40 protein-coding genes and 2 pseudogenes (1 of these 42 running past the window's edge) are annotated in these 57,671 nt (G+C 42.7%); 22 read left to right on the forward strand and 20 right to left on the reverse strand.

Going from position 1 to position 57,671, the window contains the following annotated elements:
• Nucleotides 1–208: 208 nt before the first annotated feature.
• Nucleotides 209–2,812, forward strand: coding sequence for a beta-mannosidase (locus NSB03_RS08625; protein ID WP_306816289.1), 2,604 nt, complete (start codon nt 209–211; stop codon nt 2,810–2,812).
• A gap of 10 nt (nt 2,813–2,822) precedes the next feature.
• On the opposite strand, the gene NSB03_RS08630 is transcribed toward NSB03_RS08625, so the two are convergent.
• Nucleotides 2,823–3,689 carry an AraC family transcriptional regulator gene (locus NSB03_RS08630; protein ID WP_004317421.1) on the reverse strand — a complete coding sequence of 289 codons (867 nt, stop codon included), beginning with the start codon at nt 3,687–3,689 and terminating at the stop codon, nt 2,823–2,825.
• 158 nt (nt 3,690–3,847) lie between these two features.
• Between NSB03_RS08630 and NSB03_RS08635 the strand changes: the two genes are divergently transcribed.
• From NSB03_RS08635 to cysK, 11 genes are all read left to right on the forward strand, one after another.
• On the forward strand, nt 3,848–5,425 hold the full coding sequence (locus NSB03_RS08635; protein WP_022199450.1) for a sodium:solute symporter: 1,578 nt from the start codon (nt 3,848–3,850) through the stop codon (nt 5,423–5,425).
• 14 nt (nt 5,426–5,439) lie between these two features.
• Nucleotides 5,440–6,465: a glycoside hydrolase family 130 protein gene (locus NSB03_RS08640; RefSeq protein ID WP_008018960.1), complete on the forward strand. Its 1,026-nt coding sequence runs from the start codon at nt 5,440–5,442 to the stop codon at nt 6,463–6,465.
• 224 nt (nt 6,466–6,689) lie between these two features.
• Nucleotides 6,690–9,818 carry a SusC/RagA family TonB-linked outer membrane protein gene (locus tag NSB03_RS08645; RefSeq protein WP_024986746.1) on the forward strand — a complete coding sequence of 1,043 codons (3,129 nt, stop codon included), beginning with the start codon at nt 6,690–6,692 and terminating at the stop codon, nt 9,816–9,818.
• A 10-nt stretch (nt 9,819–9,828) separates the two neighbouring features.
• Nucleotides 9,829–11,367, forward strand: a complete 1,539-nt coding sequence (locus tag NSB03_RS08650; protein ID WP_024986747.1) for a RagB/SusD family nutrient uptake outer membrane protein — start codon at nt 9,829–9,831, stop codon at nt 11,365–11,367.
• Nucleotides 11,368–11,383: 16 nt separating this feature from the next.
• The gene (locus NSB03_RS08655; protein ID WP_024986748.1) at nt 11,384–12,361 is read left to right on the forward strand and encodes a hypothetical protein; all 978 of its coding nucleotides are present in this window, start codon (nt 11,384–11,386) and stop codon (nt 12,359–12,361) included.
• A 17-nt stretch (nt 12,362–12,378) separates the two neighbouring features.
• On the forward strand, nt 12,379–13,842 hold the full coding sequence (locus NSB03_RS08660) for a hypothetical protein (protein ID WP_024986749.1): 1,464 nt from the start codon (nt 12,379–12,381) through the stop codon (nt 13,840–13,842).
• A gap of 10 nt (nt 13,843–13,852) precedes the next feature.
• Nucleotides 13,853–15,337 (forward strand): hypothetical protein, encoded by a 1,485-nt coding sequence (locus NSB03_RS08665; protein ID WP_024986750.1) that lies wholly within the window; start codon nt 13,853–13,855, stop codon nt 15,335–15,337.
• A gap of 13 nt (nt 15,338–15,350) precedes the next feature.
• Nucleotides 15,351–16,535 (forward strand): glycoside hydrolase family 26 protein, encoded by a 1,185-nt coding sequence (locus NSB03_RS08670; protein ID WP_024986751.1) that lies wholly within the window; start codon nt 15,351–15,353, stop codon nt 16,533–16,535.
• A 301-nt stretch (nt 16,536–16,836) separates the two neighbouring features.
• The gene (locus NSB03_RS08675; RefSeq protein WP_024986752.1) at nt 16,837–17,637 is read left to right on the forward strand and encodes an alpha/beta hydrolase; all 801 of its coding nucleotides are present in this window, start codon (nt 16,837–16,839) and stop codon (nt 17,635–17,637) included.
• A gap of 29 nt (nt 17,638–17,666) precedes the next feature.
• Nucleotides 17,667–18,008 carry a cupin domain-containing protein gene (locus tag NSB03_RS08680; protein WP_024986753.1) on the forward strand — a complete coding sequence of 114 codons (342 nt, stop codon included), beginning with the start codon at nt 17,667–17,669 and terminating at the stop codon, nt 18,006–18,008.
• Between the two features lie 121 nt (nt 18,009–18,129).
• Nucleotides 18,130–19,077, forward strand: coding sequence for a cysteine synthase A (gene cysK, locus NSB03_RS08685; protein ID WP_024986754.1), 948 nt, complete (start codon nt 18,130–18,132; stop codon nt 19,075–19,077).
• Nucleotides 19,078–19,360: 283 nt separating this feature from the next.
• Here cysK and NSB03_RS08690 read toward each other — a convergent pair whose 3' ends face one another.
• From NSB03_RS08690 to rnr, 8 genes are all read right to left on the reverse strand, one after another.
• A complete protein-coding gene (locus NSB03_RS08690) occupies nt 19,361–21,655 on the reverse strand; it encodes a glycoside hydrolase family 3 N-terminal domain-containing protein (protein WP_024986755.1) in 2,295 nt (764 codons plus the stop codon).
• A gap of 46 nt (nt 21,656–21,701) precedes the next feature.
• Nucleotides 21,702–22,964 carry a hypothetical protein gene (locus NSB03_RS08695; protein WP_257466333.1) on the reverse strand — a complete coding sequence of 421 codons (1,263 nt, stop codon included), beginning with the start codon at nt 22,962–22,964 and terminating at the stop codon, nt 21,702–21,704.
• Nucleotides 22,965–22,984: 20 nt separating this feature from the next.
• Complete coding sequence (locus NSB03_RS08700; protein WP_024986756.1) at nt 22,985–24,661, reverse strand: SusD/RagB family nutrient-binding outer membrane lipoprotein; 1,677 nt, start codon at nt 24,659–24,661, stop codon at nt 22,985–22,987.
• Nucleotides 24,662–24,672: 11 nt separating this feature from the next.
• Nucleotides 24,673–27,861, reverse strand: coding sequence for a SusC/RagA family TonB-linked outer membrane protein (locus NSB03_RS08705; protein ID WP_135036690.1), 3,189 nt, complete (start codon nt 27,859–27,861; stop codon nt 24,673–24,675).
• Between the two features lie 20 nt (nt 27,862–27,881).
• A complete protein-coding gene (locus NSB03_RS08710) occupies nt 27,882–28,700 on the reverse strand; it encodes a glycoside hydrolase family 16 protein (protein ID WP_024986757.1) in 819 nt (272 codons plus the stop codon).
• Nucleotides 28,701–29,223: 523 nt separating this feature from the next.
• On the reverse strand, nt 29,224–33,186 hold the full coding sequence (locus tag NSB03_RS08715; RefSeq protein WP_257466334.1) for a hybrid sensor histidine kinase/response regulator transcription factor: 3,963 nt from the start codon (nt 33,184–33,186) through the stop codon (nt 29,224–29,226).
• Between the two features lie 133 nt (nt 33,187–33,319).
• On the reverse strand, nt 33,320–33,799 hold the full coding sequence (locus NSB03_RS08720; protein ID WP_024986758.1) for a pyridoxamine 5'-phosphate oxidase family protein: 480 nt from the start codon (nt 33,797–33,799) through the stop codon (nt 33,320–33,322).
• Nucleotides 33,800–33,817: 18 nt separating this feature from the next.
• A complete protein-coding gene (gene rnr, locus NSB03_RS08725; RefSeq protein WP_024986759.1) occupies nt 33,818–35,974 on the reverse strand; it encodes a ribonuclease R in 2,157 nt (718 codons plus the stop codon).
• 244 nt (nt 35,975–36,218) lie between these two features.
• Between rnr and NSB03_RS08730 the strand changes: the two genes are divergently transcribed.
• Together NSB03_RS08730 and NSB03_RS08735 are read left to right on the forward strand one after the other, a co-directional pair.
• On the forward strand, nt 36,219–37,226 hold the full coding sequence (locus NSB03_RS08730) for an NAD-dependent epimerase/dehydratase family protein (RefSeq protein WP_024986760.1): 1,008 nt from the start codon (nt 36,219–36,221) through the stop codon (nt 37,224–37,226).
• Nucleotides 37,217–38,182: a phosphatase PAP2 family protein gene (locus NSB03_RS08735; protein ID WP_065539847.1), complete on the forward strand. Its 966-nt coding sequence runs from the start codon at nt 37,217–37,219 to the stop codon at nt 38,180–38,182. The genes NSB03_RS08730 and NSB03_RS08735 overlap by 10 nt, the downstream gene beginning before the upstream one ends.
• Nucleotides 38,183–38,288: 106 nt before the next feature.
• Here the strand turns inward: NSB03_RS08735 and dusB are convergent, their stop codons facing one another.
• Nucleotides 38,289–39,284: a tRNA dihydrouridine synthase DusB gene (gene dusB / locus NSB03_RS08740; RefSeq protein ID WP_024986761.1), complete on the reverse strand. Its 996-nt coding sequence runs from the start codon at nt 39,282–39,284 to the stop codon at nt 38,289–38,291.
• 124 nt (nt 39,285–39,408) lie between these two features.
• Here dusB and NSB03_RS08745 point away from each other — a divergent pair, with 124 nt between their 5' ends.
• From NSB03_RS08745 to dprA, 3 genes are read left to right on the forward strand one after another with little or no spacing between them, the layout of a single operon-like run.
• Nucleotides 39,409–40,698, forward strand: a complete 1,290-nt coding sequence (locus tag NSB03_RS08745; protein ID WP_065539845.1) for a peptidase U32 family protein — start codon at nt 39,409–39,411, stop codon at nt 40,696–40,698.
• A gap of 47 nt (nt 40,699–40,745) precedes the next feature.
• Entirely contained in the window at nt 40,746–41,147 is a 402-nt protein-coding gene (locus tag NSB03_RS08750) for an acyl-CoA thioesterase (protein ID WP_007757582.1), read from the forward strand.
• A complete protein-coding gene (dprA, locus tag NSB03_RS08755) occupies nt 41,144–42,268 on the forward strand; it encodes a DNA-processing protein DprA (protein WP_024986765.1) in 1,125 nt (374 codons plus the stop codon). The genes NSB03_RS08750 and dprA overlap by 4 nt, the downstream gene beginning before the upstream one ends.
• 255 nt (nt 42,269–42,523) lie before the next feature.
• On the opposite strand, the gene NSB03_RS08760 is transcribed toward dprA, so the two are convergent.
• Nucleotides 42,524–44,275 (reverse strand): AAA family ATPase, encoded by a 1,752-nt coding sequence (locus NSB03_RS08760; protein WP_121765872.1) that lies wholly within the window; start codon nt 44,273–44,275, stop codon nt 42,524–42,526.
• Between the two features lie 347 nt (nt 44,276–44,622).
• Between NSB03_RS08760 and NSB03_RS08765 the strand changes: the two are divergent.
• Nucleotides 44,623–44,811: pseudogene (locus NSB03_RS08765) on the forward strand (oxaloacetate decarboxylase); the annotation flags it as partial.
• Between the two features lie 355 nt (nt 44,812–45,166).
• On the opposite strand, the gene NSB03_RS08770 reads toward NSB03_RS08765, so the two are convergent.
• Entirely contained in the window at nt 45,167–45,667 is a 501-nt protein-coding gene (locus NSB03_RS08770; protein ID WP_024986766.1) for a hypothetical protein, read from the reverse strand.
• 290 nt (nt 45,668–45,957) lie between these two features.
• Here NSB03_RS08770 and NSB03_RS08775 point away from each other — a divergent pair, with 290 nt between their 5' ends.
• The 4 genes from NSB03_RS08775 to NSB03_RS08790 are packed head-to-tail and all read left to right on the forward strand — an operon-like array spanning nt 45,958 to nt 49,764.
• Nucleotides 45,958–46,857, forward strand: coding sequence for a helix-turn-helix transcriptional regulator (locus NSB03_RS08775; protein ID WP_024986767.1), 900 nt, complete (start codon nt 45,958–45,960; stop codon nt 46,855–46,857).
• 59 nt (nt 46,858–46,916) lie between these two features.
• Nucleotides 46,917–47,930: a hypothetical protein gene (locus NSB03_RS08780; RefSeq protein WP_128824275.1), complete on the forward strand. Its 1,014-nt coding sequence runs from the start codon at nt 46,917–46,919 to the stop codon at nt 47,928–47,930.
• A 5-nt stretch (nt 47,931–47,935) separates the two neighbouring features.
• Nucleotides 47,936–49,198 (forward strand): MBL fold metallo-hydrolase, encoded by a 1,263-nt coding sequence (locus NSB03_RS08785; protein ID WP_024986768.1) that lies wholly within the window; start codon nt 47,936–47,938, stop codon nt 49,196–49,198.
• Nucleotides 49,195–49,764 (forward strand): metallophosphatase domain-containing protein, encoded by a 570-nt coding sequence (locus NSB03_RS08790; protein ID WP_024986769.1) that lies wholly within the window; start codon nt 49,195–49,197, stop codon nt 49,762–49,764. Before NSB03_RS08785 ends, NSB03_RS08790 begins: the two co-directional genes overlap by 4 nt.
• 265 nt (nt 49,765–50,029) lie before the next feature.
• Here NSB03_RS08790 and NSB03_RS08795 read toward each other — a convergent pair whose 3' ends face one another.
• The 8 genes and pseudogenes from NSB03_RS08795 to NSB03_RS08830 form a co-directional block, all read right to left on the reverse strand.
• Nucleotides 50,030–50,785, reverse strand: a complete 756-nt coding sequence (locus tag NSB03_RS08795) for a succinate dehydrogenase/fumarate reductase iron-sulfur subunit (protein WP_004298485.1) — start codon at nt 50,783–50,785, stop codon at nt 50,030–50,032.
• A gap of 36 nt (nt 50,786–50,821) precedes the next feature.
• Nucleotides 50,822–52,801: a fumarate reductase/succinate dehydrogenase flavoprotein subunit gene (locus NSB03_RS08800; protein ID WP_024986770.1), complete on the reverse strand. Its 1,980-nt coding sequence runs from the start codon at nt 52,799–52,801 to the stop codon at nt 50,822–50,824.
• Nucleotides 52,802–52,838: 37 nt separating this feature from the next.
• Nucleotides 52,839–53,543, reverse strand: a complete 705-nt coding sequence (locus tag NSB03_RS08805; protein WP_024986771.1) for a fumarate reductase — start codon at nt 53,541–53,543, stop codon at nt 52,839–52,841.
• A gap of 120 nt (nt 53,544–53,663) precedes the next feature.
• Nucleotides 53,664–53,747 (reverse strand): annotated as a pseudogene (locus tag NSB03_RS08810) (AraC family transcriptional regulator); the annotation flags it as partial.
• 299 nt (nt 53,748–54,046) lie between these two features.
• Nucleotides 54,047–54,700: an HU family DNA-binding protein gene (locus tag NSB03_RS08815; RefSeq protein ID WP_024986773.1), complete on the reverse strand. Its 654-nt coding sequence runs from the start codon at nt 54,698–54,700 to the stop codon at nt 54,047–54,049.
• Between the two features lie 556 nt (nt 54,701–55,256).
• The gene (locus tag NSB03_RS08820; protein ID WP_257466337.1) at nt 55,257–56,852 is read right to left on the reverse strand and encodes a S41 family peptidase; all 1,596 of its coding nucleotides are present in this window, start codon (nt 56,850–56,852) and stop codon (nt 55,257–55,259) included.
• A gap of 20 nt (nt 56,853–56,872) precedes the next feature.
• Entirely contained in the window at nt 56,873–57,328 is a 456-nt protein-coding gene (gene coaD, locus NSB03_RS08825) for a pantetheine-phosphate adenylyltransferase (protein ID WP_024986775.1), read from the reverse strand.
• Nucleotides 57,325–57,671: the 3' portion of a DNA topoisomerase IV subunit B gene (locus NSB03_RS08830; RefSeq protein WP_024986776.1), read on the reverse strand. It continues 1,531 nt past the right edge of the window; only the last 347 of its 1,878 coding nucleotides appear in the window; the start codon falls outside the window, past its right edge; it ends in the stop codon at nt 57,325–57,327. The genes coaD and NSB03_RS08830 overlap by 4 nt, the downstream gene beginning before the upstream one ends.

Raw genomic sequence — 57,671 nt, forward strand, 5'->3', positions numbered from 1 at the left:
AATTTCAGGGACTTTCGCAAATTTAATCACTTAAAAATTAGATGTTTAACAGCATAAATTTAAATTTTGTCATCTACTAAAATAATTTTCTATTACTCTTTTCAAGAAAGTATAATGATTAAGTAATATAGTATTAAAATATTGATTGACAATTGCCTATGTTTGCAACGTTATTTTAAATGGAAATCTAATACACAATAAAGTTGTTATGAGAAAATCAACAGGGATAATTTATTTAAAGATGGTTGCACTAGCTATGGTCACTACATTTTCCATTCTGAATGGTAACATATCTGCCAATACACTTCAGAAAGAACTCCATTTGGGATGGAGGTTTAAACAAGCTCGTCTTTCTAACTGGTATCCTGCTACAGTCCCGGGAGTAGTACACACTGACTTGATTGATAATAAAATCATTGAAGATCCTTTTTATCGCTTAAATGAAAGAGGTGTACAGTGGGTTGATAAGGAAGACTGGATTTATGAAACAACCTTCGATGTAGCACCCGAATTGATGGATAAAAACAATATACGGCTTTATTTTAAAGGGCTTGATACTTATGCAGATGTCTATTTGAATGGAGAAAAGATATTGGAGGCAGACAATATGTTTCGTGAATGGAAACTTCCCGTAAAAGATAAACTGAAAGCAAAGGATAATAAATTAAGGATATATTTCCATTCTCCTATTAAACGGGATATGCCTAAATGGGATGCGCTGCCTTTTCACTATGAGGCAATCAACGACCAGTCGGAGAATGGAGGAGTATTCAATAGAAAAGTTAGTGTTTTTGCCCGTAAGGCAGGCTATCATTATGGTTGGGACTGGGGACCTCGCCTGGTAACTTCTGGTATCTGGAGACCTGTTTTATTAGAAGCATGGGATGGTTTGCGGATAGAAAATGTGTTTATCCGGCAAAAAGAGGTTTCTTATAAACAAGCCGACATTAGTAATATTGTAGAAATACTAGCCGATAAAGATATTGAGAAGGCTGAAGTTACGGTCAGAGACAATAAGACTGGAAAGATTTATGGTGCTACTGCTACCTGCCTGACAAAAGGATTGAATAAGATTGCTGTAAACTTCTTTATAAAGAATCCTAATTTGTGGTGGAGCAATGGACTCGGAAAAGCCAATCTGTATGAATTCCGGACCGAAGTAAAAACAAACGAGCAAAATAAGGACTGTCTTATAACTTCTACAGGAATACGTTCATTAAAAGTTATACGTAAGGAGGATAAAGAGGGAAGATCATTTTATTTTCAACTTAATGGAATACCTGTATTTTCCAAAGGGGCTAATTATATCCCTTGTGATAATTTTCTGCCTCGTGTGACGAAGGAACTGTATGAGAAAACGATCCTGGATGCTGTCAATGCTAATATGAATACTTTGCGTGTGTGGGGTGGAGGGACTTATGAAGATGATTATTTCTACGAATTATGCGATAAATATGGTATTCTTGTGTGGCAGGATTTTATGTTTGCCTGCAGCGTATATCCCTCCGAAGGTGAATTGCTGGAAAATATTCGTCAGGAAGCGATTGATAATGTTCGCCGTTTGCGTAATCACCCTTCTCTTGCTTTATGGTGTGGTAATAATGAATGCCTGGAAGCTTGGTTTGGTTGGAATTGGAAAGAAAACTATGCGAAGCAGAATCCGGAGTATGCCCGGATTATCTGGCAGCAGTATGAAGATCTGTTTCATAAAATGCTACCGGAAGTGGTGATAGAAAATAGCCCTGAAACATTTTATTGGCCTTCATCGCCCTTCAGTCGTTATGACGGAGTTTCCGAGAATAATAAAGGGGATACGCATTATTGGGCTGTATGGCATGCAAAAAAGCCGATCTCCGAATATAATAAGGTGCGTAGTCGTTTCTTTAGTGAATATGGTTTTCAATCTTTTCCCGAATTTGAGTCGGTCAAAATGTATGCTCCGTACCCTGAAGACTGGGAAATAACTTCCGAGGTAATGATGTCTCATCAACGGGGAGGTGAGTTCGCGAACAAACTGATTGAAGACTATTTGCTGAACGAATATCGCAAACCTAAAGACTTCGAATCATTTCTGTATATGAACCTTGTACTGCAAGGGGATGCTATTAAGACGGCTATTGAAGCACATCGCAGGGATATGCCTTACTGTATGGGGACATTATTTTGGCAACATAATGATTGCTGGCCGGTTGCTTCGTGGTCGAGCCGTGATTACTACGGACGTTGGAAAGCGCAACATTATTTTGCCAAGGCAGCTTTTCGGGACGTGCTTGTATCTCCCATAGTTAATAATGACAGGCTTGATGTATATATTGTATCTGATAGATTAAGGAAAACGAGCGCTATACTGGAACTGGAAGTCTGTGACATGGAAGGAAAGCTTGTTAATTCAATCAGAAGATCGGTAACTATTCCTGCTAATGAAAGTAAAGTCGTTATGTCCCACAAATTGAATTCATTTATAAAATCACAACCGGAAAATCAGCTTGTTATCTCCGCAACCCTTACCGATCAACAAGGAACGATTTACACAAATAATTATTTCTTGACGAAGCAAAAGGAGATGTTATATCCGCAAGTGAATATATCATATCAATTAAAGTCACTGCCTGACGGATATGAATTGACTTTAAAAGCAGACCGTTTTGCAAGAGCTGTATACTTGTCTCTTGATGGAATTGATAATTTCTTTGAAGATAATTATTTCGATTTGATGCCGGGAAAAGATAAGATAGTGAAAGTTCGTACCGATATTTCATATACGGACTTTTCCCGACAGCTAAAAATCAAATCGTTGGTCGATGGATATTAAATAAATGCACTTAATATTTAATCAACATCTGTTGCAGGATTGTACGGTATTCGCTAGGTGTGTTTCCTTTCTTCTTTTTGAATATCCGAATAAAGTTCGATAGATTATTAAATCCGCACGAGTAGCAGATTTCTGCTACCGTGTGTGATGTTTCAGTCAGCATCTGGCAAGCACGGGCCACACGGAGGTTGTTGATATAGTCAATAAAGGTGCAATTTGTTTTCTTTCTGAAGAAATGGCTGAAAGCGGATTCCGACATATTTACCAGAGCTGCTACATCTCCCAGTTTGATAGGTTCTTCAAAATTCTTCTCTATATAGTCGCAGACTTTTGCAATGCGTCTACTTTTTGAGGTACGTATCGTGTCTTTGGTGTCATAGAGATTACTGACTAAAATATGTCTGTCGGCAGTGGAGAGATCATACAAGATAGAGAGAAACTCTAAAACGGTGTGGAAGCCTTGCATCCGGGTAAGCTGGAGAATTTTCTCTTTCATTGCCAGCATGGTGTTTTCAGAAAAGCTAATTCCTTTCTGTGAGTCGAGTAACAGTTGTTTAATCGGGCTGAATAGTCGTTTCTCCAATATTGGAAAATTGAGCAGTTTGTCCGAGAACTGAATTGTCACCACATGATTGCCTTCTACAATCTCCCCTTTCCAGGCATGCGGAAGATTGGGACCAGTCATTACCAAATCCAGATTGTCAAACTTTTCGACTGAATCGCCTACAATTCTTTCTCCATACGTATTCATCACAAGATTAATTTCATAGTCGGAGTGATAATGTACCGGATAATCAAATTTTGCATTGGGATGATTTAAAACGATGAATAAATCATCAGAAGAAATGGGAGTAATTTCCTTTTGAATGTCTTTCATAAGAACTGTATTTAACTTGATACAAATGTACGAATAATAATAATACAAAAACAGGCTATTCAAAAAAGTATAATTATTAAGCAATATAATATCAAAAAACTATCATTATATGCCTTACATTTGCAAAGTGAATCATACTTAATAACTAATTGAATGCTATGGAATCATTTTCTATCGGAACTATTGATATTGTAATCGTAGTCGTATATTTGCTATTTATTATATGGTGGGGTGTAAAGAACGGAAAGAGTTCGGATGCCCAATCGTATTTTCTTGCCGGACGTTCCATGCCCTGGTGGGTTGTAGGGTTGTCTCTGTTTGCCGCCAGTATATCCAGTACTACGCTTATCGGGCAATCGGGTGATGCTTATGATACGGGGCTTGCCGTTTTCAATTATAACCTGACCGGTATTGTAGTTATGGTGTTTTTTGCTGTTTTCCTTCTACCTTTATATATAAGGTCGAAGGTTTTTACGATTCCGGAGTTTCTGGAGAAGAGATTTGATAAACGTTCCCGTTACTACTTTTCCGCTATTTGTATTATCGGAAATATTTTTCTGGATGCTGCCGGTGCGCTTTATGCAGCCGCATTAATTATCAAACTGGTATTACCTGAAGCTGATCTTCAGATGATTATTATAGTCTTTGCTATTATTGCAGCTTCATATACAATTCCGGGAGGACTTTCTTCTGCCATTAACGCGGAACTGATACAGGCGGTAGTTTTGATTTTGGGTTCGGTTTTGCTTACCTATTTCTGTTTTCAACAGGGAGGAAGTTATTTCTATCATTTGTTTGAAAACGATGATATATTGGTGAAGCTGATTCGCCCGTTGTCCGATAATGCCACTCCTTGGTTGGGGCTGATCGTGGGGATGCCCATATTGGGTATTTACTTCTGGGCTAATAATCAGACTTTAGTACAACGTGTTTTGAGTGCCAGAACTATTGATGAAGGTCGGAGAGGTGTTATATTCACCGGTTTTCTCACGATGAGCACATTGTTCATTATTGCTATTCCCGGATTGATTGCCCGTGATTTATTTCCAGGTTTGGATAAACCCGATATGGTATATCCTAATATGGTGATGCAATTAATGCCTGTGGGTTTGCTGGGTATTATGCTGGCTGCTCTGTTGTCTGCATTGACTTCTACGATTAGTGCTATCTTGAATTCTACTTCTACTTTGTTTACGATGGACTTTTATGCGAAGTTTAATAAACATGCTGATACAAAAAAGCTGGTACTGGTTGGTAAAATCGCTTCTTGTGTGATTATTCTGTTAGCTGCATTATGGGCACCTCAAATTGGTAAATTCGGATCTCTTCTAAAATATTATCAGGAAATGCTTTCTTATATTTCTCCTCCTATCGTAGCGGCTTTCCTTCTTGGAATTTTTAATAAGAGAGTGAATGGTGACGGAGCTTTTATGGGATTGATTCTCGGTCTGGTAGTAGCGGTTCTTTTACTTTTCTTTAAAAATACGGTTTTTGGTGATTTGCACTTTTTGTTGATGGTTCCTTTCTTGTTGATATTCAGTATAATGGTGATTTATGTAAGCAGTTTCTTTTATGCGGCTCCGGGTAAAGATAAGCTTACTGACACCACCTTTTCTTTTAGCGATCTGAAAGAAGAATATGTAACCTTGAAAACAGTAGTCTGGTATAAGAACTATCAGGTATGGGCAGGGGTGTTACTTGTGTTAAGCGCATTGATTTGGATTATTTTTCAATAAAATAAATAGAATATATGAAATTAAAGAAATTTGAAGGAAACCCGATTCTTTCTCCGTCGGAAAAGAATGATTGGGAATCTTTGGTGACTTGTAATCCTGGCGTGTTCTATGATAACGGCATGTTTTATATGTTATATCGTGCTGCAGGTAATGATAGAGAACATGTTATCCGCTTGGGATTGGCTACGAGCAGGGATGGGTTTTATTTTGAAAGGCACTCGGATCGGCCGGCTTTTTCTCCGAGTGTCGATGGGCCTGATTCCGGATGTGTGGAAGATCCTCGTATTGTGAAGTTTGATGGTGAGTATTATATTACTTATGCCTATCGGCCGGTACCACCCGGGCAGTATTGGAAGTTTGGGCATGATGAAGTTTTACTTCCTGAATGTGGTAAGTATGCTCCTGCAGCTATTGCTAAGAATTTAGGTAATACTGGGCTGGCTGTTACTACAGATTTTTGCCATTTTCGCCGTTTGGGACGTCTGACTTCGCCGGTGCTTGATGATCGCGATGTGATTCTTTTTCCCGAGAAGGTAAACGGACAATTTGTTATGTTACATCGCCCCAAGCAGTATATTGGCGAAAAATTTGGTGTAGAATACCCTTCTATCTGGATAAAGTTTTCGGATGATTTATTAGATTGGGAGGGTAAGGAAAGCCATCTTCTTCTGACAGGACGTGAAAATACTTGGGAGGAAAAGATTGGTGGAAGTACTCCTCCCCTGAAAACGGATAAGGGTTGGTTGATGCTCTATCATGGTGTGGAGCATGGCGGAAAAGGGTATTATAGGGTGGGGGCTTTATTGCTCGACTTGGATAACCCTCTGAAAATACTAGCCAAAACGCATGAATCAATTCTCGAACCGGAAGAGGACTTCGAGATAAACGGGTATTATAACGGTTGTGTATTCCCTACGGGAAATGTGATTGTGGATGATACGCTCTTTGTGTATTATGGTAGTGCGGATAAGTATGTCTGCGTGGCTACCTGCTCTGTAAATGAACTGCTCTCTTACTTGTTGACCGACTGCAAGGTGTAATTAACTGAATCTCCTTTATCTTTTAGTCTTTTAATGTGATGTGTATACACTGTTTATGTGTACATTGGGGAGGTTGCTATGCGAAAAATAGATAATCATAGATTAAATCGTTCAAAAAAGTATAATAATAGAGTAAATAGTGCGAATGAAAATGAAAGGTTATAGTCTATATTTGTATTATCAAATTATCAGTAAAGAATTCAACGCTTAAATTTTATATTATGATGAATAAACAGAAAAAACGGCTTGGTAGCATGTCACTCTGCAAAGTTGTGTTGATATGCCTTTTTTTGTCCGTATTTTCTACCGCATGGGCTGCGGTAGAGCAAACATCTTCCAAGATTACTGTGACTGGAGTGGTTAAAGATGTACAAGGTGAGCCTCTGATAGGAGCTACTATTAAAATTAAAGGTTCGGCTGTAGGAACAGTCAGTGATTTTGATGGGAATTACTCTCTGGCCAATGTGCCGGTGAATGGGGTTTTAGAGTTTTCTTATGTAGGTATGAATAGTATAGAAATATCGGTTTCCGGAAAAAAGGTGGTAAATGCGGTACTTAGTGATGCTACTCAATTACTTGATCAGGTGGTGGTCATTGGGTACGGGTCGGTGAAAAAGAGTGATTTGACGGGATCGGTTGCGACGGTAAAGCCGGAGGCATTAAGTGATATACCGGCTAATTCTGTTGAAGGATTGTTGCAGGGGCGTGCGGCTGGTGTACAAGTAATCAATTCGTCACAGGATCCGGGAGCCGGATCAACGGTTCGTATTCGTGGTAATAGTTCGCTGCGCGGATCCAATTCACCTTTGATTGTGGTAGATGGTTTTCCATTGGGAGATGCCGGTGATTTGAAACAGATTAATACCGATGATATTGTTTCAATGGAAGTATTAAAAGATGCTTCTGCTTCTGCAATTTATGGTTCCAGAGGTGCTAATGGAGTTATAATTGTAACCACTCGAAGGGCGAAAGAAGGAACTACGACGGTATCTGTCAAACAGCAGCTCACTTTCTCCGAATTTTCTTCCAAACTGGATTTGTGGAGAGACCCGGTGATGATGGCAATGTTGAACAATGAGGGACGTGTGAATGGTGGATTACAGCCGCTCTATATCGGTGCAAATAATTCTGCCGGTGTTTATTACCCGTCTATTGAGGAGCTTCAGACTACTTGGACAACCAATACCCGTTGGGATGAATTAGTGTTTAGAGATGCGCCTGTGTCTAATAATACAACAGTTTCTGTCTCCAGTGCTAACGAGAAGACGAGTTTTAACCTGAGTGCTAATTATTATACGGACCAGGGAATGTATATTGATGATGATTATAGTAAAGGGGGGTATAATCTGAATGTCAGTCATAAGATATATAAGAACTTTACGATTCGTGCATCCAATATTCTATATCTTGGCAACCGTAATAACAATGGCGGAATGGCTTATTGGAGAAATCCGATTTATCCTGTGTATAATGAAGACGGAACTTATTATCAGACTACTGCTCAAGATTATAGTCATCCTATCGCTATTCGCGAGCATAAAAAGGATAAGACCAAAATGCTGGATGTTATCTCATCCGGGGCTTTTGAATGGCAAGTGATACCGCAACTTCGTCTCACAAGCCAGTTGAATTATAAATATGGAAAATCTACCAACGACCAGTATCTGCCACAGAAATACACCCAAGTCGGTACGGAGAATCGTGGTAGGGGAGTCATTGGTAACACAGAGAATCAAAATTTTGTTTCCGAAACATTTGCCAATTACTCTCAAATGTTCGGCAAACATGAAGTGGGCGTCATGGTAGGTCATTCTTACGAGTGGTATCAATATCGTGATTCGTATCTGACTGCTAATGGTTTTGTGAATGAAGCATTGGGAAATGAGAATATGGGAGCCGGAGAGAAAGCGAACAATATTATTTCCAACGGGTTCTCGAAAAGTAAACTGGTTTCCGGAATGGCCCGTCTGAATTACACTTATGATAATAAGTATTTGCTTACTGCCACTTTTCGTGCCGACGGTTCTTCTAAATTCGGTAAGAATAACAAGTGGGGGTATTTCCCTTCCGGAGCTATCAGCTGGAAAGTTCACGAAGAGAAATTTATAAAGAAACTAAATACATTTGATGAATTGAAGTTTCGTTTAAGTTACGGTATTTCGGGAAATCAGGGAATCAGTCCTTATCAGACTCTTAGCCGTTATGGAACGACTAAATATTACCATCAGGGACAATGGCTGACTGCTATCGGTCCCGGGTATGAGTCAGGGCAGTCCGGGCAAGACGGAATATGGAAAATTTGGAGTGGAATTCCTAATCCGGATCTGAAATGGGAGACAACTGCGCAATGGGACTTTGGTATTGATATGGCTTTCTTTAACAGAAGACTTCGCGTCACTTTGGATATTTACAATAAAGAGACGTCTGACCTGTTGAGAGAAAGAAACCTGACCCTTTCTTCCGGTTATGACCGCATGTGGGTGAATGATGGTAAGATTCGCAACCGGGGATTTGAAGTAACGATTGACGGAGTAATGGTAGATAAAAAAGATTGGAGCTTGAATGGAACTTTTATATTCTCTATGAACCGTAACAAGGTGCTTGATTTGGGAAGTAGTGTCGAATCGGGTTTATTGAAAGATGCCCGTACGGGAATGGAATATGAAGTTGTCGGTAACTTGAGTGAACAGTATCGCTCTTATACTAATATACTTGCTATTGGCCAACCGATCAATGTCTTTTATGGATATAAATGTGATGGAATTATTCAGACTTTGCCGGAAGGACTTAACGCAGGCTTGTCGGGAGAAGATGCTATGCCGGGAGAATTCAAATATGTCAATACGTATGATGGGGACGGAACACAAGGTGTTGTGAATGAAAATGATAAATGTATTATCGGTGATCCTAATCCTGATTTTACGGCAAGTCTGAATCTTTCTTTCCGTTGGAAGAAACTGGATGCGAGTATTTTCCTGAATGGTGTGTTTGGAAATGATGTGTTGAACACCAAGACTTTTGGTGATCCGCATAATGCCGCACTCCGTTGGACACCTGACAACCCGACTAACAAATATCCCAGTCTGCGTGACGGACGTCAGACTCGCTTTTCTGACTATTGGATAGAAGACGGCTCTTTTGTGAGAATCCAGAATCTGACAGTAGGGTATACCTTTGATTTGCCTAAACAGAAAGTGTTTGCCTCGAAAATACGGCTATATATGAATGCTTCCAATTTATATACATTTACCAAGTTCGACGGGTATGATCCGGAAGTCGGGCAAAACGGGATTTATTCCGGTGGGTATCCTCGCTTGAGGAAGTGGACAGTAGGTCTTGATATAACATTCTAAATTAAATGATATGAAAAAGAATATATACACTTTCATTTTAATAAGCTGTATCCTGGGCTTTTCCGGTTGCAGTCTTGATGAAGAGCCTTACGGATTCTATTCCGAAGATAACTTCTATAAAACAGAGGGGGATGCAATGGCAGCTATTCATTACGCTTATGCTACTCTTACCTATATCGAGTATTCACGTGCTCTTTATTTCATCGGTGATATGCCTACTGAAATTATGACTACTAAAGGAGATGCCTCCGTTGATAATCGTGCCTTGAATCTGTGGAGAATTGATAACTTTGATACCAATGCTACTTTGGTCAATTTCTTTAAATACTCATTCATTGCTATTAATCGGGCGAATGCTGTCATTAAGAAGATGCCGGGTACGGATATTGATTCCAAGCTAAAGGATCAGTATTTGGGTGAAGCTTATTTTTTACGTGCATACAATTACTTCTGTCTTTCACGTAACTTCGGTTTGGTACCGATGCATTATGGAGTAGTGGAGACACTGTCGCAAACGGGTACTCCTTTGGCAAATAATATGGATGAGATTTATGATTTAATGATTGACGATTGTAAAAAAGCGGAAGAATTGTTGCCTGTATACGCTGCCCCCATAATGGGACGTATCGATAGAGTCGGTGCACAGGCTTTGTTAGCTAAAATCTATTTATATGCAGCTTCTGCCAAAGCAAATAATGTGCCTTTATACAAGGAAATGGCGAAAGATGTCAATTCTCTCTATCAGGATGCTATGACTTATGCCGGAAGAGCATTAGGATTGGATCCGGATTATCCGCAGAATACGTATGGTTTTGAAAGTGATTTGCTCAAGATTTATGATGTAGAGAACTTTGCCGGTAAAGAAAATATTTTCTTGATGTCTATGGATAGAACGGGAGAGGCAGAAGGACAATATTCTAAGATATCCAAAATGTTCCTTCCTTATATTGAGGGTGCTACTATCTGGATCAAGCAAGGAGACAAAGATGAATATATAAAATCTCATGACGGTTGGGGAGAATATCGTACGGAAATAAATTTCTATAATGAGTTTGATGGAAACGATTTGCGTAAGAAAGATCTCATTGTGGACAAGGTGTATAATGAAGATGGAACGGTAAAAGCGGAATGGAAACTGGATGGCGGTGATTTTGAGTACCCCTTCTGCCGAAAATACATCGATCCCAAATTTGATGGGGATAAGACTAGTACACGCCCCTTTCTCATTCGTTTTACTGACATTGCTATGGTGTATGCCGAAGCTGCCGGCCCGACTACCAAAGCTTATGAACTGATAAACTTTATCAGACATAGGGCAGGATTGGGGGATTTGACTCCAGGATTGCCGATAGATGAATTCCGGGAGAAAGTATATGAAGAACGTAAGTTTGAAATGGCTTTTGAAGGAGATCGTATGTACGATATTCGTCGTTGGGGCAGGATTGGAGAAATCAAAGAAGTGAAGGATGCCGGACTAAATGAAAGTCAATATTCTTTCTATCCGTTGCCGCAAACCGAGATTAATCTTAATCCAAGTTTAAGAGAATAATAAAAAATCGTGAGCTATGAATAAACTACTAAAATACACACTGTTTATCCTTTGTATGGGGGTAATGCAATCTTGTGTGAAAGACATGCAGGATGATTTGAATGATGGGGGATGGAATAACGAGAGGTCTGTAACGAGTCTTAAATTCAAAAACCAGGTGGGACAGGCTGAAATTGAACGCATTGATGATACAACTGGGGAAGTTACCGTAACCCTTAATGTGGGAGCTATTCCTGATTTGTCGAAAGTTGAAATAGAATCTATCGAATTGTCGTATCAAGCTACAGCTTCTGCAGGTAAAGGCAGTACATTGGATTTTAGTAATCCGGAGCGAAAATCGGTTCTTACTGTAACTTCCGCAACTGGAAAAACACGTGAATATATGATCTATGTGAATGAATTCCGTGAAAGTCTGGAAGGTACATGGTCGATTAATAATTTGATTATTTATGGTGGTACAGGTCCGGAATGGGGTGGCGGAAGAGTTTATCCGTTTATGGACAAATTATGGTGCTGGTATGATGAATATTCCCCGGAAAAAGAGTATGACAATACACTGACCTTTATTATGGAGAATATCACAGATGATGGAAACACATCCGGGAAATGTATAAATGCTGCCGGGCCTGATGGGAAATATGCAGATTTTATATTTAAAGGTTCTTCTAATCCGGCAGATAAGACGGATATTGATCTGAAGAAGTATTATCGGAAAATCCCAGTAGGAGAGAGCCGTTGGATTCGTAATTACAGTTTAGGTACCATTACTTTTATTGATTCGGACGGAAATGAATCGACTGCCGTACTCGAAAATCCGGGAACTTATACATTATTCCAGGGGGGAGGTTATACCAATACGGTAACTTTGCCGAATAATGCTTTCTCTTTCCAAATCAATGGTGTGGATGAGTGGACCTATATTTATACTGATTATGATGTGTTTGCTAAACAGGCACGTAAGTTCTTTGTACTCGTGACAAAAAATGAGGATTAACTAATGGATGATAAAATATGAAGAAATACTTCTTTATTTTTATAGTTGCCTTTTTTGCATCCTGTTCTCCGGTAGAACAGGATGTAATAATCACCATAGATACGGAAACGGTGCTAAATGATTGCTATATAGGTAATGGGGCGCAGTGGGATCCTTATCAACTGGATTATGGCAAAGGTAAACTAACTATTTCGGAAGCCGATTGGGAGAAACTGTATGACAGACTTGATTTTATGTGTCCGCAGTTTATTCGTATCATGATTAATACTTCTTCGTTTGTTGACCAGGGGAGATTGGTGCCGGAACGGGGGATGGAAGTATTATCCAAAATGTTAGACTACTGCCAGAGTCGTAATGTGACTGTCATGTTCGGAGATTGGGGATGGAGTGTCATTCGTGCCCGCGAAGCAGAGATTGACAGTCAAAGTCTTCGTCACGCAGCTGCCTTGGTTGATTATCTGGTTCATAATAAAGGATATTCTTGTATCCGCTATTACAATCTGGTGAATGAGCCGAATGGTTATTGGGCTGCCACTAATAAGAGTTTTCCTCTTTGGGCATCATCTGTCTGGCAGTTTTATCAATATATGAAAGAATTTGACCTGATCGGAGAAGTTGGTATCGTCGGTCCGGATATTGCCATCTGGGATAAAGCGGAGACAGGATGGATAGATAGCTGTGCAGTGCAGTTGAACGAACAAATAGAACTTTACGATATCCATACTTATCCGTCTAAAGTCACCGTTAATTCTGGAGAATATGCAGATATTATTGCTGCCTATAAAGGGAAGATTCCTGAAGGAAAGAAAATCGTGATGGGAGAAATTGGTTTTAAATTTGTGGAAAAGGCTGATTCTTTGTATCAGAAGGAGAATATTCGTAGAGCCGGGAGTAAAGTTAACGCCTCGTTGGAAGATTCGCAGATGTTTGTTTATGATTATATGTATGGAACAGATATGGCAGATGCTCTTATTCAAACTGTCAATACTGGTTTTTCAGGTTCCATTGCCTGGATGCTGGATGATGCCATGCACTCTAATGAAGCACCTGACAAACTGAAGATTTGGGGATTCTGGAATATATTCGGTGAAGAATGTTTCGGAGCAGAAGAGGAAAACGTCCGTCCGTGGTATTATGCCTGGTCGTTACTGACCAGGTATATGCCTACCGGAACTGCGGTTTATAGAACAGACACCACCGGAGAGCCTTTCGTAAAGGCTGCCGTATCAGGAAAAGATGGGAAATATATGATTGCTTTGGTGAATGTTTCTGATAGTCCGAAAACGGTAAAACTAAAAAGTAATGTTCTTTCTTCTCTATCAGGTTGTAAAAAGTTCATCTATTCGGACGGTACGTTGAAACAGAAAGGAGATTGTCTCCTTTTGCCGAATGATGAGAACTTGATTCTTCACCTTGAGAAAGGAGAAACAGTGACTATGCCGGCAGAATCACTGATAGTGTATACTAATTACGATTATTAAAAACAGAATGATGAATTTAAAAACAATAATAGGAACTTTTGTGGTGGGGATGTTGCTTGTTTCATGTACGCACTCTGACAACCGGCTGACAGTGAATGTATCTCAAGAGGTTGTTACTTCCGGTTACATAGGAAATGGTGTGGAGTGGGACCCTTACGATGAAGCCGAGTCATGGGGAGCCTCCGTTTCTGACGAAGACTGGCAGAAACTGTTTAAACGCCTTGACTTTATGCGTATGGGGTATGTGCGTTGTATGATTAACAGTCCTTTTCGTTATTATGATCCGCAGACGGGAAAGTATGATAAAACACGTAATATAGCGTCACTTTCCCGCTTGTTGCAGTATTGTACGGATCATAATATTGTGGTGATGTATGGTGAATATAATCCCCCTACTTGGGCTATGAAGGATGAACAATGTTGGGTGGATATGTCTGTCGATTACCTGAATTATCTGGTCAATGATCTTGGCTTTTCCTGTATCAAATATTTTGTGATCTTTAATGAACCTGATGGGAATTGGGCTTCAACTGACGGTGACTACGACCTGTGGAAATCCATGTTACTCCGTTTTGCAGATAAGATGAAAGAATATCCCGGACTAGACGGCAAAGTGAAGTTTGCCGGCCCTGATGCAGTCGTTGATTACAAGAATCCGTCTTCTCCATTTGACGCGGCAGGATGGGTGAAACAGGCGGCCACCGACTTGGATTCGCACATCGGTATTTACGATATTCATGCCTATCCCGGACAACATGAAGTACGTTCTGGGCAATATGCGGAGATTCTGGCTCGCCATAAGGAATTTATTCCTGCTGGTAAAAAGATTGTGTTGGGAGAGGCCGGTTACAAATATTGGCGTGAAGCAGATTCGTTGTTAATGAAAGAGTATAACCGGCGTGTCGAAGGTCATCCGTTTACTAAAGGTACAGATTCTAATATGTTGGTATACGACTATTTTTATGGTCTTGATATGCCATTGCTCTGTATGGAGGTAATGAATGGAGGATATTCGGGAATAGCTGCCTGGATGTTGGATGACGCAATGCACAGTAGCGGTGATTCTGGTAAGACGGAAGATATTAAGTTGTGGGGAATGTGGAATATCTTAGGAGAAGAAGTCTTCGATGACCCTTCGCAGGAAGAAATCCGTCCGTGGTATTACACTTGGTCATTGATGTGCCGTTATTTTCCGACTGGTTCTAATATCCTTAAAACAACGCTTGATCGCACGAAAGGTGTTTATGCGGCTGCTGGAGAATATCAAGGAAAATATGTTTTTGCTGCCGTTAATATAGGAGACGAGGATCGATCTTTGGATATTTCTTTGCCTGCTGCTCTCGAGAATGTTTCTTTATATGTATATGAAGAAGGGAATAGGCAAACTAACAATGAAGGACACCCCGTTCCTGTCCAGACAGGATTAACTGTTGATGGAACTTATCAGACTATCCTCAAGGCTCAAAGTTTTATTTTATTAACGAATATAGATTAAAAGACAGATAATTATGAAAAAGCAAATCAATATACTTTTGGTCGGATTAGCATCCGTCTTTATGAGTTGTAGCGATGTGGAAGAGGTATCGGCGCTTTATCCGGAATATGAAGAAGTGAAAGAACTCTCCATTGTAGATAAAAATGCGACTTCCGAGACTAAAGCCTTGTATTCGAATCTTTGGGCTATTCAGTCAAAAGGTTTCATGTTCGGACATCATGATGATCTTTGGTATGGTCGTAAATGGTATAATGAGGAAGGACGCTCCGACACTCATGATGTTTGTGGTGACTATCCGGCGGTTTTCAGTTTTGATGTTGCTGAAATAATGGATGATCGTTATCAGAACCCGGAAAATGAAATCCGTAAAAGAGTCGCTTTAGAGGCTTATGAGCGTGGCGAGGTACTTATTGCATGTGCACATCTGAATAATCCGTTGACCGGAGGTGATTCATGGGATAATTCCAGTAATGAGGTTGTGAAGGAGATTCTTAAAGAGGGAAGTCCTACACATCTTAAATTTAAAACTTGGCTGGATCGTTTGGCGAATTTTGCACTGAATTTGAAAGGTAAGAATGGTGAATTGGTTCCGGTCATTTTCCGCCCTTATCATGAGCATACCCAAACATGGTCGTGGTGGGGGAGTTCATGTACGACTAGTGATGAATTTACTTCCTTTTGGAAATTTACAGTCAATTATTTGCGGGACACAAGAAATGTGCATAACCTTATTTATGCGATTTCCCCGCAAATAGATTCTGTGCAGGGACGTGAGAACTTTCTATTTAGATGGCCCGGCAATGACTATGTAGATTTTTTAGGAATGGATTCTTATCATGGTTTGAGTCCGGTTGTGCTGACTACCAATATGAATACCTTGTCTCGTCTGTCAAAAGAACTGAAAAAACCGTGTGGGGTTACAGAAACCGGAGTAGAGGGTATTCAACGTGATGGTGTTCCGGAGAAAAACTATTGGACACAGCAAATCCTTACCCCTGTTACAGGACAGTTTGTCAGCATGATTGTGATGTGGAGAAACAAATATGATCCTAGTGAAAGTGAGTCGCATTTCTACTCTGTTTTTAAAGGGCATGCCTCTGAAAAGAGTTTTATAAAGATGTATGAAAGTCCGGTTTCGCTTTTCTCTGCCGATTTGCCGGATATGTATACAATGGCTGAAGGAATGAATGTGAAATGATAAACGCGGGTGTTATCGCTTTTTATATAAGAATTAGTCTTATGTATACAGAAGACTAGTTTTCTAGCTGAATAACTTTATTCGTCTGATAACTGTATACTTTTTGTCTGACAGTTGTTAGACGAAAGTTCAACAGTCGTCAGACGAATAATTTTTTGCATGAACAGAATTAGCTGTATGTAGAAGGACTATTTCTTATTAGAATTTCGTAATATTGCATTTTATAAGAAACGTGGATGCCATTTGGTTGTATGCTGCTTATTGGGAAAGAATACTAAAAAATACTGAAATAAATAAGATCATGAAAAAGATTTGCCTTCTTCTCTTTTTGCTTTGTGCTTGCATTGCTCAAGCACAAAATGCTTATCGCACAGACAAAGATATATCTTATGTCTCTGGCTCCGAAACGGACACCTATCGTCTGGAACGTTGTAAACTGGATATTTATTATCCTGAAAACAAGAAGGACTTCTCAACTATCGTTTGGTTTCACGGTGGTGGTATGGAAGGTGGAAATAAATTTGTCCCCAAAGAATTGAGAGAACAAGGGTTTGCAGTAGTGGCGGTGAATTACCGTTTGAGTCCGAAAGCAAAGAATCCGGCTTACATCGAAGATGCGGCTGAAGCTGTGGCATGGGTTTTCAAGAATATTGAAAAGTATGGTGGTCGTAAGGATCATATTTTTGTTTCCGGTCATTCTGCGGGAGGTTATCTTTCGTTGATTCTGGCAATGGATAAAAAGTATATGGCAGCATACGGGGCAGATGCCGATAGTGTGGCTGCTTATCTTCCGGTTAGTGGCCAGACGGTGACACATTTCACTATTCGTAAGGAACGTGGTTTGCCTGACGGCATTCCGGTGGTTGACGAGTATGCTCCGGTAAATAAGGCTCGCAAGGAAACGGCTCCTATCGTGTTGATTACGGGGGACAAGCATCTGGAAATGGCGGCAAGGTATGAAGAAAATGCGCTGCTGGAAGCTGTCTTGAAAAGTATAGGTAACAAGAAAGTGACTTTGTATGAAATGCAAGGATTCGATCATGGTCAAGTACTCGGCCCGGCATGTTATCTGATTGCAGATTATGTGAAGAGATTCAAATAATATAGTTATAAATAAGAATAGATTGGAAGATGAAAACACGCAGTGATGCTTTTCTGTTTGAAAAAGAATTGGATTGGGAGAAACCGGCTCCGGGAATCCGCCGCCAGATAATGGGATACGACGGACAGTTGATGATGGTGAAAGTGGAATTTGAGAAAGGCGCCGTCGGTTCTATGCATCAACATTATCATAGCCAAGCTACTTATGTTGCAAGCGGTAAGTTTGAATTGACCATTGGAGATCGGAAAGAAATTCTTTCTACAGGTGATGGTTATTATGTGGAACCTGACCAGTCTCATGGATGTGTTTGCCTGGAAGCAGGTGTATTAATTGATACATTCAGCCCTGTGAGAGCTGATTTCTTAATATAATATCTGGCAGGAAGTCAGACAGATATGGTATGAAATTACCACATCTGTGGTATTTTCCCTGAACAGAATCCGCACTATCTTTGTCATATATTGAAACAAGAGAAATTTAAAACAGATATATATGGAAAAGATAGCAAGAAAATTGACGGATTTGGTAGGTAACACTCCGTTATTGGAACTTAGTAACTATAATACAAGTAACGACCTGAAAGCTCGTCTGATTGTAAAGATTGAATCTTTCAATCCGGCAGGAAGCGTGAAGGACCGCATAGCATTGGCTATGATTGAGGATGCAGAAACGAAAGGAATTTTGCATCCCGGAGCAACTATCATTGAACCGACCAGTGGGAATACCGGTGTAGGACTGGCTTTCGTAGCTGCTGTCAAGGGATATAAGTTAATATTGACGATGCCCGATACGATGAGCATCGAACGGCGTAATCTTCTGAAAGCTTTAGGGGCGGAATTAGTATTGACTCCCGGTGCCGATGGCATGAAAGGGGCCATTGCCAGAGCTGAAGAATTGAAGGCTGTCACTCCGGGAGCTGTCATCTTGCAACAATTCGAGAATCCTGCTAACCCCGCCATGCATTTACGGACTACCGGTCTGGAAATATGGAGAGATACCGAGGGGAAAGTTGATATCTTTGTGGCGGGAGTAGGTACTGGCGGGACAGTTAGCGGTGTAGGTGAAGCGCTGAAGATGCGTGATCCGAGTATAAAGATCGTGGCAGTAGAACCCTCTGATTCTCCGGTACTTTCGGGAGGAAAACCAGGTCCGCATAAGATTCAGGGAATCGGTGCAGGATTTGTTCCTAAAACGTACAAGGCTTCTGTCGTAGATGAGATTATTCAGGTGCAGAATGACGATGCCATTCGTACGAGTCGTGAATTGGCCAAACAGGAAGGTTTGTTGGTAGGCATATCTTCAGGAGCAGCCGTATATGCTGCTACGGAACTGGCGAAGCGACCGGAAAATGCCGGGAAAATGATTGTTGCATTATTACCTGATACAGGCGAACGTTATTTATCTACCATTTTGTATGCTTTTGAGGAATATCCTTTGTAATAATACCTTTTTCCTTCAGATAAAAACAACCGCCCCTTTGGACTCAAACGATTGTCTTTTTATTGTAGACATACGCTCGTTTGGATCAAGAGGAGCGGTTGTTTAAATTTGGTTGAACAGCCGTTTGAGGCTGTTCAGCCGGATAGATGATAATTTGAGTTCACCACCGAAATAACGCAGTGTCTCATGGAGTTATTGTCGGGAGTGTATACATTAACAATGTACATTTACTTATAAACACCTGCTTATAAATATTTACCTATAAATATCTACTTATAAATGCCTATTTGTAAGTAATAGTCACTACTTGATTTCCGCATTGCATACGGAAATCCCCTTGTTCCAGTACCCATTGCCCGTCGGAATTGACAAAAGCCAAGTCGCTGCCTTTGATGGATAGAGTGACAGTTTGGGTTTCGCCCGGTTGCAGTTCCACCTTTTTGAAGGCTCGTAACCGGCGGTTTTCGGGAGTAAGCGAGGCCACAAGATCACTGCTGAATAGCATGACAACTTCTTTTCCGGCATATTTACCGGTATTGGTTACGTCTATGGAAAAGTGCAAATCATCTCCTGCGGTAAACGAAGATTTGTCCGTTTGGAAGTTGCTGTATTCGAAAGTGGTGTAGCTCAATCCGTATCCGAAAGGCCATTGAACGGAGACTACCGCATTGTAGTCGTAAGCTCCTTCCATCTTGTCCATTTCTTCGCTCACCCGATAATCGTAGGTAGTCAGTGCTGCTTCGTGTCGAGGATATGTGTAAGGCATCTTGGCACTGGGGTTCACGTCTCCTGCCAGAATGTTCGCTAATGCATCGCCACCATAGTTTCCGGGTAATAGAATGTCAATAACAGCATCAGCCAATGGCTCCAACTCGTTGATAATGCGGGGACGACCCTCATTGAGTATCAGGATGATCGGTTTTCCCGTAGCGGCAAGTGCCTTTACCAGTTTGCTTTGGTTGGCAGAGATGGCAAGTTCGGAAAGATTGCCGGGTGTTTCGCAATACGAATTTTCACCGATGCAGGCGATAATAATATCCACGTTGCGGGCAGCGGCCACAGCTTTCTCAATTTCCGGTTCATTTTCTTCCATGTAAGCACCTTCGGGTTTGTAGGTTACGCCTTGTTCCAGACGGACATTACCGACTCCGAATTTGTTGCAGATTGCTTCGTAAATGGTGTTATATTTGTCAGCAAATCTGTCGGTCAGATGTCCTTGCCACGAATAGCTCCAACCGCCGTTCAAGCAACGCATAGAGTTGGCGTTCGGACCGGTTACCAGTAGCTTTTTCCCTTGAGGAAGCGGAAGAATATGATCTTTATTTTTTAGCAATACTTCCGATTCTTCAGCTGCATGAAGTGCGATAAGCGCATGCTCCTTGCTGCCGAAGAGAGGATAATCTTTCAATAAAGTGTTCGGATGATCGAACAGCCCCAGACGGAATTTAAGTCTAAGCACCCGGCGGACGGCATCGTCAATACGGCTCATGGGTATTTTCTTCTCTTGCACTAACTCTTTTAGCAGTGTACAATAATTGAGATCATACGGTTCCATAGCCATGTCTATACCTGCATTGATTGCCATTTCGATGGCTTCTTTCTTGTTTGCCGCCACATGTTCGCGGGTATAAAGATTGTTGATGTCCGCCCAGTCGGTGATTAACATTCCGTCCCATCCCAAGTCTTCTTTCAGCCATTGTGTAAGGAGTTCGCGGTCGGCGTGCACAGGCTTTCCGTTGATGGAACCACTGTTGACCATTATAGTCAGCGCACCTGCTTCCACACAAGCCTTGAACGGTGCAAAGTGTTTCTCACGCAGTTCGGAAACCGATATATAAGCCGGTGTACGGTCTTTGCCGGTGCGTGGCATGCAGTATCCCATGTAATGTTTCACGGAGGTGGCGATTCGGTCGGCGGGAATATGGTTTGGATCATCTCCTTGGAAGCCTCGGACAGCAGTGCTGCCCATAATGGCATTGACTAAACAGTCTTCTCCATAATTTTCCCATACACGCGGCCAACGGGGATCACGTGCCATATCGACAGTGGGGGAGTATGTCCAGGGACAATTGCTAGCCCTTGTTTCATAAGCCGTTACACGTGCCGCTTCGTAGGTCAAATCCGGATTGAAGGCAGCACCCATATTGATATTTTGAGGAAAGAGCGTGCCGCCCAATGTATAGGTAGTACCATGATTCTGATCCAGACCGTAGATACATGGAATACCAATCTCCGCCATCGACAGTTCTTGTATTCGACCGATAATCTCGTTCCACTTTTCAGGGCTTTGTGCTACCGGGCCGGGAGCATTGAGAAACGAACCTACCTTGTATTCAGCAATCGCTTTGTGGAGTTTTGCCTCGTCCAATTGGAATTCTCCATTTATCGTCTCTCCTAATACATCAATAGCAAGCTCGGTCATCTGCCCAATCTTGGCATCGAGGTCCATCTCTGATAGAAGCTTTTCCACTTGTTGTTCTATTTTAGCGTCTTCAGGAATGGCAGTGGGAACTGCCTGTTTGGAACAGGCAGTCATTGCGACAGATGCGGTCATTAATATAATATTTCTGAGTTTCATTATGATTTGTTTTTTAAGTAGTATTATTTATTCAATCTGGTATTCATTACTTTATGGTTACCAGGTCTACATAATAGCCATGTCCTACACATAAGAATCCGGCTTCAGCTTGAATCTTATTCAACATGTCTTGTGTCAGTATCAGTGTATATTCACCGTTTTCCGTAAATTCCATCTCACCTGCCAAGCCTGTCCAATAGCCTGTGGCAAGCTGCATCTTATGATATTCGGCAGTAGGTTCTATGGAGTAGACTACTTTCAATATCGACCCGGCTGTGATATCGGCAAACATATCCATTGGAATCAAACCAAAAGTTTTGTTGGGATCACCGTCCGGCTTATCCCACGAAACGTAATGGTGTCCTGACCAAAGCGTTATTTCGGTAGATACGGTCACAGTCTGTTCGGTAGTTGTAATATTATCGTTCAAGAACTGCACAGCCTCTCCGCTACGGGTTTTGCCTGTCAGCGTATAGCTTCCATCAGACAAAACCGGACAAGTCAGCGTAATCTCTGTAGAAGATTGGTTGCTGAATTGAGATACCGTCTGCCCGCCGATGGTTAGAGAAGCGATATTTTCGAGATTGATGCCGGAAATGGTCCAATCCACGTTGGCAGTAGCCCGGTTAGCTCCCGCAATGACAAGGGAAGCATTGGTCACTTTCACCATGTCGGCTCCATATTCATTGCCGTCAGCATCTTGCAAAACGATGCGGTAATTGCCTTCGTTTACGCCTGTCGGGACGGTGTATTCCAGATAGTCCCCGTCTGCCGATTCAACATAAGTGGGAGCGGTAATCGTGCTTCCTCCCAAGAGGATGGCCGTTACCTTCTGTAGATTACTGCCATATAAACGGGCAGTCTTGCCGGGAGATACCATTCTCTCAAAGGCTACTTCCTTAGATTGAGGGTCATCAGCCAATGGGTTGACCACCACCAATCCTTCACGGGAAGTCTTCTTCCCTTTCACAGTTTCCACTTCTATTTTCAAATTATACGTACCGGCTTTCAGACTACGGTTGATTGCCTTGTCGGAGTCGGTACCCGATTCTACTTCCTGCCCATCAATGAACCAGGTTACTGTGGTGTAATCTTTTGGAGTCACGGTCAGCGCGATGGATAAGTTCGCATCCCGGCTGATGTTGGCGAATGTAGCCAATTGGCCGTTCGTCCTGTCGGGGAACACTGGGGCAAGGATATGCGGATCATCATTTTCTGTCACCGTAGCGAACGGTTCTTCCTCGGTGCATGCAGTAAATGTGGAGCCTACAGCGAGTAGGGCAAATAGTGCAATATATATCTTTTTCATAATGGATGATTGTTTAATAGTTAGTTTTCAGTATCCCACCACAGAAGGCAGTGCCAATTATCTGTTCCTCCCATGCGCTCGATGGCTTCGTTGTAGCTCTTTTTATTATAGGAAGATTCCAATACAGGGTAGCAGAGACGTACCGGAATTTCCGTTCCACCGGTGAGGTATTGTCCGAACCCATATTCTGCCGGTGATTTCAACTTCGGATAACCGGAACGACGCACGTTTGCCCAACATTCGGCAGGATTGGTAAAGTGAAGAATCCAGGCCTGTGTATTGATGGCTTCGAGTTTCTGATTGTCCGTATGTCCGAATGCCCCTTTATCTTGAATGAATGCATCGAACTCTGCATCAGTAGTAGCCGTGCAACCGTAGTTGTCTGTCAGGAAATCCATAGCCGCACGCACTCCTTGCTTGTAAAGATCTTCTGCCGACACACTGCCGACATTCCATTTTTTCACGGTAGCTTCTGCCATCAGGAACTTCACTTCTGCAGAGGTCATCACTACGCCCGGATTGTCGCTTTTTAGGAAATTATTGGCAAGTTTGGGTTCCACTTCACGAGCCATAGTGACCGTAACGGAAGGATTGTTAACGGCTAATTCCTTACAAATATCGCTGTCGTATCCTGTAGGCCATGGTTCCCACGAGTAGGCACCCGGGTCGCGCGGACTGAAAGCAATCCCTTTTTCAATCATCTCCTGGGTGATGTCGACACGATTGTCGGGACTGGTGGCACTCATCAAGCCGTCATAATAACAACGGGAAATTTTGAATGTACGGGGATCACCGGAATTGTATAACTGATTAAAAAAAGTGGAACAGAGGTAACTTGGATTATTGGCGGGGTCGTTGCCGAACAATAACTGCGACAATGAATTTCCGCGATAATCAGAGTAAGCTTCTTGTCCGAAGCTAAATGCGATTGTCATGTATTTGATGAGCGCATCGCTTGAGGCGTCCGTTATTACACCCCCATTGGCAGCCAAAGCATTTTCAAATTCCGTTTGTGCCTTTGTTGGATTGACATTGGAGATTCGCATGGCAAAACGAAGGCGAAGCGAATTTGCCAGTTGTTGCCATTTAGTTACGTCACCGGCATAGATGAGGTCACCTGTCACTTTATCTTTGGTCGGATCGATTTTGTTGACGGCATCTTCCAGCTCCAGAAAGAAAGCGTTGTAAATATCTTCCTGTTTGTCATACTTCGGATTGAACTTTCCTTCGAGGAATCCCAGGCCGGCTTCACTGAAAGGAGCGTCTCCGTAAGTGTCGGTGATGATAGACATAAGATAAACCCGATAAATGCGGAGCACAGAGTTGATGTTCACTTTCTCTGCGTCTTCGGCTGTACGGTATTGAGCATCAATGATATTCTTCAGGGATTGAGTGTAGAACGATGTCCAGATACGGCTCATTTCATTATTGTCTAGCGTATGGCGACCGCCGTAGTTGGTGGTGTTCCAGCATCCCATCAGTTGTTGGGTGAATGCATAATGGTAGTTACGGTAGATTTCCATCATACTAAGGTCTCCGTACGTTTGCAGTTGGGCAGTGGTGAGCTGCGCATTCGGGTCGATGGTAGCGGCCTTGGAAGGGTCGGTATTCATGTTTTCCATGTATTCATCGCTGCAAGAAGCGAAAAACAGGGCACATGCCATCGTGATGATTGTGATGTATTTAGATTGTCTCATGGTATATCTTTTTAGAATTTCACATTTACATTAAAACCATAGCTTCTGCGTGAAGGCAACGAACCGTATTCAAGTCCCATACCAGTGGTATTGTTGTAGTTGGAATCCGGGTCGATATTCGGGATATTCTTCCATACGATGAACGGATTGCGGGCAACGAACGAAACGGTCAGTCCGCTTACTACATTCTTCAGCCAGGATTTGGGCACATTGTAACTCAACGTCAGTTCACGGCATTTCACGTATGAGTTGTCGTAAATAAACATAGAAGGCGCATTACGGCAAACGCTCATCCAGTAGTCTTCCGGATTGATGTAGATGTCGTTGGGGCGATACGTTCCGTCACCGTTGTCGATGACACCCGGAGCCACGAATCCGCCTGTCGGCTTCCAGTTGTCGGCTCCTTTTGCAATGCCGGCTGCCAATCTTTCTTCTTCCGAGCGATACCAGGCGTCGCGGCCTGCCAATGTTTCCGGACTTTTACCCGATTCGTAAGCAGCACGGGCAGACATGGAATAGAGGTCGGCGCCTACTTTCACATCGAATACCGCTACCAGCGAAAGATTTTTGTAGGTAAAGTTGGTGAGCAATCCACCTGTCCAGTCCCAAGAGGCATTACCCAGTACGTGGTTGCTCTTGTCATATTGCGGCAGACCGGTTTGCGGGTCAATCAGAATATCTCCCCTTTCGTTCCGTTGGAAGTCCGGGCCTACAATAGAACCAAAGTTCTCACCTACCTTAGCGGCTATCTGAACGTCGAGCCAGGACGCCTTTTCCAGTTCAAACATATCCGATTTGCCATCCAGTTCTTTTACCTTGTTGCTGTTCTTGGAGAAGTTCAGATTAATGTCCCAAGAGAAATCGCGTGTTTGAATCGGTCGTGTGCTAAGGGCAATCTCAATACCTTTGTTTTCTATCTTGCCGGCATTAATCAGGCGATAGTTATAACCGGTTGTCCAGGAACTTGCCATTCCCATAATCTGGTTTTTACTGATTTGAGAATAGTAGGTGAAGTCCAGTCCGATACGGTTCTTCAGGAATTTCAATTCCAATCCCATTTCCATGGAGTTTGTTTTGGTTGGTTTCAAGTCTTTGTTGGGGATGGTTCCGTTATCGATATATCCGATGGTATATCCGGGATACGCATATTTGGATTTCGTATAGACGAGTCCCAATTGATAAGGATCGGTATCGCTACCTACTTGCGCCCATGACATACGCACCTTTCCGTAAGGCAGGAGGTCGCCCAGTTTTGTCAGCTCGGAGAATACAAAGCTACCGGAGAAAGAAGGATACATATACATGTTGTTGCCAATGGGAAGGGTAGACGATTGGTCGCCACGCAACGTGGCATCGAGGTAAAGCATGTGTCTCCATCCCACGTTCACTGCTCCGTAAACCGAATTAATCTGTTTGCGGTAACTGCCGGGCACTACACTGATTTCGTTGAAGCTCGTCAGTGAAGGGACATCGCGTATCTTCATGTCTTGAGCGGTGGTAACGGTAGTCTGGTTGTTCACCTTATATACATTGCCGCCTAATGTAGCGTTGAAATCGAAATCACCCCAATGGTTGTTGTAGAGAGCCAACACTTCAAAGTTGTACATGCGGTTGCGGAAAGCACTGTTTTGAAGTCTTCCGGCTTCGAATCCGGGAGTGGTAGGCGCTTTGTAATCATCGAACGTGAACCAGTTGAGTTCGGCGCCCAACGTTGCCTGAAGTTTCAGATGTGGGTCGATGTTCCATACGGCCTTGCCGTTCATGCGGAACAAATCTTTCTTGGATTTATTGAAGTTCTTATAGATATCCCAGTATGGATTCACGTTGTAGGGATCCATGCCGTTCCAGTTGGAATATTCGCCGTCGGCAGTCTGATAGGTTCTCAGCCATTCCTGATCGTAGGTGGTGGCGAGGGTCATCAGGTTTTTACCGATATTAGACTTGCTGTCGCCCAGTGCCGGACGGTTCTTCACGTCTTCCCGTGTATAGTTGACGCTGAAATCCAAGTCTACCTTGCCCGCAGACGTATTGGCACGCAGGTTGAAAATGTCACGGCTCATGTGCGTTTGGGGAACAATGTCTTTATTGCGCATATCCGTATAGGTAAAGCGAATTCCGGTTTTTCCGCTGTTCACACCTACAATGGCGGAGTTGGTGGCGGTGATACCCGTGCGGAAGAAGTTGGACGTATTGTCGGGGACAATGAGGAAAGGGCGTTCCACGCCGTCGAAATACTTCAGCATGTTTGAACCGTCTGCTTTGGGGCCCCAACTTTTGTTTGTGTTGGATATGGCATCATAGCTATAAGTGCCGTTGCTTCCCATACCATATATTTGTTGCACATCGTTCCATTTGGCAAGTTGGGTGTCGAAAGTCAGCGTTCCGTTATATTCCACGCTGATTTTATCCTTGTTGGCGCGCTTGGTTGTAATCAAGATAACACCGTGGCTGGCACGGCTACCATAAAGTGCGGACGCTGCAGGGCCTTTCAATACCGACATGTTTTCTACGTCATCGGCATTGATGCTCGAAATACCGTCGCCCAAGTCGAAGCCACCGTTTGTACCGGCACTGCCGAAGTTGGTATTGTCCAGAGGTACACCGTCCACTACATAAAGAGGCTGGTTATTGCCGGTCATTTCGGTACTGCCTCGCAAAATAACGCGCGTAGAACCGGAAGGACCACCGGCAGTCTGGCTGACTACCAAGCCTGGCACACGTCCTGCCATGGAGTTGATAACATTCGTTTCTTTGGCTTTGGTCAAGGCTTCGCCTTTCACTTCGTCAATGCCGTAGCCCAACGCTTTGCGCTCTCTCTTGATGCCAAGGGCGGTAACTACGACTTCATCCAATGCTTTGGCATCCTCCTTCAAGGTGATGTTCAAAGGACCTCTTTCCGCTTTTACCTCTTCGGATTTATAACCCACATAGCTGACAACGAGCGTAGCTCCCGCTTTTACATTCAAACTGAAATTTCCATCCAGATCGGTAATCGTTCCGTTGGCAGTTCCTTTCTCCACTACGGAAGCCCCAATGATGGGCCCTGTGGCATCGCTCACTTTTCCGGTTACCTTGTTACTTTGTTGTTGAATAGCCTGGGAACTTGGTTCCGTTGCTGCATACACTTGCTGGAAACCTCCCGCCATCCAAAGGGCGAGTGTTCCGCAAAACAGTAGATACTTACATTTTTCCATATTCATAGCATGTATATTTAAGATTCCTATAATATTTTCACCCAGTCGATGTACATCTTCACTTTCTCACCGTCTTTCAGGCCCGTCAGTTTATTAATGTCGGTAATCCCTGTAAACGCACCTCCCACAGCGAGGTTGAACAAGATGTAGAAGTTGTCATGAAAGTATGTGTTCGAGCTAATGTCGAACGTATGAAACTTGACGTTGTCGACGGATATTGTCAGGCTGTTTTCATCCCAATCCAGAGAGTAGGTGTGATAATTGCCGTCTTGCAGGCTGTTGGCAACATTGGCTTTGTAGTATTGCTGTTCGTGAGCCGCTACGCTGGGACCATAGTGAATGGCGGTGTTCACTTGTTTTTCCGAATCGCCCGCAGCCATTCCGCTCTGTTCTCCCATTTCCATAATGTCTATTTCTCCGCATGCCGGCCATTCTTTGTCGTTGTCTCCCATCAGCCAGAACGCAGGCCACAGCCCGCCGTTGGTTTGGGGAAGCTTGATGCTTGCCTCTATCTTGCGATACTTGAAACTCTTTTTTCCTTTTGAATTGACCCTGCCTGAATAGATTTTATTTCCTTTGCGTTCGGCGGTAAGAATCAGAACCGATTTGTTCCCGTCCTTTCCAACCGATACATGGGCGGCATCGTATGCTTGCAGCTCCTGATTGGTCCAGCCGGGTTCATGAGTCTCTTTTGTCCATACTTTTTCGTCGAAAAAGTTGAAATCGTCTTTAAAAAAAAGAATGTCTTGTGGATTTTCTTCCGGTTCCGTTCCAATAGAATCCGACGAACAGGATTGTTGCGCGAAGCAAACGGATAAAAATAGGACTAGTGCTACTTTTTTCATCGTTTTAGCATTTTAAAGATTAAACGTAAGATTGTGCTTTATACTTGTAAAGCTTGGTGCAAAGATGTTAATATCCGGCTGATACGATGGTCAGATTGCTGACATATTAGGTTTGATTGCTGACAAATCCGCTGATTTTTATCGAACGGACGTTGTCTTACCCATTTTTTATCGAAGATTGTTGTTATAAAGAATGAGGTAATCCCCACAGTTTGCATGTACTTTCACAGCCTGTAACCTTCGCATCGGCATTGTCAATCTTGGCCAATTGAACGGCTTGTATCTGAGAAGCCGACTGGAGTTGTCCACCTGGTCGACTATTGTTGTCCAAGCAGCCGACTAGAGTCAGCCAGATGGACAACCCCAGTCGGCGATTAATAAATAGAAATGAAGGATACGATAAGACGGTGGTTTATCAGTAATAAGAAGGCTGATTCTTCATATTGGGGTAATGAATAAAATATATTCATAAACGTGTAGAAACGAGCTAATTTTAATTCAAGAACCGAACATTAATGCTTGTCTACTTACCACTATATTTACTCGGCTGCATCCCGAATTGTTTCTTGAACAATGAACTGAAATACTTTGTGTTGACGAATCCGGTTTCGGCGGCGACATCGGTTACGCTTTTACCTTCTTTCAGCAGTTCGGCAGCTTTCTGTAACCGGATGATACGGATAAACTCTTGCGGTCCTTTTCCCGTCAGTGACTTAAGGCGACTGTAGAACAGTGTCCGGCTCATTGCCATTTCATGGCACAAGAGATTGATGTTGAAATCGGGTTCATCCAAATGTTCAAGAACAAACCGGGTAGCTTTCATGATAAACCGGCGGTCGCCTTCGGTCATTGTTTCGCTTGCTGTCGTTACGTTCTTGTTGTCGACACTTTCATTGTTTTCATTGTCGTCGCGTTTGCCGCCCGCCTCTACTTGAGCGATGGCTTGCCGCATGAAAAACTGCCGTTGCCTGTTTCGGTTGTCAATCAATCCTTGTACTTTCAGTTTCAGTATCTCTGTGCTGAATGGTTTGGGGATATAATCGTCCGCGCCTTTCTTCAATCCTTCCACTATTGCTTCGTGGTTAGCCTTTGCCGTCAGCAGAACGACGGGAATACCCGATGTGTCAGGATTTTCCTTGACCATTCTGCAAAGTTCGTCACCCCGTATGCCGGGCATCATGACGTCGGAGAGGATGATGTCCGGATATTCATTGGCAAGACAGGCGATAGCTTCGTGTCCGTCGGCAACATCAATCACCCGATAGAGGTGTTCAAAGGTCTGACGGAGGTAGTGACGGAGAGTTTCGTGGTCTTCTACAATGAGCAATGTATTCCGGTCGTCCGGATCTTTTATTTTATCCGTCTCGGGGCTGTTATTATCCGATGTGTCGGCAAGGTGTTCGGGGGATGGCTCATGCGACATGGGGTCGGCTACGGCGGCGGTTCGCGGCAATGTGACGGTGAAAGTAGTTCCTTTGCCCTCCTCGGAACAGAACGTGATTTTACCATGCAGCATTTTTACAATGCGCTGCACCTGCAACAGTCCGAATCCGGTTCCTTCTTCCTGTGACTGCCGGGCATTCTCGGCTCTGTAAATATCGGAGAAGATGTGCTTTTTCGCTTTCTTCGGTATGCCTATTCCGTTATCCTTCAACGAAAGGACGGCTTTGCGCTTCGTGGTTTTCAAATCCAGACTGATTTCTCCCTGAGGCATGGTGTATTTGCAGGCATTGGAGAGAAGATTGTCGAGCAACATCTCTATCAGGTGTTTGTCTGCCGCAACGAAAACGGATTCGTCGGGTTGGGTCAGATTCAGTGTCAACTGCTTCTTCTCGCAAAAGGACCGGAAGACGGAGACTTCTTTCAGCAAAACTTCATTCAGACAAAGCGGAACCGATGAAGAAGATGGTTTGTGGGCGTCTACTTTCTCAAATTCGAGCAACTGTGTGATGAGCGAATGGAGTTTCCGGGTACTTTCATGGGCCAGATTCAGGTAATAACGGGCTTTGTCCGAGAGATCCTGTTCCCGGTTCAAATCCTCCAGAGGTGCCATGATAAGCGTCACCGGCGTGCGAATGTCGTGTGCCGTGTCGATAAAGAAACGTATTTTGTCTTCGTCATATCTCTTTTGGAGCTGATTGCTCTTATAGCGCAGGATGAAATAGAAAACGAAGCCTATTATAAATAGGTAAACAGTCCAAGCCCACCACGAGTTCCACCATGGCTGGTTCACTTTCACTTCTAAGGTGCTTTCGGCGATAGTTTTTCCGTCGCTGCGCCGCAGGCTGCGCACCTTAAAAAGATAAGTGCCCGGTGATACCTTGGTGTAGGATGCCTTCCCCTCGGCAGATGGTTGGCTCCAGTCATTGTCATACCCCTCTAAAATATGCTGATAGACAATGTCGCGCTGGAAACGATAGTTGATAGACTCAAAAGAAACGGTAAACGAGTTGTGTTTATAGCCGAGCCGCACCGCACGGTCGGCAAGCATATCATGGATGGCAGGTTTCAACGATTCTTCTTCCTTGGCGTTTTGATAATCAACCGTCAGCCCCGTGAAACGCAAGAGCGTCCAGTAGTCTACGGTTGAAATGTCGAGTGGCATGATAAAGACAGCGCCATCCGTGCTGCCATACACAAACTCGCCGTTCATCAACCGGGCAAATGAGGATTTGTTATATTCCTTGTCTATGTTGCCTGCATAGTTGAGGTTCGACACGTGCAGGCTGTCTATCAAGGCAATTCCTTTTCCGGTGCTGACCCACAAGCGTTTCTTGTCGTCTCGCTGCAAACTATATATATCGTTGGACGGCAATCCCTCTTGAACAGTGAATGTCTTTACCGTCCGTTTTTTCATGTCATACAGATTCAATCCTCCCCCTTCGGTTCCCAGCCACACGGTTCCGTCGTCATTGAACAGCATAGAGATGATATAAGCACTGACATTCTGATTGTGAAATTCCTGGGAATTGGCATAGTGCTGTATATTCCCTGTATGTTTGTCCACCAGAAAGAAGCCGTTGACGGTAGCCACCGCTATCCGGTTTCGGTCGATAGGCTCAATAGACTGTACCCAATTCACGTCGAAAGACCGTCTGCTGCCTTTTTCTTTTTCAAACATGATCAGGCATCCGTCCAAACCTCCTATCCATAAGTCTCCCTCCATGTCTTGTCTGACGGAGAAAATATAATTGGTGGTCAATTGTCCTTGCTGCTTGGTGAGATGGCGTAACACGCGTCCGTTTTTATCCAATAGATACACTCCGTCTCCGTACGTTCCTACCCATACGTTCCCATTCTCGGATGTGCAGAGAGAAATGGTTACGATCTCTTTCAGCACGTGTTTCCAGGTTCCTGACAGGGTGTTCCGGATGCTGATTCCATCATCGGTAGCAAACCATTGGCTGCCATCTGGGTTTTCTTCAATATCATTTACATTGTTGCTGATGAGAGAATGGGTATTTCCTTTTTCGTGTGTGAATATCGAAATGGGATGTTTCAGCAGGATAGCCACGGATACGCCTCCCGTATAGCTGCCTATCCAGATGTTGCCTTGATCGTCTCTGGTTACGGCGTATACACCGTTTCCGCGCAGGTAAGTATCTGTGTCATCTTTGGTATTCATCAGTAAACGGGCTTGCTTGGTATCCTTGTCTATCGCATACACACCGCCACCGTCCACGCCTATGAGTATGGTATGTACATCATAGTCTGTAATTGCCCGTATCGGATGAAGGAACGTGCTCCCTTGTCCCTCCAACGCAAGCACTTTGGAAGTGTCGAGGTTCATCACCGACAAACCGCTGCCAAATGTGCCTATCCAGAGTTCTTTCTTCGGTTCGTCGCAGAACAATGTTTGTATATTCCACCCTTCCAGCAGTTGGCGTTTCTTATCCGGCAGGGCGTGTGACAGTTGCCAGACTCCGTTAGAAGTACCCACATAAAGCGATTCGCCGGCCAATGCGATGTCGTTGACATATTGTCCTTTCAGTACGGCAACTATACGATGGTCCGCTTCTTGCTTGTATAGTCCTTTATCCGCTCCCATCCACCAGGTTCCGTCACTATCCAGACAGAGTTTGTTCAAGATGACTTCTTCCTGAATCAATTGTCCTAGGTGGAGGACTAGTTTAAAATGATCCTGGATGGGGGAGTATTGGTAAATTCGTCCGGTATGGTCGTAGGCAAACAGTCCTTGTTGTGCGTCGTACAATAAGTAAAGTCTGCGTCCGGCAAGATCGCCATAATAGAAACTGCCCGGCAAATCATAGTTCTTTACCGTATGACCGTTGTATCTGTCTATTCCGGTTTTTGTAGCAATCCACATAGCACCGTCCCCATCTTCGACAATCGAGAAAACACGTTGACTACTCAGACCTTCTGCATAGCCTACATGCCTGACATCGAACATCCGGTTGGTCAGTTCGGCTTTGACAGCCATGCTTATCATTAGTAGTAAGGTGATAACAAGATTAAAACGAACCATATTCTTTTAATTGTTGACATCACAAAGATAAAGTTTCTTTAGAAAATCCCAACAGGATAGGGTGTGAAATTAGAAGGAATATTCAGTAAATGTTCCTATGTAAAGCCGTATTGTCGAAAACCGGAAAACCGCTTCATGGCTTTTCGTTGGCTCGCAGACCGAAGACTTTTCCCGTCATCTGATCGATACGTACTTGCCATACTTTGACATTACGTACCGCAGGATCGGAATAGCTGAACTCACTATCCGTGTAATGACGCATGATAATATCCAGTGCACGGCGTTTTTCGTCCATATCTTCTATGAATGTCACTTTTCCACGGCATATGGCGCTTTCGGAACGCATGCTGTAACTGCAGGCTACTTTCTCATGCTGATATACGAGTTTATGACCGACGCTGAAAGTGATGCATACATTATTATTATGTTCCAACATCTCCAACTTGCTGCCTTCAGGACCCGAATGAAGGTATAGGGTGCCATTCTCATAGCCGAAGTTCATCGGGATTACGTAGGGATTACCTTCCAAATCAGTAATGCCTACAAAACAGGCATCGCAATGGAGAATAATGGACTCGATTCGTTGTTTATCTTCAATAATGACAGTTTTCATAATGGCTGTTTGGTGAATTTACTTTTCTATCAATTCAAAATCCAATTGTTTCTTTTCCAGATTGGCACGAGCTATCCGAACAGTAATAGCGTCTCCCAAACTGTATGTTTTGTTTTTGCGGCGTCCGCGAAGACAATAGTTCTTCTCGTCGAATTCGTAGTAGTCGTCATCCAAGTCGCGGACAGGCACCAGACCTTCACATTTGTTCTCGTTCAGTTCTACATAAAGTCCCCACTCAGTTACGCCGGAGATTACACCGTCGTAAATCTGCCCCAGACGTTCGCTCATAAATTCCACCTGTTTATATTTGATGGAAGCACGTTCGGCATTGGCTGCAATTTGTTCCATGTTCGAGCTGTGGTTGCAGAGGTCTTCGTACTTAGCTTCGGATACGCTGCGTCCTCCGTCCATATACTTCGTCACCAAACGGTGTACCATCATGTCCGGGAAACGACGGATGGGAGAAGTAAAGTGAGTGTAATATTCGAATGCTAGTCCGTAGTGACCGATGTTATGGGTTGAGTAACGTGCTTTCTGCATGGCACGGATGGATACGGTTTCTATCAGGTTCTCTTCTTTCTTTCCGTGTATGTCGTCCAATAAATGATTGATGGATTTTGAAATATCAGTCTTCGTTCCGCTTGTACGCACTTTGTAGCCGAAGCGTGCGATGAACTGTGACAAGTTCTCCAACTTCTCCGGATCGGGTAGGTCGTGGATACGGTAAGGAAGCACTTTGGCTTTCTTGTTCTTCGGCACACGTCCTATCTTTTCTGCTACGGTCTTGTTAGCGAGCAACATGAATTCTTCCACTAGTTTATTGGCATCTTTTGACTCTTTGAAGTAAACGCTGATTGGTTTTCCTTTTTCGTCAATTTCGAACTTCACTTCGTAGCGGTCGAAGTTAATGGCTCCTGCAGAGAAGCGTTTTTCGCGCAGTGCTTTGGCAATCGTATCTAATGTGAGTACTTCTTCTTTGAAGTCTCCTTCTTTTGTTTCTATAATTTGTTGCGCCTCTTCGTAGGTGAAGCGACGGTCGGAGTTGATAACCGTATGTACGATGCGTGAGTCTCTGACTTCTCCTTTTTCCGTAATATCGAAGATAACGGAGAAAGCTAGTTTCTCTTCGTTCGGGCGGAGTGAACAAATGAAGTTACACAGCCGTTCGGGAAGCATCGGGATGGTACGGTCTACCAGATAAACGGAAGTTGCCCGCTTTTCTGCTTCCTTGTCGATGATGTTGCCTTCTTTTACGTAATGTGTCACGTCGGCAATGTGTACGCCTACTTCCCACAATCCGTCCTTTAGCTTGCGGATGGAAAGTGCGTCGTCAAAATCTTTGGCGTCTTTCGGGTCGATGGTGAAAGTTGTTACCTTACGGAAATCTTCGCGTTTGGCAATCTCTTCTGCTGAAATCTCGGCAGGAATCTTGTCCGCAGCTTTCTCTACTGCTTTCGGATATACATACGGCAGACCGAACTCCGCAAGAATGGCGTGCATCTCTGTGTTGTTGTCGCCGGCCTGACCTAATATATCTATTACTTGTCCGATAGGATTCTTTGCCTTGTCCGGCCATTCGGTTACTTTCACAATGGCTTTATCTCCGGTCTTTCCGCCTTTCAGCTTATCTTTCGGGATGAAAATATCATTGGCTAATGTACGGTTCTCTGTCACCAGGAATGCGTATGACTTGGCCACTTCCAGTGTGCCGACGAAAGTATCGTTTGCACGCTCCAGTATTTCTATCACTTCTCCTTCTGCCTCTCTGTTTTTCCGTTTGGCATAGAAGGTGATTTTTACTTTGTCATTGTTCATGGCATGTGCCGAATTGCGTTCGGCTATAAATATCGGCTCGCCTCCTCCTTCAGGAATGAAGGTATTCTTGCCATTGCTTTTCCGTTGGAAAGTGCCTACCATCTCTGTCCCATGATTGGTGAGACGGAATTTTCCTTTTTCTATTTCAGAAATATAATCGTCAGCTAAAAGGTCATGTAATATATCGACGCATAACATTTTTTGCGGATGGGTAGTGAGACGCAGTTCCGAAAATATATATTTCATACTCAAGGTCTCGCTGGATTTGGCATGGAAAAAGTCTATTAATAATGCTGCCAGCTCTTTCTTACTCATTCTTTTGCCGGCCTTTTTCTCTTTCTTTTCTTTCTTTTTTGCCATATTATATGGAATTTATTAGTAGTTCAATCATTGATAGGATACAAAGTAAACAAATTTTTGGTTAGTTTGTTGTCAAGGTCTGTTTATTTTTTGATTTGCTTTTCTGTAAAGTATTTAATTTGATAGAGATATATTGCTTTGGAAGATTTTTATTTTATATTTGTCGTATCTTTGTGGCATCATCAAAAAGAATGTTTGGTGAGAGTACTTTAATTAATATTCACGCAGAACCTAGAAAGTAATAATGGAGAGTATTTTAATTACAGGCGCGAGTGGTTTTATCGGTAGTTTCATCGTGGAGGAAGCGTTGAAGCGGAAGTTTGGTGTGTGGGCCGGGATTCGTTCTACGAGTAGCAAGCGGTATTTGAAAAACCGGGAAATCCACTTTCTGGAGTTGGATTTTGCGCACCCTGATGAACTTCGTGCCCAACTTTCCGGACATAAAGGCACTTACAACAAATTTGATTATATCATTCATTGTGCCGGTGTTACAAAATGCCCCGACAAGAACTCTTTTGACTATGTGAATTATCTTCAGACCAAATATTTTATCGATACGTTGAAGGAGCTGGATATGGTTCCGAAACAGTTTATCTATATCAGTACATTGAGTGTGTTCGGACCTGTACGTGAGAAAGACTATACTCCGATAAAAGCGGACGACTCTCCGATGCCCAATACTGCTTATGGATTGAGCAAACTGAAAGCGGAGTTGTATATTCAGAGTATGCCCGGCTTCCCTTATGTCATTTATCGTCCTACAGGGGTCTATGGACCTCGTGAAGCCGATTACTATCTGATGGCGAAATCTATTCAGAAACATGTTGATTTCTCGGTCGGTTTCCGTCGTCAGGACTTGACCTTTGTGTATGTGAAAGATATTGTGCAGGCTATTTTCCTGGGAATAGAGAAAAAAGTGGTTCGTAAGGCGTATTTCTTGACAGATGGGAAAGTTTATAAAAGCCGTGCCTTTTCGGATTTGATACAAAAAGAATTGGGTAATCCGTTTGTTCTTCACTTGAAATGTCCATTAATTGTGCTAAAAGTTATATCTTTGTTCGCTGAATTCATTGCTACACGTTCCGGGAGGAGCAGTACTCTGAATTCGGATAAATATAAGATAATGAAACAACGCAACTGGCAATGCGATATAACCCCGGTAATGGATGAACTGGGGTATGTGCCCGAGTATGATTTGGAAAAGGGAGTTCGGGAAACCATTGCCTGGTATAAAAATGAAGGATGGCTTTAGACTTATTTAAGCGCGTAGAAACCCGGAAAGGGTTGTTTGCTGTGGAAAAGATTACATTGATTTATAATCTGTTGACTTCCATATTGATTCTGTTCCTGTTTCAGCGGATGGATCATCCATGGCACATGTTGCTGGATAGGGCGATGATCGCGGCTATGACTTTTTTATTGATGTATCTTTATCGTCTTGCTCCCTGTAAATTTTCGGCGTTTGTGCGTATTGTCATTCAGATGAGCCTGCTGTCTTACTGGTATCCGGATACTTTCGAGTTCAATCGTTTCTTCCCGAATTTAGATCATGTATTTGCAACTGCCGAGCAGTTTATTTTCAATGGGCAGCCTGCTATTTGGTTCTGCCATACGTTTCCACATCTTATAGTCAGCGAGGCATTCAATATGGGATATTTCTTTTATTATCCGATGATGCTGATTGTGACTCTATTCTATTTCATTTATAAGTTTGAGTGGTTCGAAAAGATGTCTTTTGTGCTTGTCACTTCTTTCTTTATTTACTATCTGATTTATATATTCGTTCCTGTTGCAGGTCCTCAATTTTATTTTCCTGCCATTGGTATTGATAATGTATCTAAAGGTATTTTTCCTGCTATCGGTGATTATTTCAATTATAATCAGGAGTTACTTCCCGGGCCGGGCTATCAGCATGGATTCTTTTATAGTCTGGTGGAAAGCTCGCAGCAAGTGGGTGAACGTCCTACGGCGGCATTTCCCAGTTCGCATGTAGGCATTTCTACTATTCTGATGATTATGGCTTGGCGCGGCAGCAAGAAGCTGTTTGCTTGTCTTATACCTTTCTATATGTTGCTCTGTGGGGCTACCGTATATATTCAGGCGCATTATGTGATTGATGCCGTTGTTGGTTTCTTCTCTGCATTCCTGTTGTATGTGGTCGTAACTTGGATGTTTAAAAAGTGGTTTGCGCAGCCGATGTTTAAATAGAAACCAAAGACCTTGACTTTTAATTACATCATGTTATTTGATTACACCAGGTTATTCTTCAGGAACAAGTACAAGCTCCTGAAGAATAGGTATAATAGGTGTTGATTTAGATTTCCGGATTTTCTTTGCGTTGGGAAGTGATTTCATCAAATATCCGGAAAAGCTCTTCTTTTGTTTCTGCCCGTAACATCGCAATACGTGTGTTGCGGAAGTTAGGGATTCCCTTGAATAACGGACTTGCGGCCAGATGACGGCGTACATGCAAAATACCTCTGCGCTCATCGAGCAGATTAACGCTGTCTACCACTTCCTGACGAAGTACTTCCATACACCATTCAAAACTAAGTGGAGGTAATTCTTCACCTGTCTCTAAATAGTGTTTTACTTCCTTGAATATCCATGGACGACCGAAGCTGGCACGACCGATCATTACAGCATCTACTCCATAACGGTCAAAACACTCCTTACAGCGTTGAGGACTGGTCACGTCTCCATTGCCGATAATGGGAATATGCATTCTCGGATTATTCTTCACTTCGCCTATCAGTGTCCAATCCGCCTCTCCGGTATACATTTGTGCGCGGGTGCGGCCATGTATAGTCAACGCGGCAATGCCACAATCTTGCAATTGTTCCGCTAATTCTACAATTACTTTATTGTTTGCATCCCATCCCAAACGAGTCTTCACTGTTACGGGTATTTTCACCGCATCCACTACAGCACGGGTGATTTCCAGCATCTTGGGGATATTTTGTAGCATACCTGCTCCAGCTCCTTTTCCAGCTACTCTTTTCACCGGGCAGCCGAAGTTAATATCCAGAATGTCAGGTTGTGCCTGTTCTACAATCTTGGCAGCTTCCACCATTGTCTCCGTATCCTTTCCGTATATCTGGATGGCGACAGGACGTTCTGCATCGCTGATACTTAGTTTCTGTGCAGTCTTGCTGACAGCACGTATCAGTGCGTCACTCGATACAAACTCGGTATACACCATGTCTGCTCCGAATTTCTTGCACATCAGGCGGAAAGCCGGATCGGTTACATCCTCCATCGGGGCAAGTAAGATAGGGCTTTTTCCTAAATCTATATGGGCTATTTTCATTTACGAGCCTGCTATTTATTGTTTATGATTGAAGTAACTTCTTGTTTTCGCTGCAAAAATACGGAAAAAAGCCTACCTTTGTACGCATTCATTTGCTTAACTGATACAAATAAGTATATATTCTATGAGTCTTAGTTTGAAAGATTTTGAAATAATGGCTCCTGTGGGGTCGCGCGAATCTCTTGCTGCGGCCATTCAGGCAGGTGCCGATTCTATTTATTTCGGTATAGAAAACCTGAATATGCGTGCCCGTTCGGCTAATACATTCACCATTGATGATTTGCGGGAAATAGCCCGTACGTGTGATGAGCACGGGATGAAGAGTTATCTGACGGTCAACACGATTATCTATGATAAAGATATCCCTCTGATGCATACCATTGTCGATGCAGCCAAGGAAGCCGGAATTTCTGCGGTGATTGCGGCTGATGTGGCAGTGATGAACTATGCCCGTCAGATAGGGCAGGAGGTGCATCTTTCCACTCAATTGAATATTTCCAATGCGGAGGCATTGAAATTCTACGCGCAATTCGCAGATGTGGTAGTATTGGCCCGTGAGTTGAATCTGGAGCAGGTAGCCGAGATTTATCGTCAGATACAGGAAGAACATATCTGTGGTCCGAGCGGCGAACAACTTCGTATCGAAATGTTCTGCCACGGTGCGCTTTGTATGGCAGTATCGGGTAAATGCTATCTCTCTTTGCATGAGATGAATCATTCTGCCAATCGCGGTGCTTGTATGCAGGTATGTCGCCGTTCTTACACGGTTCGTGATAAGGAAACGGATGTGGAATTGGATATTGATAACGAGTATATCATGTCTCCCAAAGACTTGAAGACCATCCATTTTATGAATAAAATGTTGGATGCCGGTGTACGTGTATTCAAGATTGAAGGCCGTGCCCGTGGACCTGAGTATGTACGTACGGTGGTTGAATGTTATAAAGAAGCTATCAAGGCTTATTTAGATGGAACATTCACCGACGAAAAGATTGCGGCTTGGGATGAACGCCTGAAAACCGTATTCAACCGTGGCTTTTGGGATGGATATTACTTGGGACAGCGTTTGGGCGAATGGACCAGGAATTATGGTTCGGCAGCTACGGAACGTAAGATTTATGTAGGTAAGGGTATCAAATACTTCTCTAATATCGGAGTTTCCGAATTCCTGGTAGAAGCTGCTGAAGTAAGTGTAGGCGATAAGCTTCTCATAACAGGACCGACTACCGGTGCTCTATTTATGACTTTGGAAGAAGCCCGTGTTGACTTGGAACCTGTGCAAACAGTGAAGAAAGGACAGCATTTCTCCATGAAATCGGATAAGATACGTCCCAGTGACAAGCTGTATAAACTAGTATCGACCGAAGAATTGAAGAAGTTCAAAGGGCTCGATATTGAGCAAAAAAGAGGCTGACCGTTATCTCTCAATCCTCAATTCTTAATCCTTAATTCTCAAATTAAATGAACTATATCTATGAATTGGAAATGAAGGTTCGCGATTACGAATGTGACCTTCAAGGTATTGTCAATAATGCTAACTATCAGCACTATCTGGAACATACCCGTCATGAATTTTTAACTTCGGTGGGTGTCAGTTTTGCTGCACTTCATGAGCAAGGAGTCGATCCGGTAGTGGCACGCATTAGTATGGCATTCAAGACTCCATTGAAAAGCGGAGATGAGTTTGTCTCGAAACTATATATGAAAAAGGAAGGTATCAAATATGTATTTTATCAGGATATCTTCCGTAAGAATGATAATAAAGTAGTAGTGAAATCCACTGTTGAAACGGTATGTGTGGTAAACGGACGTTTAAGTGACAGCGAATTGTTCGATAATGTTTTTGCCCCCTACCTGAAATGAACAGCTCCGAAGAAGAACAAATTTATAGTATTGCTCTGACAATGGTGCCAGGTATCGGGCACATAGGGGCGAAACGTCTGATAGACGGAATGGGCAATGCCGTTGATGTTTTCCGCCTGCGCAAAGAAATACCGGAACGTATTCCTGAAGTAAGTCAACGGGTGATAGAGGCATTGGATTGTCCGCAAGCTATTGCCCGCGCCGAACAGGAATATGAATTTATCCGGAAGAATCGGATCTCCTGTCTGTCCTTTTATGATGAGGCTTATCCTTCCCGTTTGCGGGAATGTGAAGATGCCCCTGTTGTTCTTTTCTTTAAAGGAAATGCCGATCTAAATTCCCTTCATATCTTGAATATGGTGGGAACCCGTAATGCTACTGATTATGGAACCCACATCTGTGCCTCTTTTCTGCGGGATCTGAAAGCACTTTGTCCTGATGTGCTTGTAGTTAGCGGACTTGCTTATGGAATCGATATTCATGCGCATCGTGAAGCGTTGGCTAATGAATTACCTACAGTAGGTGTTTTAGCTCATGGGCTGGATCGTATTTATCCTCATGTCCATCGGAAAACGGCTGTCGATATGCTTGAAAGAGGGGGATTACTGACCGAATTTCTGTCCGGAACGAATCCCGATCGCCATAATTTTATCAGTCGAAACCGTATTGTTGCCGGCATGTGTGATGCTACCATCGTCATTGAGTCGGCAGAAAAGGGAGGTTCATTGATTACAGCCGAACTTGCTGAAGGTTATCATCGCGATTGTTTCGCTTTCCCCGGCCGTGTGAGTGATGAATATTCGAAAGGATGTAATCGGTTGATTAGGGATAATAAAGCATCCCTGTTATTATCTGCCGAAGATTTTGTGCAGGCTATGGGCTGGAATATGCCGACGACTCTTTCAGAAAAGGTAAGTGTGCAACGTAGTCTTTTTATCGAATTGTCTGAAGAAGAACAGAAGATAGTCGCTATTTTGGAGAAACTGGGAAATCTGCAAATCAATTCTCTTGTGGTAGAAGCAGATATTCCCGTAAATAAGATGGCTGCTATTCTTTTCGAACTGGAAATGAAAGGGGTGATTCGTGTATTGGCAGGAGGAATGTACCAATTATTGAATTAACTCACATGAACTAATCTCACATATAGACATAAAAAAAGGAGCAACGCCTTGCTCCAACCTTTGTTAACCTTAAATCTAATACTATGAAAAAAATCACATGACAAATGTAAGCCTTTGTCTTGTCCTTTCCAAATAATTTTATTGTATTTGTTTCTCTTTTGAATTCTTTTACGGATTTTCACTGTTAACGGGCACAATGTGCTTCTATTCCCAATGATGTTCGAGATTCTATATGGATTTATTGCTGGAGTTGCTTTAAATTTCTTCACATACTGGCATATCCATTCCTTTGTACACAACCACAATCTTATGAAGCTGTGTAGTGCCGACTGCTCTTTTCACCGTATCAGTGTCAGCATAGCGGTTGGCTTGGGCAATAGCTTCCTGTCGCAGTTCTTCCACGCGGCTTTCGGGGTCTTTATACTTGGCATACTTCAGTTCCACAATGTAACTGTGCTTCATGTCAGAATAGATATCCAGTAGCGGACAGAGGAAAATGTCGACATAGCCTGCCTGTGTGTCCTGTTCGGAAATAGGACGGTAGAAACGGTTTTGTGCCGTCATGGCAAGCGTGAAGCCGTGGACAAAAAATTCGCCTTTCTGTTTGTCGCGCTGGGAAGTGTAGCGTTTCAGGCAGTCGGCAATATAACCGAAATAGGCTTTCCAGTCGCCATCGTAGGCAAGACCGCTGGCAAGTTCGTTTTTTTCGTAACTGCTGAAATTGAGTTCGGCTTCGTTGTAGGTACTTAGCAGATAAGTGTATATTTGTTCGCGGACTACCTGATTAGGAATGGTGAGTTTGGTCTTTCCTTTATACGTGCCGCTAATGGTGAGCATACCGAAATAGTAGAGCAGGCTCACAAAGTTGTCGGGATTGGTGATATTGACGGCAGGGAAACCTTTTTTCAGTTCTCCGGTGACGTAACCTTCGCTCACCAATGTTTGTATGATGGAGGCATCATGGGCAAACTCTTTGTCCTTCCGGATGAGCATACGTAATTTTTCGTAGTCGATACGGATATTGTCTTCTACCATATCCCGGGGGGCTTTGCCCCGTTGAATATAATTCTTGACGAAGTAGAGCACCATGTTGGAGTTGTACATAGTGGTTTCACCATAACATTCTTCCGCAAAGCAGTAGTTGTCATACCAGGGTTTCATTATTTCTATCAATTCGTCTACACTGTGGTTGAACGGACTGGTGGTGGAATAGTAAGTGAGCATTTGACGCACTTCTTCTTCCGTGAAACCTATCATCTCGTTGAATTCCGGTGTGAGCGAGTAGTTGGTTCCGATATTGAAACCGCTTGTGAGGTCGTCCATTGTCACAGGGCTTACGCCGGTGATGAAACACCGCTCGATGCTGGAGTAGGTTCCGGCTTTGATTTTATTGAAGAAGGCGCGCAGATAACCTTCGCCATGTGTTTCGTCCGTATAGCGGTGCAGGCTTTCTATGTCCGATAGGATGGCATTGGTGAAATGGTCGTATTCGTCAATAAAGAGGTAAATACGTTGGTTGGTCTTATTACATTCTGTGAACAGGTATTCAAATTGTTCGACAGCTCCTTCTTTTTTGTCGAGTTCTTCCTTGATGCCTTTGGGGAGATAGTCGGCGTAAATGTCACAGAAGTAGTCGAACATTGTTTGGCAATGCGCGTCCAGTCCCTTGCGGTAGTTGTGCAGTTCGCCTACTATGCCGGAGAAGTTGAGGTATAGTACCAGATAGCTGTTCCGGTCGCGCGTAGGGTACTTTCCGATGTAAAGGTCGCCAAACAGCGCTTCGAACTTATCCTTGGCAAGTATATCATAATAGTGCTGCAACATATTTATTGTGAGGCTTTTGCCGAAACGGCGCGGGCGGATGAAGAAGAAAAACTTGTCTGCCTCTTCTATCATGGGAATAAACCGGGTTTTGTCCACATAATAACAGTCGTCGCGGCGGATTACTGCGAAGTTCATCATGCCGTATGGGATACGTTTCCTGCGCGGTGCTATATATTCTTCCATAATTTATTCCTTTTTAAGAGTTCACTTTGAATACAGACAAAGGTAGGGTCTTTTTGTTACTTCTCCAAACAAACATTCCATAACTTCTTTGCACACTTCTATTTGGAGGAGCTTAATAGGAAAGCAAATATAAAACCATTTAAAACTAACGAGGTGTTTTTTTAATGGAAAATTGAGATGGGCTGTTTGGCCAGAGTTGAAGCGAATGGCGCGGTGCTTTTACCGCACCTTTTAAAGAAGCGGGTATTAAATATGCTTGAAGGATATGGCGGGTATCGGTCATCCGGGTATGTTAGGAGAATTGGTCAGGACTATCAAGGAGAAACATCCGGATGCTTTGGATGAATATCGGACGTAAATATCAGCATGACGAAGTCTTTTGTTATCTTTCTACCCCGTGGGGAGAATATGAAAAGATTCTGACCGGATTTACCGGAGGGGTTGTGGAGATATGTGCATAGCAAGGTGCTAATGTACATAAAGGAGATGTTATTGGTTATATTTTACGGAGTGATATTTTTGCGTACCTTTTATAAGAGTTAGGGTATAAGCGACACTTAATAAAGAATTTTAGGGGCTGTTTAACAAGTCTCTTTTTAACGATTTTGAGGGTGTGTCATAATGTCCAATTATAAAGATTTACCCCCTGCTACAGCTATCTGTGGCAGGGGCGTTTTTTCAATTCGGGAGTTTTGACACACTCCAGATTTCCAATTTTAGGGATTTGTTAGACAGTCCCTTTCTTTTGCGTATAAATTCAATGTAAAGACGATCATGAAAGTTCTTATTTGTTGTAACTGAATGGATATTTATTAGTAGTAGAATGGAATGTTTAATATGGAATGAGCGTTTTTTGTAAAAAATGCGATGATCAGAGCAAAAAAAGCGGACTTATTTTGTTCTTTCTATAATTAAGTACAATTGTTTGAATTTCACGATTGGACGGCCAAGGTAGCTGGAGGTGCTGTAACCGTTCGCTTTTGCCCAATCTACGACTTTGTTACGCTGCTTTTCCGGATAATAGATTGTAAGTAGTTTTTTCTCTATTTGCTTTCGCCATGATTCTGGTGAGCCTATGTTGTTAAGGTGGCTAATTGAGGCAATGCCAAGAGCGAGAGCAACGATACTATGGGTGAAGTCTCCACTTTCAGGTGTGGGCTCTATCTGTAAATTCTGTTTCACTCCATCTACGAGGCTCTTGATAGCAAGAATATCTTGGGTGAGGTTGAGTTCTGAGATGAAATCAACCTCTACTTTTGCTAATTGATGAAATAGATCTCCTTTCTCTGCGCCAAGTAGTTTTAAACCCCAATCAATTTGGAAACACAGAGATTCTACAGCTCTCTTTATACTGAGAGCATCTTTTTTCTTTGGATTTTTTTTGTATGCCATGACGAATAGAATGTTAAAATGAGTGTGCAAAAATAATGGTGAAGTATGCAGAAACGTTGCACACATAAAAAAAATTGCTATAAATTAATATATTTAGGTGGTATGCAGTTTTTTTTGCATACAAAAAAGTTAACTTTGTACTAAATAAGATTATGAATTCTACCCTATAAAACATGCTATCAAGATATCTAAAGTAGGAAAAACAATTAGATGAGATATACAAAAAGGGTTTAAGCAATTGAATAATAGAAAACAGTAATAATATTTTAAAAATCACGGAAGTTTAGAAAATGATAAGTAAAACCTTTAACCGCTATATTTGGTTGCTCAACACGCTGCTTCAGCATCGCAGATTAACTTTTGAGGAGATAAGCTGTCGATGGAAAGATAGTTGTCTCGGTGATGGTAGACCGCTTGCATTACGTACATTTCACATGCATAGAGAAGCTATTGCAGAACTTTTTGGTGTAGAGGTCGAATGTGATACATCCAGCTATGAGTATTATATTTCTTCTTCCAGTCAACTGAAAAATGACAAGACTCGTCAGTGGTTGCTTAACTCCTTCACTGTGTCTAACATGATAGAAGCAGGGCGCAACATGAAAGATCGAATTTTGTTTGAGGAAATTCCTGAAGGAACTGAATATCTCCAAACAGTCATAGATGCAATGCAACGAAAAAAGGAACTGAAGATTGATTATAAACCTTTCAATGGTCATCAATCAATATTTCACTTGCAGCCATACGCTATGAAAGTTTATCATCAGCGTTGGTATGTAGTCGGCTATCTCAAAGAGCAGGAGGGAATAAGGAATATTGCCCTTGATCGTATTTTGGAAATGGAATTGACAGATGACTCATTTATACTTCCCAATGATTTTGATGCAGAAGAATATTATACTCATACAGTTGGCATATTTGTCAATGACAAATTGAAGCCACAGAAAGTAGTTGTTCGGGTATTCGGTGTTCATGTAGAGTATATGCGTTCTCTGCCACTGCATTTCTCTCAACAAGAGATAAAAACAGAACACAAAGAGTACAGCGACTTTGAATACCAACTTTGCTTAACTCCAGAACTAACAAGTCAGTTACTTGCTATGGGTGAAAAGGTCGAAGTTATGGAACCACTAGGGCTGCGTGAAGAAATTAGAAAACGACTTTTTGCTGCCATAAATAGATATAAATAGGAAAATAATGGCGTGCAGAGTCTTAGCAGAGATCAATAATACATAGTTATAAACTCTAAATGAAGAAATTGAAAATGGTTAATAATTACACAATAAAAACAACCTATTACGATAGGAAAATGGATGAAAAGTTGCTAACCCAAATAAACGAGCGGTTTCCTTGGATCATCAGTTATGTTAAATCACATAATTGTTTAGATTTCCAGACTGGAAATGATCCTAAAACTAATCGTTCTTGGTTTTCTATATATAGAGGTACTGGACGTATACTAACCTTTCGTAGTCATTCGGGTAAAGTTAATGAAATATGTGATGTAGCCGAAGCTTACAAAGAATTAATGCAACCAGATTTTTTTAGAAATCCAACACCGGATCAGTTTGACACATATTTAGCGAAAATCGCTTCCATGGAAAAATTCAAAAGATACTATAATACAGATGATTACAATGAAGGATATTATCAGACATTAATAGGACGTCGTTATACGTTCGAAGTTAAAGATACCGATGATTTTATTCTTTTTGACAAGGAACTAGTTATCGGTTTTAAAACAAAAGGCATAAAAGATGAATGGAATAAGGAAATCGTAGACCAACAAACATTGAAAATTGAACAATTAAGAAAGACATACAATGGAACACTCCCTGAAAATATAAAACCTGAGTATGGTGAATTTGACTTCCTTGGTCTAAATACTAATGGAGATATATTGATAATGGAACTTAAACAAAATGATCCTGCTAAGACTGCATTGTCGCCCATTCAAACTTCATATTACTATCTACAGTTTCAAAAATTAGCTAGAGAAGATGATAAGTTGTACCAACGAATAAAAGCAATGATTGAGCAAAAAATAGATTATGGACTTATCGGTTCCTGCTACAAAAATAAAATACCATTAAAGCTTTCCGGAAAAATAATACCATGTGTAATTGTAGGAAAAGACGGTGGACTATCTGAAACAATTCGCGAAAGATATAGATTTATTCGTGATTTATTTTTGCCGGAAATGAAAGCATACACATGCACATCCGAGGTTGAGGGTACTCTCGTTACATCAAAAAACTTATAAACAGAATGAATCTTATTATTCATCGTGGGGCTGACCAGATAGGTGGTTGTATTACAGAAATATCGACAGAGAATTGTAAAATTCTTATAGACTTCGGTAGCAATCTTCCTGGTTGCAAAAAAGAAGAACTGACAGAAGAACAAGTAAAATCAATCATAGGAAATGCTGATGCCGTATTCTATACACATTATCATAGTGATCATGTTGGTTTGCACCATCTGATATCAACAAATGTCCTTCAATATGTAGGAGTAGGAGCAAAAGAAGTTATGCTCTGCAAATATGACGCTTTGAGGGGGCACGGAGATTACTCCAAACAGATTGAAGCGATAGAGCGTATGGAAACCTATTGTGCGGCAAAACGTATTGATGTCAGTAAGAAAGGGAAGATTTTCGTTACTCCGTATTTTGTTAGTCATTCTGCTTTTGATGCATATATGTTCTTGATAGAATGTGAGGGAAAGAAGATATTGCACACAGGAGATTTTCGCAGACATGGCTATATTGGCAAAGGTCTTTTTCCTACTTTGAAGAAGAATGTGGGAGAAGTTGACATACTTATAACAGAAGGAACAATGTTAGGAAGAAGTCAAGAATGTGTGATTTCAGAGAGCGAAATACAGAAGAATATTATAAAGGCATTGCGTGAACACAAGTATGTCTTTGCCTTGTGTTCGTCAACTGACCTTGACCGGCTTGCAACATTCCATGCGGCGTGTAAAAAGACTGGACGTATATTCTTAGTTGATGAGTATCAAAATAGGGTTCTTAATGTATTCACGAAATATGCAGGATGCAAATCTGATTTATTCCAGTTTAATGCTTTCAAGCTAATCAATTATAGAACTGTCAATGTTAGAAACAAGCTACAGAAGGAAGGGTTCTTAATGCCAATTCGAATGAGCAGTGGCTATTTGCTTAAGGGAATGCTCGATATATATAATGATGAAAAACCGTGGTTGATATATTCTATGTGGGGTGGCTATGCAAAAGAGGGTAAAGACTACACAAACAGCGATGTTATAAATATCCGTAATCTGTTTGGCGATAGAATATTAGATGGAACAATGGATGGTGTTCACACAAGTGGACACGCTGATGTTGAAACATTAAAAGAAGTCTGTCAAACTGTTCATCCTCGTATTGGAGTCATACCTATACATAAAGATGAGAACTCACGATATGATAGCATTAGTGGAATTTCTTCATACTTTATATTCGACGAAGGTGATGTTGACATACATGACATTCATATTTCTGTAAAATGAAAATACTTCAAATTTCTGATACGCATAATCAGCATCGGCAATTGACCGATCTTCCAGCTGCTGATGTCATTGTACACTGTGGCGATTTTACGGACAATGGTACAGAGGAAGAAGTGCTTAACTTTCTCAACTGGTTCATCGAATTACCCTATCCTCACAAAATCTTCATAACTGGTAATCATGACCTTTGCCTTTGGGAGGCTGAAGGCATTGAAGATTTGCCTAATAATGTATACTTCCTTCAAGATTGTGAATGTGAGATTGATGGTATTAAGTTCTTTGGTTTGGCATATAACCATTCTGAGACTTTGATACCAAATGATGTTGACGTGCTCATTACTCATGAACCTCCTATCATGATACTTGATGAATCAGCAGGAATTCACTGGGGAAATGCATTACTTCGAAACAAGGTTTATGAGGTAAAGCCACATTATCATTTGTTCGGTCATGCTCATGAAGGATATGGTACATTCAAGGATGAGCACATCATTTTCTCAAATGGGGCAATACTTGATGACCACTACAACTCTTGCTATAAACCTAAACTGATTATCTACAAATAGGTCGAAACTATAGTTTTTCCAATAGTTGTAAACTAAGAAAAGGTTGGCATATCAAAGATGGTATGCTGGTAGTAGAAAAGGCAGAAAGTGCCGAGTCTGGTAATGAGGGTACCCTTTTCGGACACCCTCTTCATAATGAATCTTTAATGATAGTGGTAATTAATGACAATTCATAGATAATAAAAAGAAATCCCCTGTCGGACTGGCCGGCAGGGGATTCTGTCATTAATCAAATTAAGCTCTCGCTATTGAAATCTAGCAATTTCTAGTCTTTTAATTTTGCGATGATGAAGTCGCGGTTCAAGCGGGCGATGTTGCTGATAGAAATATTCTTCGGACATTCAGCCTCACAAGCACGAGTGTTTGTACAGTTACCGAATCCCAGTTCGTCCATCTTTGACAACATAGCTTTTGCACGACGCAAAGCTTCCGGTTTACCCTGCGGCAGCAAGTTCAACTGGCTAACTTTTGCAGAAACGAACAACATAGCAGAACCATTCTTACATGCAGCTACACAAGCACCGCAACCGATACAAGAAGCAGCATCCATAGCTTCGTCAGCGATAGGCTTCGCGATCAGGATAGCGTTAGCATCCTGCGGAGCACCTGTGCGTACGCTTACATAACCACCAGCCTGCATAATCTTGTCGTATGCCGTACGGTCTACCATCAAGTCCTTGATAACCGGGAAACCGGCCGAACGCCAAGGCTCAACAGTGATGGTGTCACCATCGTTGAAACGACGCATATAGATTTGGCAAGTAGTAGCACCTGTTGCAGGACCGTGCGGGTGTCCGTTGATGTAAAGAGAACACATACCGCAGATACCTTCGCGGCAGTCATGGTCGAATACTACCGGTTCTTTTCTTTCGCTGATGAGCTGTTCGTTCAGAATATCCAGCATTTCGAGGAAGGAAGTATCACCGGGGATATCTTTCATTTGGTAGGTTTCAAAAGCACCTTTAGCTTTCGGACCAGCTTGGCGCCATACCTTCAGTGTAAATGATATATTTTTATCCATTTTCTTCTAATTCTTTTAAATGTTTAACTTCACCGATTAGCTCTTGTAGTTACGAGTCTGAACCTTGATAGCTTCGTATACCAGCGGTTCTTTGTACAATACCGGAGCCTTTTCATCGTCACCTTGATATTCCCAGCATGCTACATAGAAGAAGTTTTCGTCATCACGTTTTGCTTCTCCTTCTTCGGTCTGGTACTCTTCACGGAAGTGACCGCCACAACTTTCGTTACGGTTCAATGCGTCGTAAGCAACAAGCTCACCCATAGTGATGAAGTCGTACAGACGGATTGCTTTGTCAAGCTCTACGTTCATACCTTCCTTAGAACCGGGGATAAACAAGTTCGTTTCGAATTCCTTGCGGATTTCTTTCAGTGCGGCGATACCTTTCTTCAGGCCTTCTGCCGTACGTCCCATACCTACGTATTCCCACATGATATGACCCAGTTTCTTGTGGATAGAATCAACAGATTCTTTACCCTGGATGCTCATGAGCTTGTCGATCTTAGCTTGAATGGCTTTTTCAGCTTCAGCGAATTCAGGAAGATCGGTAGAAAAACGAGGAACGGTAATCTGGTCTGCCAGATAGTTCTGGATGGTGTAAGGCAATACGAAGTAACCGTCAGCCAAACCTTGCATCAATGCAGAAGCACCGAGGCGGTTTGCACCGTGGTCGGAGAAGTTACATTCGCCGATTGCGAACAGACCCTTGATAGTGGTTTGCAGTTCGTAGTCTACCCAGATACCACCCATTGTATAGTGGATAGCCGGATAAATCATCATCGGGTTATAATATTTCACACCACTGATTTCTTTAGCCAGTTCGCCCGGGTTAACGTCAGTGATTTCTTCGTACATATCGAAGAGGTTGCCATAACGTTGAAGAACAACGTCGATACCCAAACGGTTGATAGCTTCAGAGAAGTCGAGGAATACGGCCAAACCTGTGTTGTTTACACCAAAACCAGCGTCGCAACGTTCTTTTGCGGCACGGCTGGCAACGTCACGCGGAACCAGGTTACCGAATGCCGGATAGCGGCGTTCCAAGTAATAGTCGCGGTCTTCTTCCGGAATATCACTTCCTTTGATTTCGCCTTTCTGGAGTCTTACAGCGTCTTCTTTCTTCTTCGGAACCCAGATACGACCGTCGTTACGGAGAGATTCGGACATCAAAGTCAGCTTAGACTGCTTGTCGCCATGTACCGGAATACAAGTCGGGTGAATCTGAACGTATGCAGGATTTGCGAATACAGCACCCTTGCGGTAGCAAGAGATAGCAGCTGTACAGTTACAACCCATAGCGTTGGTCGACAAGAAGTAAGCGTTACCATAACCACCGGTAGCGATTACTACAGCGTGAGCGGCGAAACGTTCCAATTTGCCTGTTACAAGATTTTTTGCGATGATACCGCGGGCACGTCCGTCAACGATGACAACATCCTGCATTTCGTAGCGGGTGTACAGTTTTACTGTACCTACGTTTACCTGACGGCTCAATGCAGAGTAAGCACCCAGCAGCAACTGCTGACCAGTCTGACCTTTAGCATAGAAAGTACGGGATACTTGTGCGCCACCGAAAGAACGGTTGTCCAGTGTACCGCCATATTCGCGAGCGAAAGGAACACCTTGCGCTACACATTGGTCGATGATAGCGTTAGACACTTCAGCCAAACGATATACGTTTGCTTCACGGGCACGATAGTCGCCACCTTTTACAGTATCGTAGAACAGGCGGTAAACGGAGTCACCGTCATTCTGATAATTCTTCGCAGCATTGATACCACCTTGTGCAGCGATAGAGTGTGCACGACGGGGAGAATCCTGAATACAGAAATTGAATACTCTGAAACCCATTTCACCAAGTGAAGCAGCGGCAGAAGCACCTGCCAGACCCGTACCCACAACGATGATGTCCAAACGACGTTTATTAGCGGGGTTCACCAATTTCTGGTGAGCTTTATAGTTAGTCCATTTCTCAGCCACCGGGCCTTCTGGAATCTTTGAATCTATTTTAATCATAATATTATTTACAATTTAATCATTTACAATATCCTATTTAGCAAGCACCGCCACAAATCAGTGTTTTCACGAAGAATACCACTACTACGAGGGCGAAACCGAGTACAACAATCGTAGAATAGATGTTAGAAATACATTTCCAACGGTTGATCCATACTTTGTTGTTCCATCCCAGTGATTGCATGGAGCTCCAGAAACCGTGAGTCAGGTGGAACCACAGCGCAAACAGCCAAACGAGGTAAAGAACTACGTAAACCGGGCAGGAGAAAGTCTGCTGGATGTGATAAGCACCGTTAGCGGCATAAGCCAGCGTCAGCGTGTCAGCGTGCATGCCCATGTTGTGCATCAGTTCCGGCAACTGCATTTTTGCCCAGAAGTTGAAGAGGTGCAGGCCAAGACCTACGATTACGATAATACCTAACACTAACATGTTCTGAGAAGCCCATTCTACAGTTTTTGGTTTGTCAACCACTGCATAGCGTTCGCTACCACGCGCTTTGCGATTCTGCATTGTCAGCCAGAACGCATAGATGATGTGAATCACAAAAAGAGCAGCTAGTCCTGCGGTAGCTACCAATGCATACCAGTTTGCTCCCAGGAACTCACAAATCATGTTGTAACCATCAGCCGAGATGATTGCAACCAGGTTCATCGCCATGTGAAATGTTAGAAACAGGACAAGGGCGATACCGGTAACGCTCATCACCACTTTCCTTCCTACAGATGAATTACTTAACCACATAAATGATTGAATTTAAATTATTTAATTGTTAGAACTAAAATGTCGACGTTTTACACCTCTTACAGACTGCAAAAATAGGGGAAATAGATTGATTGAGCAAGGAATTAAAGAAATAATTCCTTAATCGGCGATCTTTCCGATTTTTCCACCGCTGGCTGCCTTCTTGCGCAGCGTGCGGGGAGTGTCGCCGAAAGAGTCTTTGACAGAACTTTTTAGCCGTGATAAATCGGTGATATCAGGGCATATAAGTAATGTGTCTAGGGAAGGGTGGGCTAGACAGAAGTTCAGTTGTTGCAAAAAATGCAACTGATTAAAGGATGCGCCATCAATCAGCAAGTCAAGATTGAACAACTGGATGACTTGAAGAGCACCGCGCGCCTTCTTTCTAACGTTTGGAAATGAAAAGGGGCAGTCATTCAAAAGTTCTATCAATACCATTCTGCCGATGTCGGCAAAATGAACGGCAATACACCTTCCTGGACACTTTTTTCATACTCTTTACTTTATTGCTGTATAGTATTTGCTTCATCCTCTTTTATCTCCGCCTTGCCATAATATCCTGGCATCGGCATATAAATCGGATTATAATGTGTATTGATATTTTTCAATTTCATTTCCTCTTTCAGCCGTTTGATGTGCCGTGCGGCAGTGGTGGGAGTAAAGCCGCAGAGCCTTTGGAAGTCGGAGCGGGTTAATATCGGGTTATTGCTGAAATAGTTAGCCAGCAACTTGTCTATTTCTTCGTTCGAGCGGGAAGCTGAATGGGGTTTCAGTTTGCTTCGTTCCAAGTGTACGACGCTGACTGACTTCTTCAGTTTGGCATCCGCCTTGAAGTTGATGTTGGCTTTGAGCTTAATTTGACTGGCTTTCAGTTTGGGCGAAGTGATAGGTTCTTTGCTGTTCAGTTTTATCTGAAAATAACCGATGCCGTCCAGATGGACGCTTTCTCCCTCTCGAAGCCGGTCACCCATAAAATGGCTAAGGGAATCGAGGACAGATTTCACGTCTCCTACGGTCAGCGAGGTGGCTATCTGGATTTCTTTTGCCAGATAGTCCGTGTCGATATGCTGGAAGTTGACTACGCGTGCGTGATAAGTCTCTTTGTTTTCCTCGTCCTTGGGATGAGGATTCTTGTACAATTCAAATTGTATGGCCATTGTTCTCTATTTAGTTTACCGTAAATACATTGTGTTTTGTTGTTGCAAAACAAATTAGTTATCGTTGGATATTAGTTAGAGAGGATTGTGTTATATAGCTGTTGTCTGTTATCAAGCGGCTTTATATAAGTTGTCCTGTCTTTATTCTTTGATTAAGACGTAGGGATAGTTCTGTTCCGGAGTCTTTATCATTAGTTTGTCACGGCCGTGGTGAGTACTTGCCATGGCTGTAGTAGCTTCTCGTCACGGCCGTGGTAGGAATTCGTCACGGCTATGGTAGATGAGCTATATCAGTAGCAAAGATAAACTATATGAGGGAGAAAAACAAAGTATTCCTGCATGTTTGAGGAATTTATTAGCCTTGTCCCGATTGACAGATACGGTGTAGGAAAGGAAAGTGTATCATAGCGGTGATAGGTGATAGATGAGGTGATAGGTCAAAAAACAACCTATCACCGTCGGAAACCTCGATGAACAAAGCGCTTGACTGCCGTCGGTGATAGGTGAAAGAGAAATGTGAGTTTTTTAATATGAGGGGGAAGAGAGTGGGTGAATATCAGGGCTGGTGTGCTTTCAACTTCTTCTGATACTCGTCCGAATTCAATATCTCCAATGCCTTTTGCACACTTTCATTTGTCGTATTCATCACCCGGAAATATTCGTTCATATCCCAAAGGTCACGGGCAATCAAAGCTTTGAGTTGCGTCTTGATGAGTGGGAGCGACTTCTGATATTGTTCTTCATTAAATTTCACTCCTTCTTTCTCTCCTATTTCTTTTAAAGTGGCGAGCATATCATCATCAACGACGAACTTCTCATCAAACGATTCGAATTTCTTGTATTTGTTTTTCAACTCCTTCCGGTGCCCTTCGATAAACTGCATGGTGAATTTAATCACAGCTCCTTTAGCTACCAGATTACGGTGATAATCCGTATAAAGAGTAGTGTCGATAGGTACGAAATAATCCGGCATGATACCCCCTCCGCCATAAACGGTACGTCCTAGTTTCTTGGTTGGTACTTTCAGCGAATCCGGGAAGTGGATGCTGTCAGCATTCATCAGCTCACCGTGATTGAAACGTTCTATCAGATCTTTGTTGTAATCTGTCGAACTGTCGTAAGGCTTTTGGATGCAGCGACCTGCAGGAGTGTAATAGCGTGCAATAGTCAAACGAATCATGGAACCGTCCGGCAGGTCGATAGGACGTTGTACCAGTCCTTTGCCGAAAGAGCGGCGTCCTACGATAATTCCTCGATCCCAATCCTGTACTGCGCCGCTGACAATTTCGCTGGCAGAGGCTGTATATTCGTCTACCAGGATGATAAGGCGTCCATTGCGGAAATCCCCATTTCCTTTGGCGTAGAAATCACTGCGTTTGGCAGTCCGTCCTTCCGTGTAGACAATCAGTTCCTTTTGTCCCAGGAATTCGTTGGCAAGGTCGATAGCCGCGTTCAGGTAACCTCCACCGTTTCCTTGCAGGTCGAGAATCAGGTCCTTCATGCCTTGTTTCTGAAGGCTTGTCATTGCTTTCTTGAATTCCTCGGCAGTAGTTGCTCCAAAACGGTTGATGCGGATATAACCTGTCTTTGGCTGGATCATATAAGAAGCATCGAGACTAAGGATAGGTATTTTATCTCTTTTCACAGTGAACAATAAAGGATCCTGTACGCCACGACGAACAATCGTCAGGTTGACTTTGGAGCCTTTCGGGCCGCGAAGACGTTTCATTATATCTTCCGTACTCATCTTTACTCCGGCAATGGCGCTGTCATTGACCGCGATGATACGGTCGCCGGCAAGGATGCCGACTTTCTCGGAAGGGCCGTTGCTGACAGGTTGTACCACAAGCAAGGTATCCTCAATCATCTGGAACTGCACGCCGATACCCTCGAAATTGCCTTGGAGGGGTTCGTTCATTTTCTTCACTTCCTCTGCATCCGAGTAGGTGGAGTGCGGGTCGAGTTGTGCCAGCATTTTGATAATGGCTTCTTCTACCAACTTGTTCTCATCTACTTTATCTACATAGAAGTTGGAGATGGCAAACTCTGCCATTTGCAGTTTGCGCATGGCAGCCGAACCGAAATTCTGAGCCTGTACGGCTGATGCTGTCCACAGGCAGGCCAAAAGGACGTATATTTTAATCTTACTCATAATCTTACTTTACTCCATTCTCAACTGATCCTCATTCCTTTGGGAATAAACTGGCTGATATCTTTATTATAAGTCAATAACTCGCGTACAATCGTAGAGCTGACACAAGTCAGTTCAGGCTCTGTGAAGAGCAGGATGGTTTCAATGCCTGCCAGTTTGCGGTTGATGTCCGCAATCGTTTCTTCATACTCGAAATCTTTCACCGTACGGATACCGCGTATAATGAACTTGGCTCCTATTTCCTGCGCAAAATCAATGGTCAGACAGTTGTAAGACATCACTTGAATACGAGGTTCATCTTTATAAAGTTCTCGAATCATTTCTTCCCTTTTCTCAATGGGAAAGTATGTATTCTTGTTCTCGTTGATACCGATTCCTATCACGATTTCGTCCATAAAGGTAAGTGCACGTTCCACTACCGAATAATGTCCGATGGTGAATGGGTCAAAGGTGCCCGGGAATATTGCTTTTCTCATGATGCCAAGTCTTCTTCTATAACTAGATTGTCTATGATAAAGTTCTGTCGTTCCATGGTGTTTTTACCCATGTAGAACTCAAGTAGTTCTTTCACTGCGTCTGTTTTTCGCAAAGAAACTTGCTCCAGACGCATGTCTTTACCGATGAAATGCTTGAACTCGTCCGGTGAGATTTCTCCTAAACCTTTAAATCGCGTGATTTCCGGATTCGGGCTTAGTTCGTTTATTGCGTTAACGCGCTCGTCTTCACTGTAGCAGTAGATTGTTTTCTTCTTATTGCGTACACGGAACAAAGGCGTTTGCAGGATATATACGTGGCCTTTTTTTATAAGGTCAGGGAAGA

Source organism: Bacteroides acidifaciens (genome assembly GCF_024623065.1).
In the GTDB taxonomy this organism is placed as follows: domain Bacteria; phylum Bacteroidota; class Bacteroidia; order Bacteroidales; family Bacteroidaceae; genus Bacteroides; species Bacteroides acidifaciens.

What these genes read in the sequence shown, in the direction of transcription:
- NSB03_RS08625 (WP_306816289.1), top strand. Translation starts at nt 209, where the DNA reads ATGAGAAAATCAACAGGGATAATTTATTTAAAGATGGTTGCACTAGCT.
- NSB03_RS08630 (WP_004317421.1), bottom strand. Translation starts at nt 3,689, where the DNA reads ATGAAAGACATTCAAAAGGAAATTACTCCCATTTCTTCTGATGATTTA.
- NSB03_RS08635 (WP_022199450.1), top strand. Translation starts at nt 3,848, where the DNA reads ATGGAATCATTTTCTATCGGAACTATTGATATTGTAATCGTAGTCGTA.
- NSB03_RS08640 (WP_008018960.1), top strand. Translation starts at nt 5,440, where the DNA reads ATGAAATTAAAGAAATTTGAAGGAAACCCGATTCTTTCTCCGTCGGAA.
- NSB03_RS08645 (WP_024986746.1), top strand. Translation starts at nt 6,690, where the DNA reads ATGAATAAACAGAAAAAACGGCTTGGTAGCATGTCACTCTGCAAAGTT.
- NSB03_RS08650 (WP_024986747.1), top strand. Translation starts at nt 9,829, where the DNA reads ATGAAAAAGAATATATACACTTTCATTTTAATAAGCTGTATCCTGGGC.
- NSB03_RS08655 (WP_024986748.1), top strand. Translation starts at nt 11,384, where the DNA reads ATGAATAAACTACTAAAATACACACTGTTTATCCTTTGTATGGGGGTA.
- NSB03_RS08660 (WP_024986749.1), top strand. Translation starts at nt 12,379, where the DNA reads ATGAAGAAATACTTCTTTATTTTTATAGTTGCCTTTTTTGCATCCTGT.
- NSB03_RS08665 (WP_024986750.1), top strand. Translation starts at nt 13,853, where the DNA reads ATGAATTTAAAAACAATAATAGGAACTTTTGTGGTGGGGATGTTGCTT.
- NSB03_RS08670 (WP_024986751.1), top strand. Translation starts at nt 15,351, where the DNA reads ATGAAAAAGCAAATCAATATACTTTTGGTCGGATTAGCATCCGTCTTT.
- NSB03_RS08675 (WP_024986752.1), top strand. Translation starts at nt 16,837, where the DNA reads ATGAAAAAGATTTGCCTTCTTCTCTTTTTGCTTTGTGCTTGCATTGCT.
- NSB03_RS08680 (WP_024986753.1), top strand. Translation starts at nt 17,667, where the DNA reads ATGAAAACACGCAGTGATGCTTTTCTGTTTGAAAAAGAATTGGATTGG.
- cysK (WP_024986754.1), top strand. Translation starts at nt 18,130, where the DNA reads ATGGAAAAGATAGCAAGAAAATTGACGGATTTGGTAGGTAACACTCCG.
- NSB03_RS08690 (WP_024986755.1), bottom strand. Translation starts at nt 21,655, where the DNA reads ATGAAACTCAGAAATATTATATTAATGACCGCATCTGTCGCAATGACT.
- NSB03_RS08695 (WP_257466333.1), bottom strand. Translation starts at nt 22,964, where the DNA reads ATGAAAAAGATATATATTGCACTATTTGCCCTACTCGCTGTAGGCTCC.
- NSB03_RS08700 (WP_024986756.1), bottom strand. Translation starts at nt 24,661, where the DNA reads ATGAGACAATCTAAATACATCACAATCATCACGATGGCATGTGCCCTG.
- NSB03_RS08705 (WP_135036690.1), bottom strand. Translation starts at nt 27,861, where the DNA reads ATGAATATGGAAAAATGTAAGTATCTACTGTTTTGCGGAACACTCGCC.
- NSB03_RS08710 (WP_024986757.1), bottom strand. Translation starts at nt 28,700, where the DNA reads ATGAAAAAAGTAGCACTAGTCCTATTTTTATCCGTTTGCTTCGCGCAA.
- NSB03_RS08715 (WP_257466334.1), bottom strand. Translation starts at nt 33,186, where the DNA reads ATGGTTCGTTTTAATCTTGTTATCACCTTACTACTAATGATAAGCATG.
- NSB03_RS08720 (WP_024986758.1), bottom strand. Translation starts at nt 33,799, where the DNA reads ATGAAAACTGTCATTATTGAAGATAAACAACGAATCGAGTCCATTATT.
- rnr (WP_024986759.1), bottom strand. Translation starts at nt 35,974, where the DNA reads ATGGCAAAAAAGAAAGAAAAGAAAGAGAAAAAGGCCGGCAAAAGAATG.
- NSB03_RS08730 (WP_024986760.1), top strand. Translation starts at nt 36,219, where the DNA reads ATGGAGAGTATTTTAATTACAGGCGCGAGTGGTTTTATCGGTAGTTTC.
- NSB03_RS08735 (WP_065539847.1), top strand. Translation starts at nt 37,217, where the DNA reads ATGGCTTTAGACTTATTTAAGCGCGTAGAAACCCGGAAAGGGTTGTTT.
- dusB (WP_024986761.1), bottom strand. Translation starts at nt 39,284, where the DNA reads ATGAAAATAGCCCATATAGATTTAGGAAAAAGCCCTATCTTACTTGCC.
- NSB03_RS08745 (WP_065539845.1), top strand. Translation starts at nt 39,409, where the DNA reads ATGAGTCTTAGTTTGAAAGATTTTGAAATAATGGCTCCTGTGGGGTCG.
- NSB03_RS08750 (WP_007757582.1), top strand. Translation starts at nt 40,746, where the DNA reads ATGAACTATATCTATGAATTGGAAATGAAGGTTCGCGATTACGAATGT.
- dprA (WP_024986765.1), top strand. Translation starts at nt 41,144, where the DNA reads ATGAACAGCTCCGAAGAAGAACAAATTTATAGTATTGCTCTGACAATG.
- NSB03_RS08760 (WP_121765872.1), bottom strand. Translation starts at nt 44,275, where the DNA reads ATGGAAGAATATATAGCACCGCGCAGGAAACGTATCCCATACGGCATG.
- NSB03_RS08770 (WP_024986766.1), bottom strand. Translation starts at nt 45,667, where the DNA reads ATGGCATACAAAAAAAATCCAAAGAAAAAAGATGCTCTCAGTATAAAG.
- NSB03_RS08775 (WP_024986767.1), top strand. Translation starts at nt 45,958, where the DNA reads ATGATAAGTAAAACCTTTAACCGCTATATTTGGTTGCTCAACACGCTG.
- NSB03_RS08780 (WP_128824275.1), top strand. Translation starts at nt 46,917, where the DNA reads ATGAAGAAATTGAAAATGGTTAATAATTACACAATAAAAACAACCTAT.
- NSB03_RS08785 (WP_024986768.1), top strand. Translation starts at nt 47,936, where the DNA reads ATGAATCTTATTATTCATCGTGGGGCTGACCAGATAGGTGGTTGTATT.
- NSB03_RS08790 (WP_024986769.1), top strand. Translation starts at nt 49,195, where the DNA reads ATGAAAATACTTCAAATTTCTGATACGCATAATCAGCATCGGCAATTG.
- NSB03_RS08795 (WP_004298485.1), bottom strand. Translation starts at nt 50,785, where the DNA reads ATGGATAAAAATATATCATTTACACTGAAGGTATGGCGCCAAGCTGGT.
- NSB03_RS08800 (WP_024986770.1), bottom strand. Translation starts at nt 52,801, where the DNA reads ATGATTAAAATAGATTCAAAGATTCCAGAAGGCCCGGTGGCTGAGAAA.
- NSB03_RS08805 (WP_024986771.1), bottom strand. Translation starts at nt 53,543, where the DNA reads ATGTGGTTAAGTAATTCATCTGTAGGAAGGAAAGTGGTGATGAGCGTT.
- NSB03_RS08815 (WP_024986773.1), bottom strand. Translation starts at nt 54,700, where the DNA reads ATGGCCATACAATTTGAATTGTACAAGAATCCTCATCCCAAGGACGAG.
- NSB03_RS08820 (WP_257466337.1), bottom strand. Translation starts at nt 56,852, where the DNA reads ATGAGTAAGATTAAAATATACGTCCTTTTGGCCTGCCTGTGGACAGCA.
- coaD (WP_024986775.1), bottom strand. Translation starts at nt 57,328, where the DNA reads ATGAGAAAAGCAATATTCCCGGGCACCTTTGACCCATTCACCATCGGA.